Source organism: Burkholderia sp. Leaf177 (genome assembly GCF_001424345.1).
Taxonomy (GTDB): Bacteria; Pseudomonadota; Gammaproteobacteria; order Burkholderiales; family Burkholderiaceae; genus Caballeronia.
Genome location: NZ_LMPF01000020.1, coordinates 340513 through 398183, shown reverse-complemented (window position 1 = coordinate 398183; position 57671 = coordinate 340513). Strand labels below are relative to the sequence as shown.

Here is a 57671-nt window from a genome sequence, read left to right as displayed (position 1 = left end):
GTGTCTGTGGCTGCTAATTCGGAAGTCTTCTATTTTGCGCTTGCGGGGGTGTTCAGGCGGGTCGACCAGGACTCCGTCTTGCCACTCTCTAGACGCTTTGCCGCCGTGCTTCGCCACGATGGCGTCAGGGCTTCCAATGTCGCCATTTCTTCCAGCGCTTCGCGGTCGTCACGATCTACGTAGAAGACGCGCAGCAATCTTTCAATGCTCCAATCCGCATGCGGGCGCGCCAGCCTTTCCACAGGGTCGCCCGCCGCTACTTCGCCCGGTTCCAGCACTCGGTAGTACCAGCCAGTGCGGCGCGTGTCCTGCACTCGTCTCGACATGTCGTCGCGGGAAAAATGAACGTTGAGCTTCCAGCACGGCTGGCGCGGCTGCGATACCTGAACAATCACCGTGCCCAATCGATACACATCGCCAACGCATACATCTGTCTCGTTCAAGCCACTCGTCGATATGTTTTCGCCAAAGGCTCCCGGCGCATCGAAACGCATCAGTCCGACGGTTTCCGCCGATGCCTCCGGCCATTCATCACGCCATGCAGCGTAGTGATCGCGGCTGTAGTGATGCAACGCTTTTTCCGGGCCGCCATGATGCTTGCGCTCATATTGATGATCACCATCAAGGCCGGTCTCGCCTACACGAACACGCGCCGAAAGCGCGACCTTGTGGATTGCGCTGCGCTTGCCTTGAGAACCGAGCGGCGCAATCTTGCCGGCAAGCACAGCATCGATAACCAGATTCATCAGTCAACTCCCGCCTTATCTCGCGGACTCGAAGCCGTCGAGCCACTCGCCAAACATCTTGCGCGCCGCACTTTCAAGCGCAGGACCGTTCCGCGCAGTATCGGCGCGAAGGGTTATTACATCGGTGCCGCTTTCTGACACTTCACCTGGATATGCGACCAGCCAGCTTTCGAACCGGTCCACGAGAACCTCGGGATGGCATTGCAAACCAAGAACGTGATCGCCCCAACTGAATGCCTGGTTCTCGCAAACATCCGTCGATGCCAGCAATGTCGCGCCCTCCGGAAGATCGAACGTGTCACCGTGCCAGTGAAGTACGGGCGTGGACTTGCCATCGACTTCGAAATGACGCAACGCGGACGCACGGCCTGCATCGGTCAATGTGAGCGGCTTCCAGCCGAGTTCTTTCTGCAACGCCGGATAAACCTTCGCGCCCAACGCGCGTGCAATCAATTGCGCACCAAGGCAAATGCCGATGGTCGGCAAACCGGCCTCAATTCGCTTTTTCAGCATGGCGAGCAAAGGATTCAGATGGGGAAATAACGCGTCGTCGTAGGCTCCGATAGGTCCGCCGAGCACGACCATCAACGATGTATCAAGCGGATCCGGTGCCTCGATGCGGGCGCGGCCGACATCGAGATAACGCACGAGTTGGCCGCGATCGCCCAGCACAAGTTCCAGGCTGCCGAGATCTTCGAAATAGACGTGGCGTATCGCCAGGACTTCACGTTTCATCGGCGGTCATCCAGGATAGCCGGCAAGCAGGGATCAGAACGAGCGTGCCACGCGGCGCACGTGCGGGAAAAGTATGGCTTCGAGCGCTTCGATCAAGCGCGTCGGAATAGTCTAACCGAGACGCGATCGCATCGCCTCAGCGCGAGATGCAAGGCGGCGAACGAGAATGACAAAAGACGGCTCGCGAAAATGGGAGCCGTCTTGTCGAACTGTTGGTCAAGCAGAGACCCGATCAGGGCCGCCGATAAGAACGATTACGCGACCTGCGCGAAAATCTTCCAGTTCTTCTTCTGCTTGGAAAGATCGCCTTCTTCATACACCGAACAATCGAGACGCAGGTCGGTATCGCCCATGTCGATGTTCAGCAAATTGCAGTGATGCGGCGTCTTCTTGGGATTCTTGCTCGCTTCGAGGTGCGTGCAGCTCAGGCACATGCGGTGCGGCGGAATCTGCTGCACGACTTCGAGCTGGCGAATGGTCTTGAGCAAGCTCCGGTAAAGCTGCGACTGCTCATCGGCTTTCAGCGTGCCAACGGCTTTCGTCAGAAACTCAGGCCAGACCAGCGCCTTCTTCGCAGCCGTGCGCCCGCGCGCGCTCAGGCGCACGGCAAGCGCGCGGCCATCGTCCAGCGCACGGCGTTTTTCAACCAGACCCTTGCTTTCCAGCGTGCTGACCGCGTCGCTGGTGGTCGCCGCGGTCAACGCGGTTTCCCGCGCAATCTCGCCAAGCCGCATTGGCCCGCGACGCTGCATCAGCAGCACGAGGATCTCACCCTGGGTTGGCGTGAGTCCTGCGCCTTCGGCCCATTCCCATGCCTGGCTGCGCATTGCCGTGCTCAACCGCAGCAAACCGTGGGTCACCCGCCCCGTGGCCTGCTCTCCGTATACGCCTTCGCTCATAGTCGTTCGCTTCGTCTTTCTTGATGCTTATCTGATGTTCGGCAGCCGCTTTCTACACCGGCAAAACGTCAGACCCCGCTCGTTTTGCCAAAGCCGCTGCTGGCTCGATCGCCGGCTAGTCCAACCGGCGAATCCTATCTTATCTACAACCGTCTCAAAATTCGGACGAGCCAAGCGATGCTACTCGTTCGGCGTCCGGATCATACTTCATGCTATTTGGCGGCGCCTCATTCACAACGTCGCATGCATTTTTTTTCTTACCGGCTTACTGCCTTGCCGATATGACCCGCCCCAAACCAGCATTCTAAGCGAGCCGGAACAAACGTACACCTTAGTTATTCACGAAAGCATGTGGATAACGCAGTGGATAACCGCATTATCCGATGTGCGCCGATTCTTGATAACCCCGCGTCCGTTAAAAACGGTGCGGGTCTTATCCCGGGTTCGCCGCGCTCGTGCAAACGTTCGCCCTATAGTTATGCGCACTCCAAACTGTTGAGTAAACGACGTTTTTGACGGTTGTCCACAGAAACCGACGCTGCTTGTTAACTACTATTACGTATGTATACGACTTCGTGACGGTAAACCTTAGAGGCGCCTTGCCGGTCTGAAGATGGCTTGAAAACATGATTATTCGATGGAATTAAACCGGCGAAAAAAAACCCGCCGGCTGGCGGGTTCGCACAAAAAGTCTCAAATCTTCCTTGCAGATATCCTTCACTCGCGCCACTGCAAGCATTGCTGACGAACGGCTTCATGCAGCGAGCGCTCGCGATCGAAAACCCCGCGCAGCCAGGTTGCATCGTTCATGTTGGTGCGCGCAATATCGCCGACTTGACGGAGCGCTTCGTTCGAACCGAGGGCATCGGCGTGAGGCTCGATGACATCGAGCGTCGCAAGAATGTCTTCCGCTATGGTGCGCCGTTCGCCCGTTTGTGGATCGATGCAACTGCCCTCCAGACCAAAGCGGCACGCCTCGAACCGGTTGAACGTGTAGACGAGGTAATCGTCTTCTTTCAACGTCAAGGGCTTGTCGAGCAGAAGATAACGCGCGAGCGTCTGGATGTAGCACGCGATCGCCGCAGCGCGATCCACGGACAAAGGCGTATCCATCACACGCACTTCGATGGTCCCGAAACCCGGCTTCGGGCGAATATCCCAATAAAAATCCTTCATGCTGTTGACCACGCCGGTGCTGACCATCTTCGAGAAGTATTCCTCGAAGCTGTCCCAGGTCAGCGTGAATGGCGCACGGCCGGACAGCGGAAACGCGAACACGGAATTCAGGCGCGCGGAATGAAAGCCGGTATCGACACCTTGCACATACGGCGACGAAGCCGATAACGCGATGAAATGCGGAATGAAGCGCGACATGGAATGCAACAGGAACAGCGCGCTGTCGGGATCCGGGCAACCAATGTGCACGTGCTGCCCGAACACCGTGAACTGCTTCGCGAGATATCCGTAGAGCTTGGAAAGATACTGGAAGCGCGGGGTATCGAAGATCTGACGGTCACTCCACTGCTGGAAGGCGTGTGTGCCACCGCCACACAGCCCGACGTTCAGGTGGTCAGCAGCGGCCACGAGTGTGTCGCGGATCTTGTGGAGGTCCGTTACGGCCTGTTCGTGCGTCGTACAGATGCCCGTGGACAACTCGATCATGCTTTCCGTGATCTCCGGCGTGATGCTGCCGGGGATCTTTTCGTCCTTGACGAGGCGCATCAGGTCGGACGCGGCCTTGGTCAGGTCGTAGTCGTGCGTGTTGACGACCTGGATCTCGAGTTCGACGCCAAACGTGAACGGCTCCGAATTGATGAAAGGTTCGAGTGACATGGTGCCTCTTGTTTGATCAAGCTCAGTTAAAGCAATTCATTGCAGCCAACTCATTGCGCCTTCGTTGCGGTCACTTGTTGCGGTCACTTGTTGCGGTCACTCACTCGCGCCGTTCGCCGACAGCCGACAAGCTTCGATACACCAGAAACGGCGTAACGATTTGCAATACGACGATGGAACACATCACGATCGCGCGCAGCGTGGGGTCGTAATCGGGATACAGCACGTACATGTCGTCCACCAGAAGATACGCGAGCGCCGACATGGGCGTGAGCGCCACACCCAGCGCCGCGCCCTGCTTCCAGTTCAGCCCGCTCGGCTTCGCGAAAATCAGCACGCCGGCGAGCTTGCCGATAAACCGCGCCACGATCAGCGCCAGCGCCGCGATGCCGCCGAGCGCGATATCGCGCCATTCGAACGCCGTCAGCGTCAATGCAAACAGGATTACCGTAAGCAGCCAGCCGGCCGTGCCGAAATGCGTGGGCCAGAGCTGCGGCCGATCATTCGAATTCTTAACGATGATGCCGGCTGCCAGCAGCGCAAGAATGGTCGACAACTTGAACACGTGCGCAATCGCAATCGCCAGCAACACGAGGCCAAAGAGCGCGACGAAAGAATGTTCGTCGTTGGTATTGAGCCGTCTGTACAGCAGATTGCACGCAAGCGCGAGACCGAGCGCGAGCACGAGCGAACCGAGCAGCAAATAAAGCGGTTGAACGATAGTCGCCAGCGTATTGCCGTAAATCTCCTGATGCAGAACACCGGCCGCGAGCTTTTCCACGACCACCGCGTACATGCTGTTGAGCGCGGTCAGCGTCAGAAGGCGCTGCGTGACCTGACCTTCGGCGCGCAGTTCGGTGCGAAGCTGGATCACCATTGCCGGCGACGTGGCCATCGCAATTGCGGCAATCACGATCGATGGCATGGTCGGAACCTTGCACAACGTCAGCGCGATCAAAACGAAGCCGAATGTCAGCGTGCTTTCAGCAATGCTCGACAAAATCAGATACGGATTACGGCGAATCCATTTCAAATCGAGCCGGCTGCCGAGTTCGAACAGAAGCAGGCCGAGCGCTACATCAAGCAATGGTCGTGAAAGACCTGCGGAACTGACATCGATAACACCAAAACCCGCATTGCCAGCAATCAATCCGATAACGGCATATCCGGTAATCCGCGGCAAACGCCAGGCGCGCCATAGCAATTCGCCACAGAGGCCCGCCGCGAGCAGCGCGAGGCCGGCCCAGAAAATGGCATCGGGTGTAAGCGGCCAGGCGGGTAGAAATGAAAAGGCCGACTTCATCGTGAGGACTTCTCCTTGCAGCTAGTGCGGATGGGCGGTAAGGGACGTTTCGTCAGCGGCCGGCGTTGCCTGATGCGCCACCGGTTCCCGGACCGCGATTCGTTGCGATTGTTGCTGCGTGTGGCCGGTTCGACACGTTGGTCAAATGGCTCGGCTGCTGAGTTCACAGCGTTTGTGACCGCTGCGCGCACTGGCGCGCGATGCAGCAAAAAAGCAACTAGCCAGCGAAGCGGCTAAACGAAAGAACGGCGATTGTGCCATAGCTCCCGGCCTTGACTGCGCTTGCTCAGCGAGCGCTGAAGTGAAGCGGTAACAATGAATTTTCACATTTCGACAGGAGGAAATTTCTACCGCAAACCCGCGATGCTCGATTGACGAAACCGCCGTTTTTCGATTTTGAGCGCTGCCGATGACCCTTGTTTTAAGGTTTACAAGTTTTGTTTATATATACGTAGTAGTAGTTAACAAGGCCGGCGCTTTTCTGTGGATAACTCGCTTTTCGCGATTGTTAACAACCAGTTGGAGACCGCATAAGGGCGCAGTGAACGTGTGCGTGCAGAAGGGTGAACTCCGAACAACTTTCCGGCTTTTTGATACGCGGCCGAGTTGTCCCGTTTACGCCCACAGCGAGTACACAGCTCGTTCGCACGAAATTCGATGACTTATCCACAGGCATCGGTGGAAAAGGTTTTCAGCTGATTTGGCCTTGCCTCAACGCCCGCAAGAAGAAACGCGCGGGATCGATGGCATCGGCGAGTTCACGCTCGATTGGCCAGGGTTCGCCTTCGAGTTGAGCCGCGATCAGTTCGGCAGCGAGCCCGGCCCAGATCAGGCCCCGCGATCCGAACGCGAACGCACCGTACAAGCCGGGCATGCGCGGCAAGTCGAGCGGCCACGCGCCGGAAAGACGGGCGGCGTCGGCGCGGGCGGCGGATTCATCGGCGAGAGAACCGATCATCGGCATGCGGTCGGTGGTTACCGAGCGGAACGCGACCCGGCCTTCCAGCGTAGCCGCGTCTGGCGCGAAACCGTCCAGCGCAGGCAGCATCTGCGCTACGCGTTCCAGGTTCTCGACGTGACCTGATGCTTCGATACGCGGATTGATATCGTCGATATCGTAGGTCGCGCCGGTCAGGGTTTTGTGTTGGCCGAGCGGCACGGCGTAACCGTCGCCAACGAGCGGGACGCGCAGGCCGTCGAGCGGACTCGCGTTCAGCACGGTGAGCTGCCCACGCACGCCGCGCGTCGGCTGGTCGTGCAGACCGGCGAGGCGTTGCGCGTCGCCGGCGTTTGCGAGGATCACAACCGGCGCTTTAGCGATAAACCGCCCAGTTGCATCGAAGGCCGTCCATACGCCGTTTTCGTGTTCAATGCGCTCGACTCGCGTGTCGAAACGCGACGTCAGCCGATCGCCGGCAACTGTGCATTGCGCGGCGCAAACGGCGGCCGGCGAGATCGAGCCGCCCTGGGGGAAAAACCATCCCGCACGCGATACCGCCTGGCCGGCGAGCCGCGTGGCTTCGTGTTCATCGACCGCGTTTATGTAGGCGCGCGGCAAGCCGAAGCGCGTAATTGCCAACGCGATGGCGCCCGCGTCCTCCGCCGAGTCGGCGATTTGCAGAAGGCCGTCGCGGCTGCGTCGAAGGTCGTGGCCGTGTTGTTCGAGCACTGACCATCGATGAAGCGCGTAGAGGAATCCGGCGCGCGTCAGGCGGGCGGCGATGCTGTCGTCGCGCCAGACGATCGGGTGGAACACGCCGGCGGGGTTGCCGGACGCATCGTGGGCAGGGTTTGCGTGCCGGTCGATCAGCGTGACCCGCCATCCACGCGATGCCAGCCGCTCCGTGATCGCGCAGCCACCCAATCCGGCGCCGATAACCATCGCGTGGCGCGTGCGTTCGTTTCCGGCGGCTGGGTCGGCCACGGGCGGTTCATGCCGCCGCACGCGCCAGCGCGGTGCGAACCGGGCGTTCACAGAGTGGGAGGTTTCATCGATTGCGAAACCTGCATCGTTCAAGGCTTTCGGCAATTGAAGATGAAAATCTGCGCAAAGGATGGCGTTGTCGGCGGCAATGCGCGCCAAAGCCTTGGCGATGAACGGCAGCTTGTCACCGAACGCGGCGCTCTGCAGGTAGAACGAATCTGCGCGCATCCATAATTTCTGCAACATGCTTTGCGCATCGCCGGCGGCGAGGGTCAGCACGACGCGCCCATCGTCGAATTCCAGTCTATGAACGCCCGGAACGGGGATTGGCCACGCATCGATCAGGAGCTCTGACAACGCTGGTTGATCGGCCAATAAGGAAGGCGCCGTCATCGATTCCATCGCAACGACCGCCACGAAATGCAGGCGCTCGCAGCGTTGCGGATCTTCGCGCCATGCACTCCATGTATCGATAAACCGTCGGCCGCCATCGAATTGCGTCTGCAAAATCGTGAAATTCCGGCGCCGGATCCAGCGCGAAGTGTCGAGCGAAGTGTCGAGAAAAAGGGGCGCGTTGCGTACAGGATCGGTCATTCGGCTGGTTTTCAACCCAATTAATGAGATAAGGCGCCAGGCAACGCGCGATGAGTCCGTTCCGGGTCTTTCGAAAAACCCGGTCCGTGCCTCGCAAAGCCAATACGGGTAAGGGTTTCCGTACAATCATGCCGATTATTTACGTAACCGTTGGCAAAAACCAACGACAACAGTCGCGCGGTGACCAAAATGATTGCTTGCCGATGCAAATTCATAGCAAAGGTTTGCGGCCCTGCCGGATCATGCGTAAATCTTCGAAACCCTTGTCCTGATTGGGTTTGCGCTGCGTTATGATAACAACCGCCGAGTACGGAGGTGGCCAGGCTGCCGGGGGTTTGAGGGTTTGCCGGAACAGCGGGTATAGAGGCTAAACCCGCGCCAGTACTCGACTGCAAGGCCCGCGCACGTATAATCGGCGCGTTCGCGCTGTTCGTGTCAACCTAAACTGATAAAGGAACCTTAATGAATAAACAGGAACTGATCGACGCCGTGGCCGCTCAGACCGGCGCCAGCAAGGCTCAAACCGGCGAAACGCTGGACACGTTGCTCGAAGTGGTCAAAAAGGCTGTCTCGAAGGGCGACGCCGTGCAGTTGATTGGCTTCGGCAGCTTCGGCTCGGGCAAGCGCGCAGCGCGCACCGGCCGCAATCCGAAGACCGGCGAATCCATCAAGATTCCGGCAGCCAAGACCGTGAAGTTCACGGCTGGCAAGGCATTCAAGGACGCAGTGAACAAGCGGTAAGTCGTAGCCGATTGTCCGCGCCGAACGTTGGTTCAGCGCACGTAACCCGCTTGGGCATTAGCCGCCGGCGGGTTTTTTTTCGTCCTTTGCCAGGCCGCGTCAGTGATGATGCCCATGCGCGCCGCAATCGCAGTCATCGCCGTGATCGTGATCGTGCTCATGATCGTCATCATCCATTTCCCACGACGGGAACGGATCGCCGAACGCAAGCCACGCCTGTGCGTCTTGTGACCATTCTTCGTCGGTGAGCAGGCACGCGTTGAATGCGCTGCGCCAGTGCGCTTCATCCAGCGCCGTGCCGATGATCGCCAGTTCCTGACGGCGATCGCCAATGCTCATGTCGTCGGCATCGCCAAACCAGTCCGCCGCGATCTCGGCTTCGAGTTCGGCATCGCCAGACGGCCACTCGCTACGCTCCTGAGCTGCCCACCACATGCCTGCCGGCCCGTGCCGCAACGCGCTGCCCGCTTGCGAAAGCGATCCGCCGATATCGCTGCGCGTCGCAAGCCAGAAAAAGCCCTTGGACCGCAGCACGCCCGTCCATTCCTGATGCAGGAGTGACCAGAGCCGCTCGGGATGAAACGGCCGCCGCGCGCGATACACAAATCCGCCGATGCCCGAACTGTTCGCCGCGACAACCGAAGCCGCGTCTGGATCGGCGTTCAGCATTTCGAGCCAGCTGGGCGCGCTCGATGTGGCATCGAAGTCGAAACGGTCGGTATTCACGACGTCTTTCAATGGCACGACGCCAAATTTTGCGTCGATCAACTCGGCGCGCGGATTCAGCGCATGGAGAATGTCGCGAAGTTCGACGAGCGCGGGCGCGCTAATAAGATCCGTCTTGTTGATCACGATGACATCGCAGAATTCGATCTGCGCGACCAGCGTTTCCACAACCGTGCGATCGCCTTCCTCGTCGTGGCCGAGTACGTCGGTCGAGGCGTAATCGCGCTGGAAGTTCTGCGCGTCGATCAAGGTCACGATCGTGTCGAGATGGGCGATGTCGTTATCGAAGACGAGGTTTTCCGCGATGGTCTGCGGATCGTCCTGACCTGACGCTTCGATCACGATTGCATCGAAATCTTGCGTGGCCGCGACGCGCGCAACCTCGTTCGAAAGATCATCCGTTCCACCCGAAATCACCGCGATGCGCACGTCCGCATGATCTGCAAGGAGATGGCCGACGAGCGTGGTTTTGCCTGCGCCCGGCAAACCGGCGAGTACGGTGACTGGCAATGTCTGGTTCATCGCGTTGGCACTGAGAAAGGCGCTGATTCGCGCGCGCAGCCGCGTTCATGCGGTGCGCTTTGAAGAAAATCGCCTGTTCAGACGGCGAGCTGGAACGCGGAATTGTGCATCAAACGCGGCTGGAACGCCGCGCCATGCGATGAAATACGATTGAACCGGAACGGAAACCCAGAAGGATCAGCGCGACGCGGTCAGCAACTTCCATTTGCCGAGGATGGCGATGATCTGCTTCGAATACTGGTCGCGCAACGCCGGCGTTTCCGAGTGATAAGCGCCAACTGCTTGCCACGTATTGCCGTACTTGTTCATTTTCTGGCGCAAATGCCATGCAGCCACGTACACCGATTTGCACGGTTCCATGAGCGTAGTTGTGGAAATACCATACTGCGCAAGCTGGCCGAGATGAATGGAATTGATCTGCATCAGGCCGTAATCAATCGAACCGTTTGCGTTCTTGTTCATTGCGTCGGGCTGATTGTGCGACTCCTGCCACGCAATCGCCCGCAGGATCAGCGGGTTCACTTTCTGGTACTTCGCGGCTTCGTCGAAGCAGTCCGCGTGCGCAGGCGCAGCCACTAGCAGGCCGCCAAATCCAAGCGCAAAAAGTTGCAACACTAGTTTCATCATTGTCAGGTCCACTCGATCAACCGCATGCCTGAATATGGGCACGCCGTTTCGTTTCGGAGGTCGCGCGACACAAAGGTCTCACGCCCGGCGAAACTGGGTAAGGCGGGGTAATACAAGGTAAGCCATTGAAAACACGGGAAAACCCACCCGAACAAAATGCATCCAGCGCTTCGTTCCGCCCGTATCATACCGGCAGACTATTGCGTTTTAAATTCAGCCGTCCGACATAGGCAAGCCATGTAACGCCATAACTCGCAAAGTTTTTTGCAAGCAAAGGTTTCATGTGATCTTTCCGTTATATGCCGATTCGATCCAATGACATCGCCCATACGGGGTAAACGGCAAAAATATGACAATTCCTAAGTGCCTTGCTGGGGAAAGGATGACCAAAAAGGGGCTAGAAAGATTAAGTAAAATTTACTTTGATCCGATGGAATCGTTTGAATCTTCAGGTGTTTTTAAAAATTATGTGCCGTCAGCCAATTGATAGCGCTTTTGTGACAAAACCGACATCAAAAGCTGCTATGGTTCACGTTTTTGGGATATGGCATTGCCCGGGCATCGGCCCTGGAAACGTTCGCATCGGAACATCGTGGCGGTAAAAGTGTTGAATTGGCGCTAACAACGGTGGACCGGGGACGTTATCAGCAGGTCTAGACATCACACTCCATGAGAAGAAAACGTATGGCATTGCGTCGCGCAGCGGCGGCCTTGCTGGTGGCTGGTCTTGTCACCACGCAATTCGCGCACGCACAGGTGACGCTGAATTTCGTCAACGCGGATATCGATCAGGTCGCGAAGGCGATCGGCGCCGCGACGGGGAAGACGATCATCGTCGATCCACGGGTCAAAGGGCAATTGAATCTGGTATCGGAAAATCCGGTGCCGGAAGATCAGGCCTTGAAAACGCTGCAGTCAGCATTGCGGATGCAAGGCTTTTCGCTCGTGCAGGATCACGGAGTGCTCAAGGTCGTGCCGGAAGCCGATGCCAAGCTGCAGGGCGTTCCGACCTACGTGGGCAACGCGCCGACCGCGCGGGGCGACCAGGTCATCACGCAAGTTTTCGAGCTGCATAACGAGTCGGCCAACAACGTGTTGCCGGTGTTGCGTCCGCTGATATCGCCGAACAACACCATCGCCGCTTATCCAGCGAACAACACGCTGGTCGTGACCGATTACGCCGACAACGTGCGGCGGATCGGCAGCATCATTGCGGGCATCGATACAGCCGCCGGACGTCAGGTCGATGTCGTCACGCTGAAGAACGCGAACGCGCTCGATGTCGCCGAACAGATGAGCAAGCTGCTCGATCCGGGTTCGGTCGGCAGCACCGACGCCACATTGAAAGTGACCGTCACGGCCGATTCGCGCACGAACTCGCTGTTGCTGCGCGCGTCGAGCGGCGCCCGGCTTGCCGCGGCCAAGCAACTCGCGAAAAAGCTCGACTCCGCGACCACGCAGCCCGGCAACATGCACGTGGTCACGCTGCGCAACGCGGACGCCACGCGCCTCGCCAAGACCTTACGCGCCATGATGGGCAAGGGCGGCGACAGCTCTTCGTCTTCTTCGGGATCGGGTTCTTCGAGCAATTCGGGCGGATCGTTCGGCCAAAGCGGCCTGGGGTCCAACTCATCGACCGGCACGAATGGCTTGCCGCCGTTGCCGGGCGGCCTCGGCGGCAGCAGTTCGGCGTCGAGCAGCAATCCGATGGGCGGCGGCGGTCAAAGCAGCGACAAAGGTTTCGGCAACAACAACGACAGCAACAGCAGCAACGATCAACCCGGCAACGGCATGATCCAGGCCGATACATCCACGAACTCGCTGATCATCACGGCGTCGGACCCGGTGTATCGCAACTTGCGCGCGGTTATCGATCAACTCGATGCACGCCGTCCGCAGGTTTATATCGAAGCGCTGATCGTGGAGCTTTCCGCCACGACGGGCGCGAATCTCGGGATTCAATGGCAAGGCGCGCTGCTCTCGAAGGGCGGCAACAACGCTATTTACGGCGGTTCGAATTTCGGCACGGGCTCGAGCAACATTGTCGACCTGACCGCCGCGGGGTATGCGGCCGGCAGCAATCCGTCGGCGCTGGCAGGACAGACCGGGCTGCTCGCGCAGGGCTTGAACATTGGCTTGCTGCACAAGTTCGGCAACTTCTTCGGCCTCGGCGGTTTGCTCCAGGCGCTGTCGACATCGGCGGATGCCAACATTCTTTCGACGCCAAATCTCATCACGCTCGACAACGAGGAAGCGAAGATCGTGGTCGGCCAGAACGTCCCGGTCGTAACGGGTTCGTACGCCACGCCGACGGCGAATACGGGCACCTCGGTCTCGGCGTTCAACACGTTCGATCGACGCGACGTGGGTGTCACGCTGCACGTGAAACCGCAGATCACGCAAGACGGCATTCTGAAGCTTCAGCTGTACCAGGAAGATTCGAGCGTCGATAACACCACGGTCAACAATCCTGGCGGCGTGACCATCAATACGCGTTCCATCCAGTCGACCATTCTTGCCGATGACGGTGAGATCGTCGTGCTGGGCGGTTTGATGCAGGACCAGTACAACACGAGCAACAGCAAGATCCCGTTGCTCGGCGACATTCCGTGGCTCGGACAACTTTTCCGCAGCGAGCAAAAGACGCGGACGAAAACGAACTTGATGGTGTTCCTGCGTCCGGTCATCGTGCGAGATCAGGCAACCAGCTCACAGATCTCGAACGACCGATACGACTACCTGCGTCAGCAGCAATACAATTCGATCTCCGATAACCGCATCGAAAAGGATCGCGACGTTCCGGTCTTGCCGCCGGCGCCGATTGGTCCGAGCCAGGGCGGCGTGCCATCGCAGAACTTGTTCGACTGGAACAACATGACGCGTTCGCCGTCGCAGGGTGGCAGCGCGACATTGCCGCAAGCAAAGCCGCCGCGAGGTCAGCAGCAGTCGCTCGAGCAACAAATTGAAGGACCACAGCAGCCGTATCAACAGCCGCCGCAGCCTCAGCAGCCCGCGAATGTGAACAACTACGCCGTGCCGAACAACAATCCGGCGCCGGGCGTGCCGCTTAATGGCGACGCAGGAGCCAAGCCGTGAGTACGTTGAACCTGTCCGCTGTGAATGTCGCCACGAGTGTTCCGTCGCCGCTTGCGGCCCGGCTGATTCCGTACGCGTTCGCGCGCACGGGGCAGATTCTCGTCGCGCATCAGCATGCGGACAGTATCGAAGTGTGGATCAGCGATAAAACCAGCGACGCCGCACTCGCCGAGGTCGCGCGCAATTTCGGCGCGGTATCGATCGTGCGTTTGCCCGTGGACGAGCTTTCCGCCGCGATCAACTCGGCGTATGCGCGCAACGACGGCAGCGCGGCGCAAGTCGTGGGCGAAGTGGAAGGCGAAGTCGATCTCTCGCGTTTGATGCAGGACATTCCCGAGATCGAGGATCTGCTCGAATCGGAAGACGACGCGCCGATCATCCGCATGATCAATGCGTTGCTGACACAGGCAGCGCGCGAACAGGCATCGGATATTCATATTGAGCCGTTCGAGACGTCGTCCGTCGTGCGTTTTCGTGTCGATGGCACCTTGCGCGACGTCGTGCGCCCGAAGAAAGCGTTGCACGGCGCGCTGATCTCGCGGATCAAGATCATGGCGCAGCTGGACATCGCGGAAAAACGTCTGCCGCAAGATGGACGGATCACGTTGCGCGTGGGCGGCCGTCCCGTCGATGTGCGTGTTTCCACTTTGCCGACCGGTCACGGCGAACGCGCGGTGCTGCGTCTGCTGGAAAAAGATGCGCAACGCCTGAACCTCGAAACGCTCGGCATGGCGCGCGACACGCTGGTTCACTTCGACAAGCTGATCGGCCGGCCGCACGGCATCGTGCTCGTGACCGGTCCGACGGGTTCCGGCAAGACGACCACGCTTTATGCTTCCATGTCGCGTCTCGAAACGGCGACCACCAACATCATGACGGTGGAAGATCCTATCGAATATGACCTGGGCGGGATCGGGCAGACGCAGGTGAACGAGCGCATCGGGATGACCTTCGCGCGTGCGCTTCGATCGATTTTGCGCCAGGACCCGGACATCATCATGATCGGGGAAATCCGCGATCTGGAAACGGCGCAGATTGCGGTGCAGGCGTCGCTGACGGGTCACCTCGTGCTCGCAACGCTGCACACGAACGACGCGGCTTCAGCGGTAACGCGTCTTACGGATATGGGCGTCGAGCCGTATTTGCTGGCGTCGTCGCTGCTCGGCGTTCTGGCGCAGCGGCTCGTGCGCCAGTTGTGTCCGGTGTGCAAGGAACAGCGCACGGAAAACGGCCACATGCATTGGCATGCGGTCGGCTGCGATAAATGCGGCCATTCGGGCTATGCAGGGCGTCGCGGCGTGTATGAATTGCTGCTGATGGACGATCCGATCCGCGCGCTGATTCATCGCAATGCATCGGATGCCGAAATCCTGACCGCTGGCCGCGAACAAGGCATGCGCACACTGCGCGAGGACGCGAACCGGTGGCTGGCGACTGGCGCGACTTCGCTGGAAGAAGTGCTGCGCGTGACGGGCGGAGATTAAACATCCATGCCGGCGTTTCGTTTTGAAGCAATCGATCAGGCGGGCAAGTCGCAAACAGGCGTACTCGATGCCGACAGCGCCCGTTCCGCGCGCAGCCAGCTGAGAACGCAAGGGCTGACGCCGCTTGTCGTGGAAGCGGCGGGATCGCGTACGCGGGGTGAGCGCAAACAGCGTTTGTCGCTGGGAAAACGTTTGTCGCAGCGCGAGCAGGCCATTCTGACGCGGCAACTTGCCAGCTTGTTGATCGCGGGATTGCCGCTCGGCGAAACGCTCTCGGTTCTGACCGAGCAATCGGAGCGCGATTACATCCGCGAACTGATGGCTGCAATCCGCGCCGAAGTGCTTGGCGGACATTCGTTTGCCAATGCGCTCGCCGAACATCCGCGCGATTTTCCGGAGATTTACCGGGCGCTCGTGGCGGCCGGTGAACATACCGGCAAGCTGGGCCTCGTGTTGTCGCGGCTTGCGGATTACATCGAGCAACGCAATGCGCTCAAGCAGAAGATCGTGCTCGCGTTCACGTATCCGGCGATCGTCACGTTAATCGCGTTCGGGATCGTGACGTTCTTGTTGAGCTACGTGGTGCCGCAAGTGGTGAACGTATTCGCAAGCACCAAACAGTCGCTGCCGTTCCTCACCATCGCGATGATGGCGCTTTCCGGCTTCGTGCGGAATTACTGGTGGGCCATGCTGATAGGCGTCGCGCTGGTGAGCTGGTTCATCAAAAGTCTGCTCGCGCGGCCCGGCCCGCGCATGGCGTTCGACCGATGGCTCTTGACCGCGCCGCTGCTCGGCAAACTCGTGCGCGGCTATAACACCGTGCGTTTTGCCAGCACGCTCGCCATTTTGACGGCGGCCGGCGTGCCGATCCTGCGCGCGCTTCAGGCTGCCGGCGAAACGCTGAGCAATCGCGCGATGAGCGAAAACGTCGAAGACGCGATCATTCGTGTGCGCGAAGGCACGTCGTTGTCGCGTGCGCTCGGCAATACGAAGACGTTCCCGCCGGTGCTCGTGCATTTGATCCGCTCGGGCGAAGCAACCGGCGACGTCACGACCATGCTCGACCGCGCGTCCGAAGGCGAAGCGCGCGAACTCGAACGCCGGACCATGTTCCTGACAAGCCTGCTCGAGCCGCTCCTGATCCTCGCGATGGGCGGCGTCGTTCTCGTGATCGTGCTGGCGGTGATGTTGCCGATCATCGAATTGAATAATCTAGTGCAGTGAAGAAGTCGACCCTATGAACGCCCTCCAAACCCGCCTTCTTACGCTCGTCGCGCTCGCCGTTTTCTGCGCGACGCTGACGTGGTGGATCGTCACGCTGACATCGCATCAGAGCGCGCCGTTGCCGGCGGCGGCGGCCGGGCGCGCACCGTCCACCGAGCTTGCAGCCACCTTGTTCGGCGGCCAGTTGAAGCGTCAGGAAAACCAGGACGTGCATTTGTTCGGGATTCTTTCGCTGCAGCACGGCGCGGCGGCGATCGTCAGTTATGGCGGCGAACCGGCAAAAGCCATTTCGCTTGGCGGACCGCTCACGCAAGGCGTGACGATCAAGGAAGTGCGGGCGCGCTCGATCATCATCGATAGAAAAGGTGCGCTTTCAGAAGTGTTCCTGCCGCCGAATGCGCCGGGACCGACCATTTACGTGCGCTGAATCGGCGCGAGATCAAAGGGATCGAACACGGCGGGCGTCGAGGCGAAATCACCTTACGCCAGACCTATAGAATGCTTTCCTGTCCGCAACAACCGCGCGTTGTTGCAGGCAGACAGTGAAATCCCGGCGCGATTACCTGAAGGGCGCGCGCCGCGAACGACATCAAATTGGAAAGGAAGATCAAGTCATGCAAATGTTGATGAAGCGCCGCGATGCACTCCAGACGGCGCAAGGCACGCAGAAGAAACGTCAGCGCGGTTTCACGCTGATCGAAATCATGGTGGTGATCGCCATTCTCGGGATTCTCGCGGCGCTGATCGTGCCGAAGATCATGAGCCGTCCGGACGAGGCGCGGCGTGTGGCGGCGAAGCAGGACATTGGCACGATCATGCAGGCCATGAAGTTGTATCGGCTGGATAACGGCCGTTACCCGACGCAAGAGCAAGGCTTGCGCGCGCTGATTGAAAAGCCGACCAACGATCCGATCCCGAACAACTGGAAGGACGGCGGTTATCTGGAACGCCTGCCGAACGACCCGTGGGGCGCGCAATACCAGTATTTGAACCCGGGCGTGCATGGCGAAGTGGACGTGTTCAGCTATGGCGCGGACAACAAGCCGGGCGGCGAGGGCAATGACGCCGATGTCGGCTCGTGGCAATAAGCCTCTTTTATAGAAGTAACCGACGTGAACCAGCAGCACGAGCCGGATCGTTCAGCCTTTAAGCCGCATCGCTCGGCGAAGGCGCGGCCGCAAGCCGGTTTCACGTTGCTGGAAATGCTGGTGGTGCTGGTGATTGCCGGATTGCTGGTGTCGCTGGCATCGCTGCAATTGACGCGCAATCCGCGCACGGACCTGAACGAGGAAGCGCAGCGGCTCGCGCTTTTGTTTGAATCGGCGGGTGACGAGGCGCAAGTGCGCGCGCGGCCGATCGCGTGGCAGCCGCTCGACGGCGGTTTTCGTTTCGATGTCCGTACCGAAGACGGCTGGCGTCCGTTGCGCGATGACTTGCTGCGGCCGCGCCGCTGGGAAGGCGGCGTGACGGGCGTGACGATTCAGTATCTGGGCTCGGATCAGGAAGCGAACCGGCTGGTGTTCGGTACGGAAGCCATCGATACCCCCATGGAAGTGACCATCGTCTCGGCGGTCGGACGGGCGACGATCGTGGGTACGGGCAACGGCCGGTATCGGGTGCGGTGATGGCGAAGTCTTCACGCATCGAACGTACACGCGCTCGCACACGCGGTTTTACGATGATCGAAGTGCTTGTTGCGCTGGCGATCATCGCGGTGGCGCTGGCGGCGTCGCTTCGGGCGGTCGGTTCTCTTGCCACCGGCGAGGCCGATCTGCATAACCGCTTGCTCGCCGGATGGAGCGCCGACAACGAACTCGCGCAGTTGCGCCTGACGCATGTGTGGCCGGAGATCGGCACGAAGACGTTCGATTGCTCGCAGGGGAATTTGAAGCTGGTTTGCACGGATCGCGTGACGTCCACGCCGAATCCGATCTTCAGGAAAGTGGAAGTGTTCGTCACATCGCCCGGCCGGCCCGGCAATCTCGCGCAAATGGTCATGGTGGTGGCGAATGAAACCAATCGTTCGCTCTGAGCGGCGCAGTCGCGGCGAGCGTCGCGCGCGTGGCGCATGTGGCTTCACGCTGATCGAGATGCTGGTCGCAATCGCGATCCTGGCGGTGATCGCGGTGCTGTCGTGGCGCGGTCTCGACCAGATCATGCGCGGCCGCACGACCATCACGAACGCGATGGAAGACGAACGCGTGGTGCAGCAACTGTTCGACCAGATGCGCATAGATGCCCGCCAGGCCGCAACCGACGACGAAGCCGGCCAGGCGGCGGTATCGATTGGCGGAAATTCGTTGCAGATCGTGCGCGGCGTGTACGCGGCGGGCGCGGCGCCGCGCTTGCAGGTGATTCGTTACCGGCTGAGCAACGGCCTGGTCGTGCGGTTTGCGTCGCCGCCGCTTGGGAATATTGGCGAGGTGCGGCGGGCTTTATCGGCGGAAGACGGGGCGGACGGCTGGGCGTCGATTCCGCTGATGGCCGGCGTCACGACCTTCGCCACGCGCGCCTACGTGCCCAAAACCGGCTGGACGATGAGGATGGCGGACGTGACCTCGCAGATCACGCAAAACGACAACAACCTGAAAGTGCCGCAACTCGGCAACGCGCCATTGCCGCGCGCCGTGACGGGCATTCAGATTGCAGTCGGCGCGCACAATCTCGCGGCGCCGATCACGCGCGTTTTCCTGATCGGAGAATGATGATGAAGCGCGTTTCGTCGACCAAAACCGCGCGCAGGGAAAAGGGCGTCGCGATCATCAGCGCGCTGCTGGTGGTGGCGTTGTCGGCGATCATCGTGTCCGGCTTGTTGTGGCGGCAGGAAGTGCAGATCCGGCGCATCGAAAACCAGCGGCTGCTTTCGCAGGCGCAATGGATTTCGCGCAGCGCGCTCGACTGGACGCGCCTGATCCTGCGCTCGGAAGCCGATACCGCGCCGAACGTGACGTACCTCGGCGGCGTGTGGGGCGTGCCGATCGCGAAAACGCGCTTGTCGGATTTCCTCGGGCAGATTGGCGAGGTGCGGGCGCAACAAGGGGCATCGACGTATTTGTCGGGATCGATTGAAGACGCGCAGGCCAAGTTCAACCTGCGCAACCTCGTTTCCACGCCAACGCCGGGTTTGCTGACCATCAACGTGGAAGAGATCCAGTCGTTCCAGCGTTTGCTGACGCTGCTCGGGGTCAACGGGTCGCTCGCAAAAACCGTGGCCTTGCAGTTGCGCGCGGGGCTGGCGCAATCGGCGACGCGGTTTCAGACGCAAGGCACGAGCGCGGCGAATTCGGCGCAATCGGCAGTCCAGGGACTTGCGGCGGGCGGCGGAACCGGCGGCGGCAATTTCACCGACGACCCCGGCCTGGCCGACGCCGACAGCAACGCGCCCGTCGCGCCGCTGCAGATGATCAACGTGGAGTCCTTGCTCGACGTGCCGGGTTTCTCGCCGGAAATCGTCGAGAAATTGCGGCCATTCGTGACCGTGCTGCCGACCACGACGTCGGTGAACATGAACACCGCGACCGCCGAAGTGGTCGCCGCGACGGTGCCGGGCATGTCGCTTTCGCAGGCGCAGGCCTTCGTGGCGCGGCGCGAGACCGTGTTTTTCCACGATGTCGGCAACGTGCAGCTCGCGCTGACGGGCGCGGGCGTGAAGTCGGATGGCATCGATATGAACCAGATGGACGTGACAACGAAGTACTTCCTGATCCACGGCCGCGTGGAGCACGAGCGCGCGGAAGTGGACCGGACCACGCTGCTGTATCGCGATCCGGCGACGCACACGACGCGTATCGTTTATGTGCGCGACCAGCTTTGAGGCGAAGTACAGTGAATAACGTTCAAGCACTGAACACCCATACCCGAAGAGAAGAGAGCGGCCTTTGAGCACATTGATCGTCCTACTGCCGCCGCGCGATCCGGCGGTGCGCTCCGAAGAATGGCATTTGCCGGAGCTGCCGTTTTTGCTGCTGGACAAGCGCAACGTCACGCAACGCGCCGGCCGCGCCGCGCTCGGGCTTTTGCCACGCGCAAGCGCAACGGTGCTGATCGTCGCCGCGCGCGACCTGTTGCTGACCGCCGCGTTACTGCCGCCGCTGAAAGGGCCGCGCCTGCGCCAGGCATTGCCTAACGTGGTCGAGGATCAGCTGATCCAGGACCCGCAGACCTGTCATATCGCCGTGGATCCCGTTGCGCTGGCGAGCGGGCGGCGCGTGATGGCGGTCATCGATCGCGGCTGGTTCCGGTTCCTGATGGAAGCGTTCGCGAACGGCGGGCATCGGAATGTGAGAGCCGTGCCGGCAATGCGCTGCCTGCCGCTGCACGAAAGCGACCCCGACGTGCCCAATCCGTTTGTCGCGGGCGTGCTGGGCGAGGTGATTCCGACCGCGCCCTCGCTGCTTGGCGGCGATGCGCTGACGCCGCCGCCGAACGCCGTGCCGCGCGTGGAGATTGCGATTGCGCGCGGTGAACACGCTGCGCTGGGCGAGGGCCTGGCGATTCCCGCCGATGCCGTTCCCACCACGCTCGGTGCTCTCGCCGGCGCGCAGCCCATGACGCTTTACGCCTTGCGCGATGTACCTGGCGCGGAGCCGCGGCTGGCATCGGTTTCTTCGCGCGTGGCGATTCCGGACGCCGAACCGCTGCCGTTCGAAGTGCTCGCCCGCAACGCGCTCGCGAACCGCTTCGACCTGTGTCAGTTCGAGTTCGCCGCCCAGCCGTGGCGGCTCGATCGCGCGACCATGCGGCGCCTGAAAGTACCGGTTGCGCTGCTCGCCGGGGCGCTGATCGTGTCGATGATCGGGATCAACATCCAGTGGATCCAGCTCGCCCGGCAGCGCGACGCGATCAACGCGCAGATGACCGAATTGCTGCTGAACACGTTCCCGAAAACCACCGTCGTGCTCGATGCACCCGACCAGATGGCACGCCAGTTGGACCGGTTGCGGCTGGCATCGGGGCAACTGTCGCCATCGGATTTTCTTTCGATTGCCGACGCCTTCGCGCGCGCGCTCGGACCGATTCCGGTGAACGGCATTGCGGCGCTCGATTATCGCGACAGAAAGCTCGACGTGACCTTCAAGCCTGAAACCAAGGTCGATCCCGGCCTGCAACGGCGCCTGATTGCGAACGGACTGACCGGCGCAATCGATACCAACACGGGCAAGTGGTCCGTCAGGAGCGGCCAATGAAACAGGCAATCACCGATACCGCCAACGAGTTCTGGACCGCCCGGACGCAGCGCGAAAAGACCATTTTGATGTGGGGCGGGGCGGCGCTGGTTATCGTCATTGTGTATCTCGTCTTGTGGGCGCCCGCGTATGAAGGCCGCGCGCGTCTGCGCGATTCGCTGCCGCGCATGCAGGCGCAGCTTGCGCAGATGACGGCGCAAGCCAACGAAGCGCGCTCGCTGACCGGCAGCGCGCAAGGCGCCACGCCGACCGGCGGCGCGCTGCGCGACGCGCTGACCAAATCGCTCGCCGACAACAACATGCCCGCGACGCAGGTCCAGGTCGTCGGCGCGGCCGTGCAGTTCCAGTTGAAGAACGTGTCGTTTCCCGAGTGGACGGTCTGGCTCGACGATGTCCGCAAGCAATACAAAGTGCAGGTCAACGAGGCGCATATCACGGCGCAAAAGCCCGATGGCCAAGTGGATCTGACGGCGTCGCTGCAACCGGCCCAGGGACAATGAACTACGGAACACGACGGCTTCTGGCCGCCTGGCCGTGGTTCGCGGTGGCGGTTTTATCGGTGATCGTCACGTTGTTTGTCATGCTGCCGGCCGCGTGGATCGTGCCGCAGTTCGGCAAGAACACGGGCGGTCACGTCAATCTCGTCGATCCAGCCGGTTCGCTCTGGAAAGGCTCGGCCACGTTGATGCTCGCCACGGGCGGCGGCGGCGAAGGCGCGACCCTGCTGCCGGGACGCGTTGAATGGCGTACGGCGTTCTGGCCGCTGTTCACCGGCCACGTGCGCATGCAGATGGGCCAGACGGAAGCTATGCCAGACCCGGTTTTCGTCGATGCAAGCGCGAAAGGGTCAACGCTTTCGTCGGGTTCAATCGCGGTGCCGGCGAGCTTGCTCAGCGGTCTGGGCGCGCCCTTCAATACGCTCGATCCGGACGGCAACGTGCGGCTGACATGGACCGACTGGCGCGTGCTTGGCCGCAATACGTACGGCCAGGTGATCGTGACGCTCGACGATATGTCGTCGCGCGTGTCGCGCGTGAAGCCGCTCGGGTCGTATCGGGTGGTGTTTCAGGCAGAAGGGCAGTCGGGCACGATCAACCTGACGACCACGCGCGGACCGTTGATGCTGACGGGCCAAGGGGCGGTATCGCAGGGTTCGAGTTCGTTCAGCGGCGTGGCAACGTCCGCGCCGGAAGCGCGCGAGAATCTGGCCGGGTTGCTGAACCTGCTCGGACGGCATACCGGACCGGATTCCGTCGAGCTCACGCTCAACCGGTCAGGCACGCCTTGATTATTGCTTGGCGAGAAAAGGACCGGTTGTAAGCGCTGAGCTTGAGTCGTTCACCGAGCTTGCCGCAGCGGGCGCCGCAGCCGTCCCGGTTTCCTCGTTCATCTGCGTGGTTTCCCAACCGCCGCCAAGCGCCTTGATCAATCCAACAGACGACACCATCCGCTGACCCGCGATATTCGCGAGCTTCTGCTGCGCGGTGAACGCCGTGGTCTGTGCGGTCAGCACATTGATGAACCCGACCGTGCCCGACTTGTACTGATTGGTCACAATATCCAGCGCCTGCTGCGCCGACGTCACCGCCTGCTGCTGAACCACGATCTCGTTGGCAAGAATGCGGATGGACGCAAGATTGTCCTCGACGTCCTGGAACGCCGTCAGCACCGCCAGCCGATACGACGCAACCGACGCGTCATACGCCGCGCGCGCGGCTTCCGTGCGGGCGGCGCGCAAACCGCCATCGAAGAGCGTGGCTGCAATGGTCGGTCCGAGCGTCCAGAATTGCGAAGGCGCGCGCAGCAATTGCGAGAACACCGAACTCTGGAATCCGCCCGATGCCGACAGCGTCAACGTCGGGAAAAACGCCGCGATCTCCACGCCGATCTGCTCGTTCGCCGCCGCCGCCTTGCGCTCGGCGGAAGCAATGTCCGGCCGCCGCTCGAGAATGGACGAGGGCAAATCCGAGGGAATGACCGGCGGGGTTGCATCGAGCGGAGACGACGCAATGCTGAAGGTGGAAGCGGGCTCGCCGACCAGCACGGCAATCGCGTGCTCGAACTGCGCGCGCGACACGCCGTTGTCGATGGCCGATGCCTGCGCCGATTGCAGTTGCGTCTGCGCCTGGATCACGTCCGAGCGCGCGATCGTGCCCTGCGCGTACTGATTCTGCGTGAGCTGAAGCGTGCGTTGATAGGCGGCGACGGTATCGTCGAGAAGCTTTTGCTGCGCGTCGAGCGAGCGCAACTGGAAATACGTCTGCGCGAGCGTGGCCTGTGCCGAGAGCCGCGCGTTGGCGAGATCGGCGGCGGCGCTTTGCTCGCCGGCACGCTGCGCATTCACCGAGCGGCTGACAGTGCCCCAAAGATCCGGTTCCCACGATGCATCCAGCCCGAGATTGTACGAATTGCTCACGCCGTTACTCGAGAACTGCGAGTTCGTTGACCGGCTGCCCGACCCCGATCGTGTTCCTGACGCGGACAATCCCACCGTGGGGAAATACGCCGAACGCGCTTCCGACACCAGCGCACGCGCTTGCCGATACGTCGCGGCAAACTGCTCGATGGTCTGATTCGATGTATTCAGCCGGCCTTCGAGTTCGTTGAGTTGCGCGTCGTTAAAAATGGTCCACCAGTTTCCCCGATCGATGCGATCAGCTGGTTGCGCGACCTTCCAGCCTTCGGGCGCTTCTTTGTAGGCGGCGGGAATGGGGGCATCGGGCCGTTTGTAATTGGGGCCGACGGCACAGCCGGCAAGCGCCAACACCACGACAAGCGCGGTTCGTCGATACAAAACGGGGATTCGGGTGTGCGGCATCTGCTCTGGATTCCTGTCGGAGGCTGCGCGTTTCTAGCACATCAAAGTGCCAGAAGAAACGGGTCCGAAATGGTAACTGAATGCGCGCGCAAGGCGCGCATATGGGCAGACGTAAGGGTAACGGCTTGAAAGGAAACTGGGGTTACGCGCGTGGAGGAATCGGTTACGAGCCGTTACGCCGCGCGGTGATCAGCCTGACTCAAGCGTCGCAGCGTTTCGGGCTGCACAGCAGCGGCTTTGTGACGACGGCTGCAGGCTTTGCCGACTTGCGGGTTTTCCGGTTCTCGAACCACGCTGCGCCCAACACTACAAACGAGCCGCCTGGCAATAAGAACACGATCACGTAAAGCGCAAGTTTCCATGAACTAAGGTTCGGCGGAAGGATATGCAGCAACGCGGACGTGACAGAGTGGCCGAAGCATCGGCCGAGGAGGCGGGTAGTTTGGGCAGCGCGGTTCATCGGTAAATCCATATACGCGCTAAAGGTTTTCAGCGCTTTCAGTCGGTCAGAACATAGTCTCGGGTGGCGCCGTGGCGCGTAACTCGGTGCTTAGAATAATATTGACTATGCAATTGATTTTCAAGATGCAGAGCATGCCATTTTTTCCGATGTTGTTTTTCGGCCGCAGCGAGCTCGCGCTATGACGCCATTGGGTGAGCAGCAGAAAATTGCGCTCTTATCCTTGTACTTGACGTGGTTTGTAAAAATGGTTCGTTGCTACGAACCGTTGTGAAAAGCATCGATCCGCCATTGAGCCAACGAAAACCGCCGAAAACTAAAAGAATGCCTATGCAAGGGTTTTATCTATCGAGCCGATAGGGTTGTCCCGAGCACGTTCCAGCGCTATCAATGAAAAGAGCCGCGTTCCATTTCGAACGCGGCTCTTTTGATTTCTGCATCGACACTGACTATTCCGGTGTCTGGCTTTGGCTCGACTGACCGGGCTGGTTGTCGAGCGTCTGCGGCATCGGTTGAACGGGCATTGCTGGCGAAATCGGCTTGGCCGGCGCTGCGGGCGAAACGGGCGGCAAGGCGTTGCTGCCGGCCGTGGCTCCCGCCGGCGTACCCATCTGCGAAGGCCCGCCGCGCACGAACTGCTTGAAGTCCGCGCCGGCCTTCCATGGATTCGGCTCGCAGCCGAGCATGTTGTCGCAATGCGCCGCGAAGCCGATGGTCGCCGTGCCTTCGTTGCTCGGCGTTTTCGTGATCTGGTAGGCAAGGGCGCGTTTTCCACCCGATGGACCCGCCGTCTGGATGATGGAATCCGTGACGGTTTGCAGCTTGTATTCCGAATGGTTGGTCACCCAGACCTGAGCCCGGCCCCACCATGCGTCGCACTCGGCCTTGTTCGTGCAGGTGAGCGGCGCGGTGGCCTGTTTCATGGTTTCGCCGGCGATCTGGCCGGTCGTCGAACAGCCTGCAAGTAGTGCAAAAGCCGTTGCGGCTGTGGCCAGGCCCGTGGTTTTCATCAAGCTCATTTTCATTTCCCCGCTCCTTTTGTATTAGCGATTGGCCAAACCGCCTTGCTCATTTGTACGAGTGCAGAACGGCCAACTTTGATTTGTCGCTATTTTCAGACCCGACGCAAGCACGAGCGTTTCCGTACGTTGCGTCCTGTTGCAAAACAGGTAAGGGTTGCCGCGGCTAAAGGCGCGCGACGCGGGAAAAGCTGCCCGAGGGCAGCCAGGATTAAACGCTGATGCGGTTTAGCGTATATGCGCGATACGCGCCGACGAACGCATCGAAAGAACCGATTTCATCGCGTTCGATCCTTGCCTGATCTTCCAGCGATTTCGCTGCGAGCGTTTCCAGTTTGCGTTCGATTTCCGGCGCGAGCGGCCGGCTGCGGAAATGATCCGCGTGCTTTTCGCTGAGGTCGAGCGCGAAGGCGTCGAAACTCTGACCGTGTTCGCGCATGGTGGAAAGCACCTGCGCAGACGGCGTCAGCGAAACATCCGCCAGCCGCGCGCGCTGGACGTCAAGGGCGAGGATATGTTCATCGATACCATGCAATCGATCCAGCGCGCGCGCCACCGGCTCGATAGCATCCAGCAACTCGCCGGCCCAGCCTTGCATCGAAACTTCCTGCCCGTCACGCGCCAGCGTCAAGCCAGGCTTGCGCCCTTCCTTCGTGATGCGCGCAAAGTTCTCGTTGGCTTCCTCATTGGCGGGGCGCGGCAACAACGGGCTATCTTCGAGCGCGCAATACAACAAATACGCGTCCATGAAACGCGATGTCTGCAGCGAAATGCCGGTCGGCTCGAACGGATCGATATCGAGACAACGCACCTCGATGTACTGCACCCCGCGCGACGACAACGCGTGCAACGGCCGTTCGCCCGGCTGCGTGACACGCTTTGGCCGAATGGTCGAATAGAACTCGTTCTCGATCTGCAGTACGTTAGTGTTGATCTGCACCCATTCGCCGTCACGCTGCGTGCCGATTGCCTCGTACGGCGGATGCGGTTCGCTGACGGCCTTAGCCAGCACGTCGAGATAACCGTCGAGCGTGTCGTAGCTCGGCAGCAGCGCGGCTTGCGCCGGATTGTTCGTATAGCCGATATCGCTCATGCGCAGGCTGGTCGCGTATGGCAAATAAAGCGTGGTGGCATCGAACGTTTCGAGCGTATTCGGACGATCGCGAAGGAACTGGCGGTTCAGCGCCGGCGATGCGCCGAACAGGTACATCAGCAGCCAGCTCGTGCGTCGGAAGTTGCGGATCAGCGCGAAATATCGTTCGGACTGGAAATCGACCATGCGCGCCGTGCTTCGGCCGTCTAGCGCGGCCCACGCGCGCCATACGTCTTCGTGCAGCGAATAGTTGTAGTGAATCCCGGCAATGCATTGCATTGTGCGGCCGTATCGAAGCGATAAACCACGGCGATACACATGTTTCAACATACCGATATTCGACGTCCCGTAGTTCCCGATCGGAATTTCCTGGTCGGCGGGAAGCTGACCGGGCATGGAATCGTTCCAGAGGATTTCATCGCCGAGATGCGCGTAAGCGAACCGATGCAACTCGTCCAGTTTTTCCAGCGTGATCGCGACATCGTGATCGGCGGGCGTAATCAGTTCTATCAACGCCTCGGAGTAATCAGTCGTAATGAGCGGGTGCGTGAGCGCGGAGCCGAACGCGCGCGGATGGGGCGTTGTCGCGAGCGCGCCGTTGGGCGTGACGCGCAGACTTTCCTTTTCTATGCCGCGCAGTCCCTGACGCAAGGCGGCGCCGGACGGGCCGGCGGTCAGCGCTGCGAGGCGCTCCAGGAAGGCGTTGCGGGAGGAGGATGAGGAATTCGTATTTGCCATTGCTGCGACGTTTGCGCTCGGCGCGAAACTGCGCGCGCCAAATCGGATTTTTTAGGTAGCGGGCACTTTAACATCTCAGTGTAAGCCGTGCTTGAAGCCTTGCCGGGTAAGGGTTTGCGCGAATTTGGGCGTTTTCTCGCGGGCCTGAAGCGGATGGTTTTTTCCCGATCGACGCCGCGTTTGCGGTTCGGCTGCACGAGCGTTGGAACGATGCCCGATTTTGCGAGCGGTTACGGGCAGATCGTGGAAGTCGGATCAGCCGCCCTTAGCCGATCCCGCCCGATCGGCGATCTCGTTCCAGACATGCAGCGCGGCGTACGCACGATACGGCCGCCAGGCTTCGGCGCGGGCACGAAGCGCGGCAGCTTTGGCCATCGACGAATCTCGCGCTGCGAGCGCCTGCATGAGGATCAGGTCGGTGCCGGGCCACGCGTCGGCATCGCGCAGGGCACGCATTGCAACATATTCGACCGTCCACGGGCCTATGCCGGGCATCGCCAATAATGCTGCGCGGAGTTCGTCGCGATCGGCGCGAGGGTCGTCGAGCGGCAAAGCGCCTGTTGCAACCTCGCGCGCGAAACCTTGCAGCGCGGCCACGCGTTTGCCCGGCATGCCGATCTTGTCGAGATCGACCGCAGCCAGCGCGCCCGGCGTGGGAAAACGCCAGGCAGTATCAGGGTGAGGGTGATCGGGGAGAGGCGTGCCGGCACGCTGGACGAGCCGGCCAATGATGGTCGATGCCGCTTTCACGCTGACCTGTTGCCCCACGATCGCGCGCACGACCAGCTCGAAACCGGACCACGCGCCGGGAACCCGAAGGCCGGGCGCGGCTTGCGTGAGCGGCAAAAACCACGGATCGCGGGCGAGATGCGCGGCGATGGCGGGGGCATCGGCTTGAAGATCGAACATGCGCGTCAAATGCGCGCCGATCGGCTTGGCGTGGCGAGTCGCTTCGCCTTCGATTGTTGCGACAAGACACGGCTTCGTTGCGTGCCGCGTTACGCTGAGCGTTCCCGGATCGCCGAGCCATTCAATCGCGCGTTTATACGCGCCGTCCTCGACCGTTTCAACGCCGAGCGTCGCGCGTCCCGCGAAGAAACGCAGGACGCGCGGCCAGTCGTAGGGTTCCACGAACGGAAGCTGCAGCCGGACAGGCTTGATTGCGGGCGAATCGGGCGCGGCGGCGTTCAATCAGGACGTCTCCGCCGTCTCGCGCGCGGCCTCGTCGCGATGCTCCTTTTCCGCCGATAACAACGCCACCTTGCGCGCCGTTCCCCATCGATACCCCGCGAGCGCTCCGCCCTTATGCACCACGCGATGACACGGAATCGCGAGCGCCACCGGATTCGATGCACACGCGCTCGCCACCGCCCTCACCGCGCGCGGCGATCCAACGGCTTCAGCGATATCGCTGTAACTGCGCGTCTGTCCGTAAGGAATCCGCCGCAGCGCGTCCCACACGCGTTGCTGGAACGCGGTTGCGCTGATATCGAGCGGCAGCTCGAAGTGCGCGCGCGTGCCGCGCAAATAGGCATCGATTTGTTCGATAAACGGCGCCAGTCTTGCCCGATCCTCGATGCGCTCGGCTTCCGACAATTCCAGCGCGAGATCGGCTTCGAGCGCCGCGGGGTTATCGCCGAACGCAATCTTGCAGATTCCTTTGCCGGTTGCGGCCACGAGCACGGTGCCGAGCGCCGACTGCGCGGTGGCGAAATGCACGACCAGCCCCGCGCCCTTGCGTCGATAAACCGATGGCGTCATGCCGAGTTCGGCGGGCGCGGCGCCATACATGCGCGATGTCGAGCCGAACCCGGCGTCCAGGGTGGCGCGGGTCACATCGTTGCCGCGCTGGAGGGCGCCGCGCAGTGCGTCGGCGCGCCGGGCCGCCTGATATTGTCTCGGCGACACACCCACAACCCGCGAAAACAGCCGTTGCAAGTGAAACGGGCTGACATGCACGGCGGCGCTGAGCTGAGCGAGCGTCAAGCGCTCTTGCGGATCGGCATCGAGCACTTTGCACGCACGCTCGACGATCGCCAGTTCCCGCGACAAACCGCCCGGCTGGCACCGCTTGCACGCCCGATAACCAGCCGCTTCGGCTTGCTCGATATTCTCGAAGAACTCGACGTTCTCGCGGCGCGGCGGCCGCGACGCGCACGATGGCCGGCAAAAAACGCCGGTTGTGCGCACGGCGTAAAAGAATGCGCCATCGGCGCTGGAATCGCGGCTGGACATGGCGTTCCAGCGCGATTCGGCATCGATGAACGCGGCAGTGTTTTGATTGGCTTTCATCACATTCCTCACTAGGCGAAGGGTACGTGATTACTGTACTGACGGGCGCTTTACGGGTCGCGCCGGTTCTTGCGCTGTCATTCGGCGACCGTTCGCGAATGGACGACCGCGTAGGCAAATGACGCGCAGATGCGACACTTCGGCACCATAGGGGTTTTTACTACGATAAGTGTTGCAACGTACGAACCCACTGTGTAATATTGGAACTGTCTCCTCCATGTCTCCTCCTGATATGGATTCAGCCCGCTCCGCAACGAGTGGGCTTTTTTTCGTCCGTACCTTTCGCGCTGACGGTTGCGTCAGGCAGAATTTCCGAACGATCAGAGATATCGGAGATATTCGATGCAAATCCCCATCCGCGAGATCGACCACGTCGTGATCCGGTGCGCAAACCTCGACGCCATGGTCAAGTTCTACGCCAACGTGCTCGGCTGTCCGGTCGAGAAAGAGCAGCGCGAACTTGGCCTGATCCAGATGCGCGCGGGGCGCTCGCTGATCGATTTGCTGGCGGTCGGCGCCAAAATCGACCGGCCGGAAAGCGGCACGCCGTGCGTGGGCAACAACATGGATCATGTGTGCTTGCGCGTGGATCCGTTCAATGCCGCCGCCCTGCGCGCGCATCTCGTGGAAAACGGCGTGCGCCTGGGCGAAGAAGCCCGTCGATACGGCGCGGAGGGTTTCGGCCCGTCGCTCTATTTCTTCGATCCGGAGGGCAATCTGATCGAATTGAAGGGACCGCCCGAGGCGTGAAAGCGCCGCCGGGATTAACGCGGCGCGCCTTTGAACACCGTCCAGTCGATCGCAACCGGATCCACGCTCGCGCTTCCGAGCGACGCCTCGCCATCCTGCACCGTGCATTGCAGGCGCATCGTCCGTTCGGCCAACGCGCCGAGCGCCGCGGCGACGCCATCGGTGAGTGACCAGACGGTCACGTTTTGCATCCGCTCGACTTTCGCCTTCACGCCTTGCCACCAGATTTCCGACGTCCGTCCGCCGTACGCAATCACGATGACCTTGTCGGCGCGCCCGCTCGCCTTCGCAATGCGCCGTTCTTCCGGTTGACCTACGTCGATCCATGTCTCGATCTGGCCCGTCAGGTCTTTTTGCCAGAGATCGGGTTCGTCGGTGTCTGAAAGACCTTTGGTGAATTCCAGCCGCTCGCTTGCAAATAGGGCGAAGGCGGCGACGCGCACCATCATCCGGTCGTCGGTTTCAGACGGATGCCGGGCAATGGTCAGCGCGTGATCGCCGTAGTAATGCCGATCCATGTCGGCGATTTGCAGTTCAGCTTTATAGATTGTGGATTTAAGGGCCATGCAACACCGAAAAGCCTCGGATGAGAGGCCGTAAAAGGGATTTGGTACAGATTTGGCAATGAACGCAGCCGATGGCGCGTGTGCCGACGCGTGATGATACCGAACGCGTACGCCGGTTGCGGAGAATAGCGTGAAGGGAACGTCGGGGCTGGAGGTTTGCGTCGCAACCGGCACAGGTTGTTGCCTGACGGTGTGCCTTAAACGCAATTCGGCGGCCAACGCCGCCGATTTATTTATCGCCTCAAAAGCTTATTGCTTGATAAATCGGTCTGCTGTCCATAAGCCTTGAGTATCGCTATTCGAAGCGTTGACGAATTCAACGTCATGTCCAACTACGCGCAGCACGCGAAAATGCGCATCTTCGGGAGTTGCCAGGCATTGAAACCCGGAGAAGAATTCTTGCATTTTCTGTTGCTCGCCGGCTTGGGCGTGTTGATCGGCGGAATCGAACTTATCCTTCGATAAACAACCGTACGAATTCGGCAAGAAACTGAATGTTTGTTGCGGCTGAATCACTTTGTCCTGAGCCTGGACTGATGCAATAGCTGATAACGCGTAGATCACCGCGGCACAAGCGACAGCGCTTTTTCTCATTTATAGCCTCCATGCAACTATCTCTAGGGATATAGCTATGTATTCAGCGGCTAATTATTAATTTGCAGCGTTTATCGTAGACCAGTATTTGTAAAGAGCAAGCACGAGATGTGTGCGACCGCAACATGACAGATTGCCGCATTTTCATTCGCAGTGCGCATTTAAAGCGCAGTGTTAATTGATGCGGTGCGATTCGATTTCCAATAAAAAATGCCCGGTTCGGTAGAACCGGGCATTAAACCTCACGAGTGAGGGAGGAGACACTTCGCATTACTGGACCCGATCGCTGGTCAAAGTCCGTTTCTCGTAGAGCATTTTGTGTGCCGATTCAGTCATGTCAGCTATAGAAGATCGATTCATCACATCAAAAGCCTTTGTTCTCAGCAACTTACACTTTTTGCACATTGCTTATGACCACGCGGGCGACAGCGAATAGGCATGCCACGCAGATTTTTTTGTACAAATTGTTGTCAGGAGCACAACGGCGTGGATTAATCGATGCTTCTTTCAGGAGCTCACATGACACTTGCCCAATGGCTGCCGTTCGCGATTGCATCGGCGATCCTCGTTGCAATACCCGGACCGACCGTGCTGCTCGTGGTGTCCTACGCACTCGGACATGGACGGAAATACGCGCTCGCGACGACCGCCGGCGTCGCCCTCGGTGACCTCACGTCGATGACAGCGTCCATGCTCGGGCTCGGCGTGCTGCTGGCGGCATCGGCGGAAACGTTCATGGTGGTCAAATGCATCGGCGCGGCTTATCTCGTTTATCTGGGTATCAAACTTTGGCGCGCGCCCGTGGTGGATACCGACGCGGTGCAAACGCCCGCCGAGTTGCGCACGGGACGGATCATCGCGCATGCGTACGCGGTAACGGTGCTGAACCCGAAGAGCATCATTTTCTTCGTGGCATTCCTGCCGCAATTCATCGATCCCCACGCGGCGAGCATCTCGCAAATCGCGATCATGGAAGCGACGTTCGTTGGCCTGGCGGCGGCAAATGCTTTTGGATACGCGATGCTGGCATCGGTCGCGCGTCGGGCGATCAGGCGTCCGAGCGTTCAACGCGGAGTGAACCGGACGGGCGGCGCATTGCTGATGAGCGCGGGGGTGTTTGCCGCGGTTTGGAAGAAGGCGGGGTAGGGAGAGGTCAGCGATTTGAGGTACGTTCGGCCGACCATTTTGATGAAGTTATCAAAATGGTCGGCCGATGACTACAAGGCGATCTGCTCGAATTTTCCTTTGCCCGAAAAATTGAACGGCACCTTGAACGCGGCTCCCCCTTTAATTCCCTCGGATTGCTCGATGATTCGCGGCCACCATCGCACAAGGTTGTGTGCTTTGTCCCAGAACGTATGGCTTGACCATCCTTTATTCAGAAAAAAGACGATCAGGCCGGCTCGTCGTAGCGCTTCGCGTTCCAAGCCTTTGTTCAACTTGTCGTGAGTACTGACCGACCAGCCCCCTTCTTTTGACAAGGCGCCGATCCAATCAGAGTCAGCGGTGTCCTGGGCGAATTTTTGTTTCAGATGACAAGCTTCATGCCCTTCAGGCTCACTCAACGCGTGCAATGCCTTAGCAAGCGCAGGAGGCAAATTGTTATCGACGAAAAACTTCACGCGGCGAGGCTTTCTTCGAAAATAATCGCAGCGTCCACTGCGGAGACAGGCACTTCGTAAAGCCTCGCGACGAGATTCTTGTTCCCCTCAGCGAGTACCGCGTCGTACAAGATATCTGTGCGAACAGCGCCTTCCGTAACAACTGGTTTTCCAAAGGCAACGCCCGGATCAAGCATTACGGCTTTGCTTCGATGCGCCGGGTACCAGCGCATCGCTAGCTGGTCCTGATCAAACTCGATGCCGTGGTAGAGAGAAGGTTCGATGACTTTCCGGAAAGCATATTGTCGTCGAACCAAATCGAGCAGTTCCGTCTCGCCCGTTTCCTCCATGGCAGAGGCAAAGATGGTGCGTCCATCGGTTTGGAATCGCCGAGCAGTAAACGGGTAAGGTGTTGCCAAGAGCTCACGAGCCATGCGACTCGCAAGACGGATGGTTTGGAGGCTTACGCCATGTTTGCGAAAAGCCTGAACAAATCGAATTTCGAGCAAGTCGTGGAAACTAATCCCGTCGATTTCGTCAGAAGCGAGCTCTGTTTCCCACAAAGGTGCCACTGATATGAGAGTTTCCTGAGCCTTGTCTCGGTAGGAATACCCATCCAGCCATCGACGAAGATCCCGAACGGGAATCTTTGTGAGCCTTGACGCTTCATGGAAGGTGTATAGACCGAGGCCTGTAAGCTTCATATCCCTGCTCCATAAAGTTGATGGGCCGTCCAATCCGGGCCGGAAAGAACTCGAATTCTATCGAATTTCGTAATCAATTATGTATGGCAATTTGTTCCCGATCTGGGCGACGTACGAAACGTTGCCGTCCATTGGGCATGACTGAATGTCGACCAGTGTCAGATCATTTCCCAATACAAAACCGGCTAAAAATCACACCCAGCAAGTCATCCGAACTGAACTCCCCGGTAATCGAATTCAACTGATCCTGTGCGAGCCTCAATTCCTCCGCGAACAGATCCAGCGCCTGGGAATTCTGCTCCGCATGATCCGCCGCCGTCTCAAGATGCTCGCGCGCCGCACGCAACGCAATTAAATGCCTTTCGCGCGCCAGATAGATACTTTCAGCACCCGCCTGCCACCCCGCGATCTTCAGCAATTCGTCGCGCAACAACGCGATTCCATCGCCCGTTTTCGCCGATAACCGGACCTCGCGGACCTCATCGCCGGCAATTGAAGCCGATGCCTCCACGCCCGCCAGATCCGCCTTGTTCAACCCGCGCACAACCGGCACGCCCTTAGGAAAACGCGCCGATATGGCGGCGTCATCGGCGCTCGGTTTTTCCCGTGCATCGAGCAGATGCAACACCACATCGGCGCGGCCAATTTCACTCCACGTTCTTTCGATACCAATGCGCTCGACCTCGTCCTGTGTCTCGCGCAGACCAGCGGTATCGATGACATGAATCGGAATGCCTTCTATCTGAATGGTCTGCGTGACCTTGTCGCGAGTCGTGCCGGCGATCGGCGTCACGATGGCCAGCTCTGCGCCCGCCAGCGCGTTCAGCAACGACGACTTGCCGACGTTCGGCTGCCCCGCCAGCACCACCGACATTCCCTCGCGCAACAGCGCGCCCTGGCGGGCATCGGCGAGCACTTTGTCGAGCAGCGCGCGAATGCGTGCGAGCTTGCCGCGGGCGTCGGCGGCTTCCAGGAAATCGATCTCTTCCTCCGGGAAATCGAGCGTCGCTTCGACCAGCATTCGCAACGTGATGACGTCTTCCACGAGCGCGTGGATTTGCCGGGAAAACGCGCCATCGAGCGAACGGCCGGCGGAACGCGCGGCCGCCTCGGTGCTTGCCTCGATCAGGTCGGCGACGGCTTCGGCTTGCGCAAGATCGAGCTTGTCGTTCAGGAATGCGCGGCGCGTGAACTCGCCCGGTTCGGCAAGACGCAGACTGAAGTCACGGCCAGCATCGATAGCACGCTGTAACAGCAGTTGCAGCACGATCGGACCGCCATGTCCCTGCAGTTCGAGCACATGTTCGCCGGTGTACGAATGCGGCGCGGGAAAATACATTGCAATGCCGCGATCGATTGCTTCACCGTTTGCATCGGCGAACGGCGCATAGGTCGCGTGACGCGCGTCGAGCACCTGGCCGCATAGCGCGTGCATGGCGTGCTTCGCGGCCGCTTCGCCCGCGCGCCCGAACGACAGCCGCACCACGCCGATACCGCCGCGACCCGGCGCAGTAGCGATCGCGACGATCGGATCGGAGTCGTGACTGGACATGATTTTCTCGATTGAAAACGGCAGTAAATGAGTCGCGGCATTGTAGCGCGGCGACTTGATTTCGCTTTGCTAAGCAACCATCCCAAGACAATTCTTAATCTATCTTATGTGAGCTATGATTGATTGGAGGATGAGCCGGAGGTGGGCATCGTTTCGGTGTACGCAAATCTTTCGGGCAGGCGTTTGCACGGATTGGCGAACGAACCCTGAAATTGTGATTGTTTTTCCCATGCACGATAAAAATGCGGAGCCTGCGCCATATCTAGCGCGGATGGTTGACTCGGCCAGTGCATTTGCCTCGCACAATCGCGACCTATGCCAACACCCCAAGAGAAAGCCGATTTTTCGGATCGGCTGAAATTTTCGATGACCCGCGCGCCCGAGAAGATGCGCGGCGCAACTGATCTCGCTTTGCATTTCAATTTGCGATACCACGGTGAACCCGTTTCGGCTCAGACAACACACAAGTGGCTGACCGCGCGTTCAATACCGACGGCTGACAAACTGGCCACGCTCGCGGCGTGGTTCAAGGTCGAGCAGCATTGGTTGCATTACGGTCCGCCGCCGAGCGGTAATCCACAAGGTGCGCCAAAGCCGATTGCCCACGATGAGAAATATCCCGCTTCGGAGGAGACGCTGGAACTTGCGTCGAAGATTGAAGCGCTTTCGCCTCATCATCGATATTTGCTCGAAGAGCTTGTCGACCAGTTTTATGGGCAGGGAGGGAAACGGTAAAGATTTTGAAGCGCATCGTAAACATAAAAACGCCCGGCAAGCCGGGCGTTTCTCATTTCGAACCATTCAGCTTGACGACTTAAGCCTTCGCCACTTTCTTCTGGCCCATCATCCGCGTGATGTAGTACTGCTGCGCGATCGACAACACGTTATTCACCACGTAGTACAAAACCAGCCCTGACGGGAAGAAGAAGAACATGACCGAGAACGCCAGCGGCATGAACATCATCATCTTGGCCTGAACCGGATCCGGCGGCGTGGGATTCAACCGCGTTTGCAGGAACATCGATACAGCCATCAGCACCGGCAGAATAAAGAACGGATCGGCTTGCGACAAATCGTGAATCCAGCCAATCCACGGCGCGCCGCGCATTTCCACCGACGAGAGCAATACCCAATACAGCGAAATAAACACCGGAATCTGCACCACGACCGGCAAACATCCGCCGAACGGATTCACCTTCTCGGTTTTATAAAGCGCCATTAGTTCCGCATTCATCTTCTGCGGATCGCCCTTATAACGCTCGCGGATCTGCGTCATGCGCGGCGTAATGGTCTTCATGCGCGCCATCGACTTGTAGCTCGCCGCCGACAACGGGAAGAACACGGCCTTGATCAGCAACGTGAGCAGGATAATTGCCCAGCCCCAGTTGCCAACATAGCTATGGATCTTTTCGAGCAGCCAGAACAGCGGCTTGGCGATGATCGTCACCATGCCGTAGTCCTTCACCAACTCCAGACCCGGCGCAATGCCTTCCAGCATCCGCTCTTCCTCAGGACCGGCGAAGAGACGCGCTTGCACGTCGATGGTCTGTCCCGGCGCAATGGTCTGCAGCGGCTGCTGCACGCCCACGCGATACAACGCCGGATCGATCTTCTGCACATAAATATCGCGCTTCACGCCCTGCTGCGGAATCCACGCCGACGCGAAGTAATGCTGCACCATCGCAATCCAACCGTTATCGGCGGACGGCGTAAACGTTGCCTTGTCCTTGTCGATATCGCTGAAATCGATCTTCTGGAAGTGATGCTGGTCCGAATAAACAGCCGGCCCAATAAACGTATGCGAGAAGCGCGGCGTTTCCACCGGTGAACTATCGCGCACGAGTTCCATATACAGACGCGGCGTGACCGGCGTGGTGCCGACGTTCTGCACCTTGGTATCGACGTTGATCACGTAACTACCGCGCGTGAACGTGTAGGTCTTGATGACCTTCACGCCACCTTTAACCGGCGACTCGAACGCGAGCGATAGCGTGTTGCCGTTGCCCATCGACGTCTGGCCGCCGGGAACTAGCGTGAAGACGTCGTTGTGGTTCGGGAAATCGCCGCCAAGCAGGCCCGTGCGCGCGAGGTACGTGTGCGTGGCCGTGTGATCGAAGAGCGTGATGTACAGGTCGGGCTGCTTGCCGTCGCCTTCTTTCACGAGCGAGAGCTTCGAGAGCGTGCCGCCGCGCGTGTCGATGTCGCCGGAATACACGTCCGTCGTGAACTTCACCAGTTGCGCGGCGTCGGCGGCCGGCGCGTTCGCGCCAGGAACCGCTGCGGCGCCTGGAGCCGCGGGCGAACCCGGAGCGCCGGCTGTGGCGGGCAGGTCAGAGGCGTGCGTGCCCGGCGTCGTGGTTCCCGGTGCTGCTGTGGCGGCCGTCTTGGTCGGGACGGCGCTCGGGAAGAACATCGACTGACGCCCATGGTCACGTTGCCAGTTGTCGAACAGCATGACAGCCGACATGAAAAAGATGACCCATAGGACGGTACGTTTAATATCCATGCGTTGTCTCAGTGTCGATCGAAGAGCGCGTTATTGGCGCCGTTTGGGTTTGAACTCACCGGATTGACCGTGTCCTTCTGTAAAGAGGGATCAGGCGGATTCGATGTGCTCGGGGCAGAGTCGTCGACCGGGCCGGCCGCTGACACGCCATCCTGCTGAACGCAGCCGGCGGCGGACGGGGGCACGGGGACCAGATCGATGCCGCCAGCCGAAAACGGATGGCAGCGGCACAGACGTTTTGCTGCGAGGAATGATCCACGCGCGGCGCCATGATACTGGATTGCTTCGCGCGCGTAGTCAGAACACGATGGGTAAAAGCGGCACCGGTTGCCGAGCATGGGGCTCACAGCGACCTTGTAAAAGCGCAATAAGGCGATCAACGCCGTTTTTGCCGATTTTTCAAACAGTGCCGTTTGCATGGATTTAGCACCAGGGACTTTGTCCGGCGGACCGGTTTTCCGTCTGGCGCTGCTCAAGAGCCCGCAGGCGTGGGTGGAACAGTAGGATCAGTGACAGCGGGTAGTGCACTTTGCTCCGTCATGCGTCGCGCGGCTTCGCGCACGGCACGATCGATCAAACCGTCGATTTCCTCGCGACACAACGTGCGCAGCGGCGGCGATTTCGCGCTCGGCATGGCCTTGCGGTCGATCTTCGAATGCATGCGCAGCAAAATGTCCCAACCGCCGAGCTCTGCGCGCCGAACTCTGAAAGCTTCGCGCGCGAGCCGCTTGATCAGATTACGCGTGACCGCGCGCGGCGCAAACTTTTTGCCGATAACCAGTCCAAGTCGCGCTTCATTGCCTGTCGGCTTGCCATACAGAACGAAATGCGGGGACCGGCGCCACGGGCGCAAACGAAAAACGGATGAATATTCATCCGTTTTCAGCAGCCTTGCGGCTTTGGGGAACGCGGCTCGTGCTTGCAACTGACCGATTTCCTGTCCGGAGCCCGCCGCACTGCGCGTCTCCTGCTCATCGCTCGTGTCAGGGCGAGTGCCGGTTGGCGCTGACGCTACCAATAGCGACCTCGGCGACCCGAACCCGGCGACCCTTAAACTGCCAGGCGCTTGCGGCCCTTTGCACGGCGAGCGTTGATGACCTTGCGGCCACCTGCGGTCTTCATGCGGACGCGAAAGCCGTGGGTACGCTTGCGGCGGGTTACGGAAGGTTGGTAAGTGCGTTTCATGTTGGTCTCACTTGGGTAAAAACGGACCGCGCGGCATGACGAAGCGACATAAAAATTGACGCACCGGCCGGTGGTACAGGAATTCGGGTTTTGCGGAACCCGCTATTTAAACCGTTTTCCTATTGACCGTCAATAGTTTAGGGTGCTTGGCGACCGTTTTCGAAAGAAGTCCACAGGTCAGTTGATCCGCTCTACCAGTTGGTCGGTCCCTGTGGATAACTCGCTTCGCGGTTGCATTTGGCGTTAGAATCTCCCCTCACTCCGACGTAACCGCATGTAGTCCCGGTCCGCTGTGCCGCCCGCAAATGCAGGCTGGACAAGGCTTCGGGACACGCTTCGCCTTCGGGTCCCGGCCCCGGGGCCGGGCAGCGCGCGGACGGCGGCTGGATTCGCGGGTAACCCTAAACGACTGCACTCGATGACAGATTTTTGGCAACACTGTTCCGCATTGCTGGAGCGCGAACTTACGCCACAGCAGTACGTCACGTGGATCAAACCGTTGGCTCTCGTCGATTTCGACGCCGATGCGAGCACGCTGCGCATAGCCGCGCCCAACCGCTTCAAGCTCGACTGGGTGAAAAGCCAGTTTTCGGGCCGTATCGCCGATCTGGCGCGGGAGTTCTGGAAGGCGCCCGTCGACATCCAGTTTGTCCTGGACCCGAAGGCCACCGCGCGTAAGGCGATGGGCGGCGCGCCGGCGCCATCGTCACCGGCACAGCCGCCGCGCGCTCAGGTTGAGACTTCGTCTTCCGACAGGCCGAATGGCGGTCACGCAAACGCCAGCGCTCATATCAATGCGCTCGCCGCCGAAGCCGCGCAGGACGCGCAATCGCGTCAACACAACGACCAGTCGGACAATGGCGACCTCGATCTGCCGAGCCTCGATGCCAACGAAGCCGCCGCTGCGCGCCGTACATGGCGGCCGGGCGGCACGACGTCGTCGAATGGAGAAAACGATTCGGCATACGAGCGCTCGAAGCTCAACCCCGTTCTCACGTTCGATAACTTCGTGACGGGTAAGGCGAACCAGCTGGCTCGCGCAGCCGCAATCCAGGTCGCCGATAACCCCGGCATTTCGTACAACCCGCTCTTTCTGTACGGCGGCGTGGGCCTGGGCAAGACGCACCTGATTCACGCCATCGGCAATCAGTTGTTGCAGGACAAGGCCGGCGCGCGCATCCGATACATCCACGCGGAGCAATACGTTTCGGACGTGGTGAAAGCCTATCAGCGAAAGGCTTTCGACGATTTCAAGCGTTATTACCATTCGCTCGATCTTCTGCTGATCGACGATATTCAGTTCTTCTCGGGCAAATCGCGTACGCAGGAAGAGTTTTTCTACGCGTTCGAGGCGCTGGTTGCGAACAAGGCGCAGGTGATCATCACCAGCGACACGTATCCGAAGGAGATTTCGGGTATCGATGATCGCCTGATTTCGCGCTTCGATTCGGGCCTTACAGTTGCGATCGAGCCGCCCGAACTCGAAATGCGCGTTGCCATCCTGATGCGCAAGGCGCAGTCGGAAGGCGTGAGTTTGTCCGAGGATGTGGCATTTTTTGTCGCAAAGCACTTGCGTTCGAACGTGCGTGAACTTGAAGGCGCGCTGCGCAAAATCCTCGCGTTTTCGCGGTTTCATGGACGCGAGATTTCGATCGAATTGACGAAAGAAGCGCTAAAAGACTTGCTGACGGTACAAAACCGGCAGATTTCAGTGGAAAACATCCAGAAAACGGCGGCGGACTTCTACAACATCAAGGTTGCCGACATGTACTCCAAGAAGCGGCCGGCGAACATTGCGCGGCCGCGTCAGATCGCGATGTATCTGGCGAAGGAATTGACGCAGAAAAGCCTGCCGGAAATCGGCGAATTATTCGGCGGACGCGATCACACCACCGTGCTCCACGCCGTGCGAAAAATCTCCGCCGAGCGTGGCACCGACGCCCAGTTGAACCACGAACTGCATGTGCTCGAGCAAACGCTCAAAGGCTAGTCGTACGACCCGGAAATCGCATCGAAAAACGGGCCTGTTTATTGACGAAATTGCCCCCATTTCCGGGGTTAGGGCAGGTTTTGAGGCACAATATGGGTTTGACCGTCCAGCGGCGCTGGGCGGCGTTTTGGCGCAAGCCGGGCACGTGCTGGCGGCAGTGACTGCAGGCACGTGACACGAGACCGTCCCGTAGCAATCCATGCGGTGGCAAGGCTTCCACGAAAGTGGTGGCAAGAGCGGCGGACGGCCGACATATCAACGAAGGAACTCTATGCAACTGGTCAAGACCGAACGAGATAATCTCCTAAGGCCGCTGCAAACCGTGAGCGGAATCGTCGAGCGCCGTCATACGTTGCCGATCCTCGCCAATTTGCTGATCACCAAGACTGGCGCCGGCGTGTCGTTCCTCTCGACCGATCTCGAACTTCAGATCACCACGCGTGCCGACTTCGGCACCGGTAGCGACCAGGTTGCGACCACCGTCGCCGCGCGCAAGCTGCTCGACATCCTGCGCGCCATGCCGCCGGGCGAAGTGTCGCTGGATCTCACCGACAAGAAGCTGACCGTGCGCTCCGGCAAAAGCCGCTTCGCGCTCCAGACGCTTGCTGCCGATGAGTTCCCGACCGTCAATCAGGCGACCGAATTCGGTGCGAGCCTCTCCGTTCCGCAAAAGACGTTCCGGCAATTGCTCGGCATGGTCCACTTCGCCATGGCGCAGCAGGACATTCGCTATTACCTGAACGGCATGCTGCTGGTGGTCGACGGCGACCAGTTGATGGCTGTTGCAACAGACGGTCACCGGCTTGCGTTTTCATCGATGAAAATTGAAGGCGGCACGTATGCGCGCCAGGAAGTCATCATTCCGCGCAAGACCATTCTGGAATTGCAGCGCTTGCTGGAAGACATCGACGACCCGCTCGTGATCGACATTGCCGCGAGCCAGGTCAAGTTCACGTTCGGCCAGGTCGAACTCGTGTCGAAGCTCGTGGAAGGCAAGTTTCCCGACTTCCAGCGCGTGATCCCGAAGTCGCACAAGAACACGTTCCTGATTGGCCGCGAAGAATTGCAGCGTTCGCTGCAGCGCGCCGCGATTTTGACATCGGACAAGTTCAAGGGCGTGCGTTGCCTGATCGAACCGGGCCAGTTGAAGATCATGTCGACCAACGCCGACCAGGAAGAGGCGCAGGAAGAGCTGGAAATCGCGTATCAGGGCGACAGCGTGGACATTGGTTTTAACGTCACGTATCTGCTCGACGTGCTCGCGAACCTGAAGATCGACATGCTGCAGGTGAGCCTTGGCGACGCAAGTTCGAGCGCGCTGATCACAATTCCCGAGAACGATGAATTCAAATATGTGGTGATGCCGATGCGCATCTGACGCGGCCAAAACTAAAAACTTTCCAAGGGGCGCATTGCCCCTTTGGCATTTTTAAGGTGTTTCGAAAAGTCTCGTGCAGCGACCGCGCAGCAACCCCCGCAGTGACCGCCCAGCGACCCCGTACTGACCTAGTAGCGACCCTGTAGTGACGCAGAACCGGAAAAAAACCCATGACTGAAAACCCAATTTCGCAACCCGACAACGCTTATGGCGCATCCTCCATTCAGATCCTCGAAGGTCTGGAGGCGGTCCGCAAGAGGCCGGGTATGTATATCGGCGATACGTCTGATGGCACGGGTTTGCATCACCTCGTTTTCGAAGTGCTGGATAACTCCATCGACGAAGCGCTCGCCGGACATTGCAACGATATTCACGTCACCATTCACGCCGACAACTCCATCTCCGTGACTGATAACGGCCGCGGCGTGCCGACCGGCCTGAAGCTCGACGACAAGCACGATCCCAAGCGCAGCGCCGCTGAAATCGTGATGACCGAGCTCCACGCGGGCGGCAAGTTCGACCAGAACAGCTACAAGGTGTCGGGGGGCTTGCATGGCGTGGGTGTGTCGTGCGTGAACGGCCTTTCCGAATGGCTGCGCCTGACCGTGCGTCGCGACGGCAAGAAGCACTTCATGGAATTCCGCCAGGGCGTGGTGCAGAACCGCGAACTCGTGACCGAAAACGGCATTACGTATTCCCCGATGCCCGTGGTTGGCGACACCGAAAACCGCGGTACCGAAGTGCACTTCATGCCCGACGTCACCATCTTCGGCAATGTTGAATTCCACTACGACATCCTTGCAAAGCGCATGCGCGAATTGTCGTTCCTGAATAACGGCGTGCGGATCCGGCTGACCGATCAGCGCAGCGGCAAGGAAGACGATTTCGCGTTTGTCGGCGGCGTGAAGGGTTTTGTCGATTACATCAACAAGACCAAGCAAGTGCTGCATCCCACCGTGTTTCACGCGACCGGCGAGAAAGACAACGTCACGGTCGAAGTGGCCATGCAGTGGAACGACAGCTACAACGAAAGCGTGCTGTGCTTCACGAACAACATTCCACAACGCGACGGTGGCACGCACTTGACCGGCCTGCGCGCCGCGATGACGCGCGTGCTGAACAAGTACATCACCGATCACGATATCGCGAAGAAAGCGAAGATTGAAACGAGCGGCGACGACATGCGCGAAGGTTTGTCGTGCGTGCTGTCGGTGAAGGTGCCGGAGCCGAAATTCAGCTCGCAGACGAAGGACAAGCTGGTTTCGTCGGAAGTGCGCGCGCCAGTTGAAGATGTGGTCGCGAAGGCGCTCGAGGACTTCCTGCAGGAAACGCCGAACGACGCAAAGATCATCACGAACAAGATTATCGATGCAGCGCGTGCCCGTGACGCCGCTCGCAAAGCGCGTGAAATGACGCGTCGAAAAGGCGTGCTCGACGGCGTTGGTTTGCCGGGCAAGCTGGCCGATTGCCAGGAAAAAGATCCGGCGAAATCGGAAATCTATATTGTCGAGGGCGACTCGGCGGGTGGATCGGCGAAGCAGGGACGTGACCGGAAGTTCCAGGCCATCTTGCCGTTGCGTGGGAAGGTGTTGAACGTGGAGCGCGCGCGTTTCGACAAGCTGATTTCGTCGGAGCAGATCGTGACGCTTGTTACCGCGCTCGGAACCGGGCTCGGCAAGGACGATTACAACCTCGAGAAGCTGCGCTATCACCGCATCATCATCATGACCGACGCGGACGTGGACGGCGCGCACATCCGCACGCTGTTGCTGACGTTCTTTTACCGGCAGATGCCGGAGATTGTCGAGCGCGGGTTTATTTATATCGCGCAACCGCCGTTGTACAAGATCAAGGCGGGTAAGGACGAGCGCTATCTGAAGGATACGCACGAGTTGAACCAGCATATGTTGAAGCTGGCGCTGCAGGGATCAGAGCTGATTCCGAGCGAAGGCGCGACGCCGATTACAGGCGATGCGCTGGGCGAACTCGCGCGTGCTTATTTGCTCGCGCAGGCGGTGGTGGATCGCGTCAGCCGGTTCTACGACGTGAACGCGCTCGAAGCGGTGATGGATGGCATCGTGCTGGATCTGTCGACGCAGGAATCGACGGTGGATTCCGCCGCTGCTTTACAGGCGGCGTTGCGTGCCGATCCGTTGAAGCCGGAAGTGACGGTCGAGCCGGCGTACGACGCGGTGCGCGAAATCCGGTCGCTGCACATCAATCGTCGGCATCACGGGAACGTGAAGGTTTCGGTAATCGATGAAGACTTTCAGCTGACCGCCGACTACAAGCAATTGCAGACCACGGCGAATACGTTCAAGGGTTTGATCGGAACCGGTGCGTTGATCAAGCGCGGCGAACGGTCGATGGCCGTCAGCGATTTCAAGAGCGCGATGAAGTGGCTGATCGCCGATGCAGAACGCAATGTGACCAAGCAGCGGTATAAGGGTTTGGGCGAGATGAACCCGTCGCAGTTGTGGGAAACGACGATGGACCCGACAGTGCGACGGTTGTTGCGCGTTCAGATTGAGGATGCGATCGCGGCCGATGGCATTTTCACCACGCTGATGGGCGATGACGTTGAACCGCGTCGTGCGTTTATTGAATCGAATGCGTTGAGAGCGGGGAATATCGACGTTTGATGTTCTGTGTAGCTGAACGCATAATCTGAGAATCTGGGACCCATAAGCTGAGAAACTTATGGGTCTTTTTTCTTGATAGCTTATGTTGACATATGAATTGTCAACGGCCAACTTCAGCGATGAGCGGGAGCCGTTGACTCGTCTTGATTGGGCGCCAAATACAGCGACCCCCTGAGAGGAATGCACGACAATGAAAACCGATGACCAAGATAGGGCGATTGAGATAAGCCTAAAGCCGTCCGAGTTCACAGAGGCGGAAGTACGAAAGACAACGGCATCCGAAAAGCTGGAATTGGATACGGCAACAGGCGAATTCGATACCGCGCTTTCAATAGATGGAAACATCTTGCGCCTAAAAGATGTGTACAAAGAATTCATGCCCATGTTGAAAGACACGTTAGACGTCTCGTGGAGAATAGCTCCCATTGCATTTTTGCCTGCCGCGTTGCTCCTCTGGAGCTATCTTAAATCGATCCATTGGACATCCCTCTTTCAATCTTCTGCAATGACGGGATCAGGACTGATCTATCTATTCGTCGCGGCGATGCTGCTAGCGGTCGCTACAGTTTTGCAATTTGCATTACCGTCAGCAATGCTTATCGGTACGTTGTTTCACTATCGTCTTGATCGCAGGATACCAAGGGCGGTGGCCCGGCTGTATCGCTGGGCTATGGGCGGATGGCTACTCGGATTCGTGATCATCATTGGATTTGACTCCAGTCAGGCGTGGATCATATGCGCGCTGACGTTCGCTTCTGCGTGGATCTATGCGTTGACTCGTCGTGACGATCTAGAATTGCGAGCTAAGCCTAACAGGTGGCGCCATATATCAATCTTTTATTCATTTATGTTCGCGGGCGCTACCATGACGACGATGTGTATGACGTCGGTACCTCTACTCCTCGTACTTCGCATCACAGCGAGGTACGTTGACGGCGGACTTTTAGAAAAACTGATCGGGTTCGGTGTCTGTCTTGGGACGACTGTTATTAGCCTGCTGCCCGGTTATATGTATATGAACGCACGCACGTGGAAGGTAGGTGCCTATCAACCAACGAAGTTTGCATTGTTAGGGACGCTTTTATTGTCATATGTTGTTCTAGCTGGAGCGTTGACGTTCTTACCAGTATCTACCACGGTATTGCGACTCGCAGGTGTCTACAGCAACGAAATGCAGACCTTTGAAGTTCTTCAGCCGAATTTAGTGAGCGCAGCGAACGCAGCGGGGTTGTCTTTAAACGATGACGGAAAATTGACTTTGCTCCGTGCATATGTTCGATATGATTTCGGAGGAACGCGTCTGCTTTGCAATAAATCCTTTCACGCGGAGACGGTAACGAATGAGGCGATAAAGTTTGCCCGTGAACGCAAGATGCCCGACCCCGGAATCATCGCGGGCGCCGGCTGCGTGCAAGCCTCGACTACGGAACTTCGTTCTCTTCGCCTCTCAATGTGAAACAACGTTGACTCGGCACTAGAAATCCACTTTTGTAGGTAGCTGGCGTGAGATAAGTCTGTCGCATCCCCGGAGATACATGAATTGTCGGTGAAGAAACCTCACAGGTGGAGGTAACGGAAGAAGACCAGCAGTTTGGAATTATTGGGCTGGATAAGGCTTTGGTCGCTAGTATTGGAATAAAACGAAGCCTTGATTCGTCGTGTGCCGCTGTCAAAAACTTACAGTGGGACGGGTCGAAGCCTCACAACTCATCCAACCTCCCTCGAAGCTCCCCAGCCCGTTCCTCAAGCCCAGCCTTTGCTTCTCCATCCATCCTGTCCAGCTGTTTATAAACCATCGCCAACCGCGGATTCCCCTTCAACCGCCCGCTATTCCGCTCAAAAAAATCCCAATACAGCGCGTTGAACGGGCAAGCCGTTTCCCCTAGCCGCGCTTTCCTGTCGTAGTGACAACCTTTGCAGTAGTCGCTCATCTTGTCGATATAAGCCGCGCTCGAAGCATACGGCTTAGTCGCCAATCCGCCGCCATCGGCGAATTGACTCATACCTAATACATTCGGCATCTCGACCCATTCATACGCATCCACGTACACGCCCAGATACCATTCATGCACCTCAACAGGATTTATCCCCGCGATAAGCGCAAAGTTGCCAATCACCATCAGCCGTTGAATATGATGCGCGTGTGCATTCTCTAGCGATTGTCCAATGGAATGCTTCAGGCATCGCATCTTCGTTTCGCCATCCCAGAACCACGCCGGTAACGGCAGCGTATTACCAAACACATTCGATTCACGATAATCAGGCATTCGTGCCCAATACACACCACGCATAAACTCGCGCCAACCAATAATCTGCCGGATAAACCCTTCAACTGCCGGCAACGATGCGTGTCCATCGCGATACGCGCGCTCTGCCCGAGCGACAACCTCACGCGGATTCAGCATCTTCGCATTGATCGAAAACGATAGCAGCGAGTGAAACAAACGCGGCGCTTGTGTGTTCATCGCGTCCTGATAGTCGCCAAAATCTGGAAGCGCATATTCGATAAACGAATCGAGCTGCTCCAACGCTTCTTCGCGATTCAAAGGCCAAGGCAAACGATCTTCACAAGGTGATCCAAAGCTCTTTACCCCGGCATCCGTAATGGTCTTCCACAACGCCGAATGATCATGCGCGATGCGTGGATCGTGAGGCTGCGACGGTTTCCCATGCCACGCTTTTCGATTGTCGTGATCGAAGTTCCATTGACCGCCGGACGGTGTTTCATCTGCATTCATCAGGACATGATGTTTCGTTCGCATCCGCCGATAAAAATTCTCCATCAGCCATTGTTTCTTATCGGCGAAATACTCCGCGGCTTCACTGCGGCGCGTATAAAAATGTTCCGTGTCTCGCATCCAGCACGGAATGTCCAATTGCTCCGCGTATTCAGCCAATTGACGGTCGAGCCGCCATTCGTCCGGCGCCTGACATTCGAACGTAGTCGCTTTATATTGCGCGATTAGCCAGTCCAGATTTCCCGGCACGCTTTGCTGGTTATTTGAATCATCGATCGCAAGGTAATGCACGCGATGCCCAGCCGCTTTCAACCGACGCGCGAAGTCACGTATCCCGGCGAATATCGCGAGGATCTTTTGCGCGTGGTGCAAAACGTAGTCCGTTTCCTGGCGCACTTCCATGAGTACGTAAATGACATCGGCGTCGACTTCCGAAAACCAGCTATGCAGCGGGTTCAATTGGTCGCCGAGAATCAGTCGAAGCGTCGTCATGCTTTATTTCTCCGATGCAGGGTTACGCAACGTGAAATTGTGAAAATCGGTCGGTATCGTCGGCAAGGTGCTTTAGCGCGTTTAAAGTTGCTGGTTACCCGGAAACGCTTCGGCACTGCTTATTAGCCAGAGTGCACGAACAATGCCCGATTTGCCGGACACCTTTAGAACCTATGAACCGATCCAACGTACATCGAGCAGTTCCGACGCGCACCACGCGTCAGCCAGACGCGAGCAAGCAAGCCCGGCTTGGCGAAATCGCCGAAGCATTTCGCGCAGCATATGCCGCTGGCGATTTCCGGAACGGCGCCAATCTCGCGGCCGAGGCGCTCACGCTTACCCCGGGAAACATGTCGATCTTGCCTGACTATGCCTTATGCCTGATGCGCATTAACGCGTTCGACCAGGCGTACAAGGTGTACAAGAGCATCCACGATGCGCCAGCGAGCCAGCGCAAACTTGCCGCGCCAACCTGGCTGGATGGCCTCGTCGAAGTATGCGGCTGGCTGGGAAAGACCGAGGAAATGCGCGAGTACGGCCTGCGCTCGCTGCGCGCTTCGGATATCCAATGCAGCGCAAATCCCATCGAACCGATTCCCGAGCATGCGCCTCCCGCGTTCAACGCGGCGAACCCTTCCGAAAATGTGATCGCGTATTCGTTGTTCGGCGCGAATCCTCGATATTGCGAGCCTGCCGTCCTGAACGCCCAGTTGACGCGAGAGCTGTTCAAAGGCTGGACGTGCCGCGTTTATCTGGACGCGAGCGTCCCCGAACACGTGCAGCAACGCCTGAAAGATGCAGGCGCGGACGTTGTTTTCATGACGCCGGACTCGGGCGTCCATCCGCTGATGTGGCGTTTTCTGGTTATCGACGATCCAACCGTCACGCGCTTCCTGCTTCGCGACGCCGACGCATTGCTATCCGAACGTGAAGCCGCAGCGGTGCAGAAATGGGTCGAAAGCCCGTATTACTTCCACGTCATTCGCGATTACTTCACTCACACCGAATTGATCCTTGCCGGACTGTGGGGCGGATGTTCGGGCGTATTAAAAAACGCCGTTCAGTCGATGCAACACTTCGCTGCAACCAATGCCGAAAGCGGCAGGTTTATCGACCAGCATTATTTGCGCACAAACGTATGGCCAACGCTGCGTAAAAGCGTCCTTACGCACGACGATAATTTCGGTTTCCACGATGCAAAACCATTCCCGCCCCATGTACCGAACCGATGGAAAATCGAGAAGTTTCACGTTGGCAGCAATACGAGTTATCAGGCGATTGGCGGCGCGAGCGCTCTTGCCAACGGCGCCGTGCAGAAACTCGTTTTCAATTCCGCCGATGGCAAGCCTTTATTCAACTACGACACGATCGTGAAGAACGGCGAATGGCGTCTCGATGTGCCGTTCTTCATTGTTGAAAGGCTCGCTGCGAACGAACTCGCGGTCAATATCGTTACGCCTTAAGCACCTACAACTTCCACCGTTGAAAATCCAATCCCCACGCCTTTCGCCACTTTGATTTGCAGCGGAATGCGCTCCTTGAGCGCTTCCACATGACTGATCACGCCAATCATCTTGCCGCTTGCATTCAACGAATCAAGCGCGTTGAGTGCAATCTCCAGTGTCTCGCCATCGAGCGTACCGAATCCCTCATCGAGGAATAATGAATCGATGGACGTCTTGAAACTCACGAGATCCGATAAAGCCAGCGCCAGCGCCAAACTCACCAGGAAGCTTTCGCCACCCGATAACGTGCGTGTATCGCGGGCAATATCGCCTTGCCACATATCGAGTACTTCCATCTCGAGTTCGCCGGCAAGTTTCCGGTTCAGTTGATAACGTCCGTGCAATTGCATGAGCTGCCGGTTCGCGAGATAAATCAAATGATCGAGCGTGAGACCTTGCGCAAACTTCCGATACTTCGCGCCATCGGCGGATCCAATCAGGCTGCTTAGGCGCTGCCACAAATCATATTGCGCGCGCTGTGTATCGATTTGCCGATAGAGCGCCTGCTTTTCCACGCGCAATTTGTCGTCGTTCTGAAGCGTCGCGCGAATGCCGCCTTGTTGCTCACTTAGCGTTTTCAAAGACGCGGCGAAATCATTCAGCGCGCGTTGCAGTGCCACGGGGTCTTGATCCGTCTTCGGTTCTTTCAGCAATTCGGCGCGGCGAGTTTCGGCGGTCGAGCGCAGCGTTTGGGCTCGTGTATAAAGTTGCTCGAGTTCGCGCTTCTGGATCTGCAGCTGTTCGCGTTCATCGTGGGATAAGAGCGCTGACAGGAACGATTGTTCATCGGCGAAAACGCTGTTGGTCAACGCATTCAGCCACGCAGCCGATGTCGTTTCAGCGTGCGTTTTCTCTTCGCTCAAGCGCGTGGTCAGCGCGCGCTCGGTGCCCGCGAGTGAAGTGGTTTTATCGCGCGCGGTTTCATAGCGTTGTTTCGCCGACGTGAAAGCCGATTCCGGATCGTCATTCGCGGCGATTGCTTCGGCTTGCAAACCGGTGAAATCCTTCTCGCAAACCGTCCATCGCGCGGTCCAGTTATCAGCTTCCGCCGATGCCGTTTCGAGTGCATGTTTCGCGCGATCGGCTTGCTGGTTCAACGCGCGGACGCGTTCCGTCGCCATCTGCCACGCCTTCCATTCGTCGCTGCGTTCAACGAGCCACGACTGCCATTGCATCCACGATTCAGGACGTGAATATCCGACAGAAAGCACCGATTCATCCAGCGTTTGTTCTCGTTTCAGCAACGCAGTTTGCAGGACCTGAACGTGCTCGGAGATTTCCTTGAAGGACTTTTCATCCGCGTTTTGCTGTTGCTCGCTCAACTTCAACGCGTTTTGTTGTTCAAGCGCAAACCGCTCCGCCGCATTCGCGGCGTTCGCGTGCTGCTGAATCACCATCTTTTGTTGATCGACCGCCGCGAGCGTGTCCTGCGTCAACTTCAACTTGGCCGCATGTTGCTGCACGAGCGCTTCGAGCGCATCGAGTGCATCGCTATCGACAGATTCAAGTTCAAGTTGCGCGCAAACCGTTCGCCAATAATCGACGTGGCGGGCTTTGTCTTCGAGCCATGTATCGATGCGCTTTTTAAGCGCGCTGATATCCGCGTTCGATTCCGCCATTGCCACGTTCGCGGCATGAAGCTCCTTGTTCTTGTCACGCAACGCGAGCTCTTTGTCCTTCAACGCGTGCTCGGTCGATGACACATCCAGCGCCTGATATTCGCCGATGGAAGGATGCTCCATCGAGCCGCACAACGGACACGCTTCGTCAGGCTGCAACGCGGCGCGATGTCCGGCGAGGTCGAGAATGCGCCGCTCCTGATCGAGCAATTTACGTTTGTCGTTGACGTGTTCTGTCAGCGTTTCGATGTCTTTCACAAGACGCGCATGCTGTTCGGCAAGCAATGCACTCGATGCAGTTTTCTTCGCGAGCGCCTCAACATCGTGCGCGTTCTGCCGCGTTCCGCGAGCGATCGTCTCGCCAAGATCAACCAGCTTGCCGAACAAATGATGCTGCTCCTGAAGTCGCTGGCATCGCGTCTTCAAGTCGGTTTCGTTCTCGCCGCGAAGCGTGATCGAAAGCTTGTCGATCTGCTCGCGTTCCGTTTTCCGTGCGAGCTCGGCCGCAGCAATGGCGTTGGTCACCGCGAGGCGCTGAGCGTTGATATCGAGCGATCGTTTGTCTATTAGCATGCCCAAATTCGCAAGCTTTTTGCCGGTCGTGTCGATGTCATTCAACGTCTGCTGGCGTGCATCGAATTGTTGTTGCCAAAGCACGATCTGCTCGCCAAGTTTGCTGCGATTCGGATGTTCATCGAGTGCGGATTGGACTGCTTTGATATCCGCCAACGCCGTGTTCAATGCGTTCTGACAAAGCGCCACAACCTGCGCGGCCATTACGGATGCGAGGCGCAAACCACGGGCGGCATCGAGTGAAGCGGCTTGCTTTTCGTCCCGTGCAACCAACGATTGACGCGATGTTTCCGCGTGTCGCTCGCGCGCTGAAAGCATTGCGTTGTGCCCGGCGCGCAGCTTTTCCGCGGGCTCGCTCGCGGCGAAGCGATCGAGCGCAGGCTTCGCGGCGGCGATCTGCGCGTCGGCCTGTTGCTGGTTGAGTAACGCCTGTTCAACCTGTTTTTCCGCATCCGATAACGCGACTCGCCACGCGAGCATTGCGCGGGTGGATTCGGCCTGCTTGCTCAGCGCGACCTCCTGCGCCGCGAGCGCGATGCATTCCTGCTGCCGGGCGCTGCGCTCCTCTTCGGACAACAACTGAACGCCATCGGCGCGGGCCAAAAGCGTATCGAGTGCGAGCTTTTCATCGCGCGTGCGTTCGAAGACGTTCCGCGAAATCGTGCCGTAGATATCCGTGCCGGTGAGCTCTTCGAGCAACTCGGCGCGTTCGTTGGCCTTCGCCTCCAGGAACGCGGCGAAACCGCCTTGGGCGAGCATCATCGATTTGGTGAAGCGGCCGAAATCCAGCCCCGTTATCTCTTCGACCTTGCGCAATTTATCCGCGATGCGTTCCGTCAGAATCGTCCCGTCGATGCGGGCAAGTTCAACCTTCGGCGCTTGCAGGTTGCCATCGGTTTTATCGCGTGCGCGACGCTGGCTCCAGAACGCCCGATACCCTTCGCCCTTCACCTCGAACTCGACTTCCGCGAGACATTCGAACGTGTGGCGCGTCATCAGCTCGTTCGTGCCTTGCGAAACCGTGTCCATGCGCGGCGTGCGGTGATAGAGCGCGAGACAGATGGCATCGAGCAACGTGGTTTTGCCCGCGCCGGTCGGGCCAGTAATCGCGAAAAGGCCGCTATCGCGAAACGGCGGCTGGCTGAAATCGATCTTCCATTCGCCCTTGAGCGAATTCAGATTGCGCAAACGCAACGACAAAATCTTCATGCGTTTTCCTCGCCAATCCGAGCGACGACTTCGCGATACATCGTGAGAAGTTGCGCACGCGTGTCTTCATCGATAGTTTCCGATTGCAGGCGGCGCGCGAAAACATCGTCGGGCGTGAGTTCGTTCAATGTTTCCTTCGCCTGGGATTGCAGCGCGCCGGATGCCGACGCGCGCTCGCGACGAACTCGCAACACTTCCACGGGCATGTTCTCGGTCATCTTCTGGATGCGCGTTTGCAGGTCGCTGAGATAGTCGTCGGCGGAAACGACGATTTCGAGCCATATCGTTTCGCCTTTAATCGCTTTGGACGCAGCCGCTGAAACCGCCGTTTCGAGTTCTTTCAACGATCCTTTGACCGACAAAAGCTGCTGGAAACACGGCACGTGAATCGCAGTTACGCTCTTCAGTCCTTCGCTGGAAACATCCACGAGCAACATTTCTTTCTGCTGGCGCGCTTCATCGAAGCTCAATGCAATCGGCGATCCGCAATAGCGAATATGCTCGAACCCGCCAACCTTTTGCGGCCGATGAATATGCCCCAGCGCAATGTAATCGGCGGCGGGAAACGCGGCGGTCGGAAACGCTTCGAGCGCACCCACGTAAATCTCGCGCACCGATTCGCTCGCGCTTGCGCCGACAGTCGTCAAATGTCCGGTCGCGATAATCGGCAGATGCGCGCCGAGTTCCACGCGTTTTTGTTCGGCGAGCGCAAAGAGCGCCCGATAATGCGCATGAATCGCGTCTTGCAGCGATTGCTGTTTCTCACGAGCGCTTTGCCCCGCGATGCTCTGCAAAACATCGCGCGGACGGATGAACGGAATCGCGCAGACAATCGCGCCGGGTTCGCCATTGCGCGTATGAAGCACGCGAACCTGTTCGTTCGGATCGTCCTGCACGGACGGAATCACCGCGGTGTTCAACGCCGTCAGCAAGTTGCGCGATTCTTCGAGCACGGCGACGGAATCATGATTTCCCGCAAGCAGCGTCAAGCCCACGCCTGCGTCGCGCAACGCCAGGATCAGCGCGTAATACAGCTCGCGGGCGTAGCTCGGCGGCGCGCCGGTATCGAAGATATCGCCGGCTATCAGCACCGAATCCACCGCATGCAGATGCGTTTGCTCGACGAGCCATGCAATCAGCTTCTGATGTTCGGCTTGCCGTGAATGCCCGAGAAAAAACTGGCCGAGGTGCCAGTCCGAGGTGTGCAGAATTCGCATCGATGGATCGGTTTGGGGCTTTGTTTTAGTGAATGTCAGTTTAACGGATCGATTCGGCAGGGAAGGGCGAAGCGCTGGCAAAACACCGTAAATCGGGGCAATTGCACTGCGTACGCGTACACTTCGCCTTCTATTGCGCGAAAACAGCGCGCGTTGGCCACGCCGACGCCCTTTTCAGGCCGCAACCCCATCCATTACGCTCAATTCAATCATGTTTATCTGCCGAAACCAGCCGTGCGGCGCCGAATGGCAACTCGCCGACGTGCTCATCAAGAACGAAGGCCAGGGCCTGATGTTCCGCTGCCCCATGTGCGGCGCGCGCAACAAGGTGCTTCGCCACGACGCGCCCGACGGCACCATCACCTACGAGCAGGACAATTCGGTCCCGCCGAAACCTGCCGCGAAGTAACCAGACACTTTTAAATGACCACGCCAACTTCATTCAGCGCCTTGCCGCTGTCGCCGGCAATGCTGGCGAACCTCGAGCAACTCGGTTATCTCACGATGACTCCGATCCAGGCCGCCAGCCTGCCGCTCGCCCTCGCGGGTCACGATCTCATTGCGCAGGCCAAGACGGGCAGCGGCAAGACCGCCGCGTTCGCGTTGCCGTTGCTCGCGAAGATCGATCCGAAGCTTTTCTCGGTGCAGGCGCTCGTGCTGTGCCCGACGCGCGAACTCGCCGATCAGGTCACGCAGGAAATTCGCCGGATCGCGCGCGCGGAAGACAACATCAAAATCCTGACGCTGTGCGGCGGCTCGCCTATGCGCCCGCAGATCGCAAGTCTCGAACACGGTTGCCACATTGCCGTGGGCACGCCGGGACGTCTCATGGATCACCTGGAGCGCGGCACGCTGGAATTGAGCGCGTTGAAAACACTCGTGCTCGATGAAGCCGACCGCATGCTCGACATGGGTTTTTTCGATGACATCGTCGCGGTCGCCAAGCAATGTCCGAAGGAGCGCCAGACGCTGCTTTTCTCCGCGACTTATCCGGAAGGCATCGCGAAGCTGAGCCAGCAATTCCTGCGCAAACCGCAGGAAGTCAAACTCACCGAACAGCACACGAATTCGAAGATCAAACAGCGTTTCTACGAAGTCGATGACAACGAACGTCTGCACGCTGTCGGCCTGTTGCTCGATCACTATCAGCCCGTGAGCACGCTTGCGTTCTGCAACACCAAGCAGCAATGCCGCGATCTCCTCGATGTGCTCGTCGCCCAGGGGTTTCATGCTTTGGCGCTGCACGGTGAGCTCGAACAACGCGAACGCGATCAGGTTCTCGTGCAGTTCGCCAACCGGAGTTGCTCGGTTCTCGTCGCAACCGATGTCGCCGCCCGCGGGCTCGACATCACGCAACTGGAAGCCGTGATCAACGTCGATGTCACGCAGGATCCCGAGATCCACGTTCATCGGATTGGACGAACGGGCCGCGCGGATCAGGAAGGCTGGGCGCTGAGCCTCGCGAGCATGAATGAAATGGCGCGCGTGAGTTCGATCGAACAGGCGCAGAAAAAGGAAGTGGAATGGCACAAGCTGAGCGAACTGACGCCGGCAACGCCGGGACATCTTCAGCCGCCCATGGCTACGCTGCAAATTCTCGGCGGACGTAAGGAAAAGATTCGTCCCGGCGATGTCCTCGGCGCGCTCACCGGCGACGCCGGTTTTGAAGGCTCGCAGATCGGCAAGATCAATGTGACGGACATGGTCACGTACGTGGCGGTATCGCGGGATATTGCGGACAAAGCAGTGAGCCGGTTGTCGGCAGGAAAAGTGAAGGGAAAGAAGGTGAAGGTCCGGCGCATTTAAATCGCGCTTGAAGCTGCCGGCTTCGGGCTTCGGGCTTCGGGCTTCGGGACTGTAATTTGCACCAGTGTTGATTCCGAGAAACCGGCCTCAACACTTTGGTGCGCCCATGTCCCGTCCTCTTCGAATTGTTCTTGTTTTGTCCGCGATGGCGCTCGTGCTCAGCGCATGTATTTCCTCGCCGAAAAATCCAAATCCACGCGCTTTAGGCGAATTGAAACTCGCGCCAACGGTTGATCTGCCGCGATACATGGGGCGCTGGTACATCGTCGCGAATATTCCGTATTTCGCCGAGAAGGACTTTGTCGGCAGTTACGCCGAATGGAAATTGCGCGATGACGGCAAGATCGACGACTCGTATTACGCGCACAAGAACACGTTCGATAATCCGTTGAAGCATTATCAATTCACGGATTCGGTTGTTCCCGGAACGAACAACGCCGAATGGAGCGTGCGAATCTTCTGGCCGATTTACGCGAGCCAGAAGACGCTTTACGTGGACGATGATTACCAGTACACGATCATCGGATATACGGATCGCAAACTCGGCTGGATCTTTGCGCGCTCGCCGAATATCAGCGATACGAAATATCGCGAGCTGCTTGGCCGCCTCGATGAAATGGGTTACGACACTTCGCGGTTCCGCCGCGTGCCGCAAACGCCGGATCAGATCGGCAAGCCGGGCTTTCATTCCCCAGGCCAAAAAGATTGACGCGCATCTGCGCGAAACGCATAACTTCAAATTGAACAACACGGGATAAGACTAATCCGATAGCTGGCCGGTAATGCGCTCTTTAGCATGAACAGGTTATCCACTTTGCTGAATACGCCTGCCATGAATCAAGTTACCGAACCGTTTGCCGTAGCGTTCAGTCATCATCAAGCCGGTCACATGGGCGAGGCTGAAAGCGGTTATCGGGAGGTTTTGCGGCAGCGCCCGGACCACGTCGATGCCCTGCATTACCTCGGCGTCCTGCTCCACCAGCG

The 57671-nt window shown here is 58.9% G+C and carries 50 protein-coding genes and 1 pseudogene (1 of these 51 running past the window's edge); 26 read left to right on the top strand and 25 right to left on the bottom strand.

The window, feature by feature from the left end:
* Nucleotides 1–29: 29 nt before the first annotated feature.
* The 6 genes from ASG35_RS15460 to mnmC all read right to left on the bottom strand — a co-directional run bounded on the left by ASG35_RS15460 (nucleotide 30) and on the right by mnmC (nucleotide 8034).
* Nucleotides 30–746 carry an MOSC domain-containing protein gene (locus tag ASG35_RS15460; protein ID WP_056358796.1) on the bottom strand — a complete coding sequence of 239 codons (717 nt, stop codon included), beginning with the start codon at nucleotides 744–746 and terminating at the stop codon, nucleotides 30–32.
* A 15-nt stretch (nucleotides 747–761) separates the two neighbouring features.
* Nucleotides 762–1481, bottom strand: coding sequence for a glutamine amidotransferase (locus ASG35_RS15455; RefSeq protein ID WP_056358793.1), 720 nt, complete (start codon nucleotides 1479–1481; stop codon nucleotides 762–764).
* Between the two features lie 254 nt (nucleotides 1482–1735).
* Entirely contained in the window at nucleotides 1736–2380 is a 645-nt protein-coding gene (locus ASG35_RS15450) for a MarR family winged helix-turn-helix transcriptional regulator (RefSeq protein WP_056358790.1), read from the bottom strand.
* A 717-nt stretch (nucleotides 2381–3097) separates the two neighbouring features.
* A complete protein-coding gene (locus tag ASG35_RS15445; RefSeq protein WP_056358787.1) occupies nucleotides 3098–4213 on the bottom strand; it encodes a YbdK family carboxylate-amine ligase in 1116 nt (371 codons plus the stop codon).
* Nucleotides 4214–4313: 100 nt separating this feature from the next.
* Entirely contained in the window at nucleotides 4314–5516 is a 1203-nt protein-coding gene (locus ASG35_RS15440) for a cation:proton antiporter (RefSeq protein WP_056358784.1), read from the bottom strand.
* A gap of 691 nt (nucleotides 5517–6207) precedes the next feature.
* A complete protein-coding gene (gene mnmC / locus ASG35_RS15430; RefSeq protein ID WP_056358780.1) occupies nucleotides 6208–8034 on the bottom strand; it encodes a bifunctional tRNA (5-methylaminomethyl-2-thiouridine)(34)-methyltransferase MnmD/FAD-dependent 5-carboxymethylaminomethyl-2-thiouridine(34) oxidoreductase MnmC in 1827 nt (608 codons plus the stop codon).
* Nucleotides 8035–8496: 462 nt separating this feature from the next.
* Here mnmC and ASG35_RS15425 point away from each other — a divergent pair, with 462 nt between their 5' ends.
* On the top strand, nucleotides 8497–8775 hold the full coding sequence (locus ASG35_RS15425) for an HU family DNA-binding protein (RefSeq protein ID WP_031364544.1): 279 nt from the start codon (nucleotides 8497–8499) through the stop codon (nucleotides 8773–8775).
* 99 nt (nucleotides 8776–8874) lie between these two features.
* Here ASG35_RS15425 and ASG35_RS15420 read toward each other — a convergent pair whose 3' ends face one another.
* A complete protein-coding gene (locus ASG35_RS15420; protein WP_056358778.1) occupies nucleotides 8875–10023 on the bottom strand; it encodes a GTP-binding protein in 1149 nt (382 codons plus the stop codon).
* Nucleotides 10024–10200: 177 nt separating this feature from the next.
* Nucleotides 10201–10647 (bottom strand): lytic transglycosylase domain-containing protein, encoded by a 447-nt coding sequence (locus ASG35_RS15415; RefSeq protein ID WP_056358949.1) that lies wholly within the window; start codon nucleotides 10645–10647, stop codon nucleotides 10201–10203.
* 687 nt (nucleotides 10648–11334) lie between these two features.
* Between ASG35_RS15415 and gspD the strand changes: the two genes are divergently transcribed.
* The 12 genes from gspD to ASG35_RS15355 all read left to right on the top strand — a co-directional run bounded on the left by gspD (nucleotide 11335) and on the right by ASG35_RS15355 (nucleotide 22928).
* Nucleotides 11335–13746, top strand: coding sequence for a type II secretion system secretin GspD (gspD, locus tag ASG35_RS15410; RefSeq protein ID WP_082508405.1), 2412 nt, complete (start codon nucleotides 11335–11337; stop codon nucleotides 13744–13746).
* A complete protein-coding gene (gene gspE, locus ASG35_RS15405; protein WP_056358774.1) occupies nucleotides 13743–15230 on the top strand; it encodes a type II secretion system ATPase GspE in 1488 nt (495 codons plus the stop codon). Before gspD ends, gspE begins: the two co-directional genes overlap by 4 nt.
* A gap of 6 nt (nucleotides 15231–15236) precedes the next feature.
* Nucleotides 15237–16454, top strand: coding sequence for a type II secretion system inner membrane protein GspF (gspF, locus tag ASG35_RS15400; RefSeq protein WP_056358773.1), 1218 nt, complete (start codon nucleotides 15237–15239; stop codon nucleotides 16452–16454).
* 13 nt (nucleotides 16455–16467) lie between these two features.
* Entirely contained in the window at nucleotides 16468–16881 is a 414-nt protein-coding gene (locus ASG35_RS15395) for a type II secretion system protein N (protein WP_056358771.1), read from the top strand.
* Nucleotides 16882–17068: 187 nt separating this feature from the next.
* Nucleotides 17069–17542, top strand: a complete 474-nt coding sequence (gene gspG / locus ASG35_RS15390) for a type II secretion system major pseudopilin GspG (protein ID WP_056358946.1) — start codon at nucleotides 17069–17071, stop codon at nucleotides 17540–17542.
* 24 nt (nucleotides 17543–17566) lie between these two features.
* Nucleotides 17567–18079, top strand: a complete 513-nt coding sequence (locus ASG35_RS15385; RefSeq protein ID WP_442854838.1) for a GspH/FimT family pseudopilin — start codon at nucleotides 17567–17569, stop codon at nucleotides 18077–18079.
* Nucleotides 18079–18486, top strand: a complete 408-nt coding sequence (gspI, locus tag ASG35_RS15380; protein WP_056358768.1) for a type II secretion system minor pseudopilin GspI — start codon at nucleotides 18079–18081, stop codon at nucleotides 18484–18486. Before ASG35_RS15385 ends, gspI begins: the two co-directional genes overlap by 1 nt.
* Nucleotides 18464–19159: a PulJ/GspJ family protein gene (locus ASG35_RS15375; RefSeq protein WP_082508403.1), complete on the top strand. Its 696-nt coding sequence runs from the start codon at nucleotides 18464–18466 to the stop codon at nucleotides 19157–19159. The genes gspI and ASG35_RS15375 overlap by 23 nt, the downstream gene beginning before the upstream one ends.
* Nucleotides 19159–20268, top strand: coding sequence for a type II secretion system minor pseudopilin GspK (gspK, locus tag ASG35_RS15370; protein ID WP_056358937.1), 1110 nt, complete (start codon nucleotides 19159–19161; stop codon nucleotides 20266–20268). Before ASG35_RS15375 ends, gspK begins: the two co-directional genes overlap by 1 nt.
* 64 nt (nucleotides 20269–20332) lie before the next feature.
* Nucleotides 20333–21640 carry a type II secretion system protein GspL gene (gspL, locus tag ASG35_RS15365; protein WP_056358765.1) on the top strand — a complete coding sequence of 436 codons (1308 nt, stop codon included), beginning with the start codon at nucleotides 20333–20335 and terminating at the stop codon, nucleotides 21638–21640.
* A complete protein-coding gene (gspM, locus tag ASG35_RS15360) occupies nucleotides 21637–22140 on the top strand; it encodes a type II secretion system protein GspM (protein ID WP_056358762.1) in 504 nt (167 codons plus the stop codon). Before gspL ends, gspM begins: the two co-directional genes overlap by 4 nt.
* The gene (locus tag ASG35_RS15355) at nucleotides 22137–22928 is read left to right on the top strand and encodes a type II secretion system protein N (protein ID WP_056358758.1); all 792 of its coding nucleotides are present in this window, start codon (nucleotides 22137–22139) and stop codon (nucleotides 22926–22928) included. The genes gspM and ASG35_RS15355 overlap by 4 nt, the downstream gene beginning before the upstream one ends.
* Here the strand turns inward: ASG35_RS15355 and ASG35_RS15350 are convergent, their stop codons facing one another.
* On the bottom strand, nucleotides 22929–24458 hold the full coding sequence (locus tag ASG35_RS15350; RefSeq protein ID WP_056358754.1) for an efflux transporter outer membrane subunit: 1530 nt from the start codon (nucleotides 24456–24458) through the stop codon (nucleotides 22929–22931).
* Nucleotides 24459–24559: 101 nt separating this feature from the next.
* Here ASG35_RS15350 and ASG35_RS31390 point away from each other — a divergent pair, with 101 nt between their 5' ends.
* Entirely contained in the window at nucleotides 24560–24805 is a 246-nt protein-coding gene (locus ASG35_RS31390; protein ID WP_156393177.1) for a hypothetical protein, read from the top strand.
* Nucleotides 24806–25367: 562 nt separating this feature from the next.
* Here the strand turns inward: ASG35_RS31390 and ASG35_RS15340 are convergent.
* The 4 genes from ASG35_RS15340 to ada form a co-directional block, all read right to left on the bottom strand.
* Nucleotides 25368–25937 carry a hypothetical protein gene (locus ASG35_RS15340; RefSeq protein ID WP_235527559.1) on the bottom strand — a complete coding sequence of 190 codons (570 nt, stop codon included), beginning with the start codon at nucleotides 25935–25937 and terminating at the stop codon, nucleotides 25368–25370.
* A gap of 211 nt (nucleotides 25938–26148) precedes the next feature.
* The gene (gshA, locus tag ASG35_RS15335; RefSeq protein ID WP_056358745.1) at nucleotides 26149–27768 is read right to left on the bottom strand and encodes a glutamate--cysteine ligase; all 1620 of its coding nucleotides are present in this window, start codon (nucleotides 27766–27768) and stop codon (nucleotides 26149–26151) included.
* A 255-nt stretch (nucleotides 27769–28023) separates the two neighbouring features.
* Nucleotides 28024–28929 (bottom strand): DNA-3-methyladenine glycosylase family protein, encoded by a 906-nt coding sequence (locus tag ASG35_RS15330; RefSeq protein ID WP_056358934.1) that lies wholly within the window; start codon nucleotides 28927–28929, stop codon nucleotides 28024–28026.
* 30 nt (nucleotides 28930–28959) lie between these two features.
* Entirely contained in the window at nucleotides 28960–30060 is a 1101-nt protein-coding gene (ada, locus tag ASG35_RS15325) for a bifunctional DNA-binding transcriptional regulator/O6-methylguanine-DNA methyltransferase Ada (protein ID WP_056358742.1), read from the bottom strand.
* A gap of 342 nt (nucleotides 30061–30402) precedes the next feature.
* On the opposite strand from ada, the gene ASG35_RS15320 reads away from it, so the two are divergent.
* Nucleotides 30403–30810 (top strand): VOC family protein, encoded by a 408-nt coding sequence (locus ASG35_RS15320; protein ID WP_056358739.1) that lies wholly within the window; start codon nucleotides 30403–30405, stop codon nucleotides 30808–30810.
* A gap of 14 nt (nucleotides 30811–30824) precedes the next feature.
* Here the strand turns inward: ASG35_RS15320 and ASG35_RS15315 are convergent, their stop codons facing one another.
* Together ASG35_RS15315 and sap1 are read right to left on the bottom strand one after the other, a co-directional pair.
* Complete coding sequence (locus ASG35_RS15315; RefSeq protein ID WP_056358735.1) at nucleotides 30825–31376, bottom strand: YaeQ family protein; 552 nt, start codon at nucleotides 31374–31376, stop codon at nucleotides 30825–30827.
* A 249-nt stretch (nucleotides 31377–31625) separates the two neighbouring features.
* Nucleotides 31626–31970 carry a surface attachment protein Sap1 gene (sap1, locus tag ASG35_RS30785; RefSeq protein WP_082508401.1) on the bottom strand — a complete coding sequence of 115 codons (345 nt, stop codon included), beginning with the start codon at nucleotides 31968–31970 and terminating at the stop codon, nucleotides 31626–31628.
* A gap of 519 nt (nucleotides 31971–32489) precedes the next feature.
* On the opposite strand from sap1, the gene ASG35_RS15310 reads away from it, so the two are divergent.
* Nucleotides 32490–33116: a LysE family translocator gene (locus ASG35_RS15310; RefSeq protein WP_056358733.1), complete on the top strand. Its 627-nt coding sequence runs from the start codon at nucleotides 32490–32492 to the stop codon at nucleotides 33114–33116.
* Nucleotides 33117–33187: 71 nt separating this feature from the next.
* Here the strand turns inward: ASG35_RS15310 and ASG35_RS15305 are convergent, their stop codons facing one another.
* From ASG35_RS15305 to mnmE, 3 genes are all read right to left on the bottom strand, one after another.
* Nucleotides 33188–33592 carry a hypothetical protein gene (locus tag ASG35_RS15305; RefSeq protein ID WP_056358730.1) on the bottom strand — a complete coding sequence of 135 codons (405 nt, stop codon included), beginning with the start codon at nucleotides 33590–33592 and terminating at the stop codon, nucleotides 33188–33190.
* Entirely contained in the window at nucleotides 33589–34275 is a 687-nt protein-coding gene (locus ASG35_RS15300) for a hypothetical protein (protein ID WP_056358727.1), read from the bottom strand. Before ASG35_RS15300 ends, ASG35_RS15305 begins: the two co-directional genes overlap by 4 nt.
* A 163-nt stretch (nucleotides 34276–34438) precedes the next feature.
* Nucleotides 34439–35827: a tRNA uridine-5-carboxymethylaminomethyl(34) synthesis GTPase MnmE gene (gene mnmE, locus ASG35_RS15295; protein ID WP_056358722.1), complete on the bottom strand. Its 1389-nt coding sequence runs from the start codon at nucleotides 35825–35827 to the stop codon at nucleotides 34439–34441.
* Nucleotides 35828–36142: 315 nt separating this feature from the next.
* On the opposite strand from mnmE, the gene ASG35_RS15290 reads away from it, so the two are divergent.
* Nucleotides 36143–36562 carry a hypothetical protein gene (locus ASG35_RS15290; RefSeq protein ID WP_056358719.1) on the top strand — a complete coding sequence of 140 codons (420 nt, stop codon included), beginning with the start codon at nucleotides 36143–36145 and terminating at the stop codon, nucleotides 36560–36562.
* Nucleotides 36563–36641: 79 nt separating this feature from the next.
* Here ASG35_RS15290 and yidC read toward each other — a convergent pair whose 3' ends face one another.
* The 4 genes and pseudogenes from yidC to rpmH all read right to left on the bottom strand — a co-directional run bounded on the left by yidC (nucleotide 36642) and on the right by rpmH (nucleotide 39518).
* A complete protein-coding gene (gene yidC / locus ASG35_RS15285) occupies nucleotides 36642–38333 on the bottom strand; it encodes a membrane protein insertase YidC (protein WP_056358716.1) in 1692 nt (563 codons plus the stop codon).
* Nucleotides 38334–38506: 173 nt separating this feature from the next.
* Nucleotides 38507–38752 (bottom strand): annotated as a pseudogene (yidD, locus tag ASG35_RS32675) (membrane protein insertion efficiency factor YidD); the annotation flags it as partial.
* Nucleotides 38753–38805: 53 nt separating this feature from the next.
* The gene (gene rnpA / locus ASG35_RS15275) at nucleotides 38806–39258 is read right to left on the bottom strand and encodes a ribonuclease P protein component (RefSeq protein ID WP_442854837.1); all 453 of its coding nucleotides are present in this window, start codon (nucleotides 39256–39258) and stop codon (nucleotides 38806–38808) included.
* A gap of 125 nt (nucleotides 39259–39383) precedes the next feature.
* Nucleotides 39384–39518, bottom strand: a complete 135-nt coding sequence (gene rpmH, locus ASG35_RS30775; protein WP_006998755.1) for a 50S ribosomal protein L34 — start codon at nucleotides 39516–39518, stop codon at nucleotides 39384–39386.
* A gap of 418 nt (nucleotides 39519–39936) precedes the next feature.
* Between rpmH and dnaA the strand changes: the two genes are divergently transcribed.
* The 4 genes from dnaA (at nucleotide 39937) to ASG35_RS15255 (ending at nucleotide 46984) form a co-directional block, all read left to right on the top strand.
* The gene (gene dnaA, locus ASG35_RS15270; RefSeq protein ID WP_056358713.1) at nucleotides 39937–41508 is read left to right on the top strand and encodes a chromosomal replication initiator protein DnaA; all 1572 of its coding nucleotides are present in this window, start codon (nucleotides 39937–39939) and stop codon (nucleotides 41506–41508) included.
* Nucleotides 41509–41779: 271 nt separating this feature from the next.
* Nucleotides 41780–42886, top strand: coding sequence for a DNA polymerase III subunit beta (dnaN, locus tag ASG35_RS15265; protein ID WP_056358711.1), 1107 nt, complete (start codon nucleotides 41780–41782; stop codon nucleotides 42884–42886).
* Nucleotides 42887–43056: 170 nt separating this feature from the next.
* Nucleotides 43057–45528, top strand: a complete 2472-nt coding sequence (gene gyrB, locus ASG35_RS15260) for a DNA topoisomerase (ATP-hydrolyzing) subunit B (RefSeq protein ID WP_056358708.1) — start codon at nucleotides 43057–43059, stop codon at nucleotides 45526–45528.
* A gap of 190 nt (nucleotides 45529–45718) precedes the next feature.
* Entirely contained in the window at nucleotides 45719–46984 is a 1266-nt protein-coding gene (locus tag ASG35_RS15255; RefSeq protein WP_056358705.1) for a hypothetical protein, read from the top strand.
* Nucleotides 46985–47228: 244 nt separating this feature from the next.
* Here the strand turns inward: ASG35_RS15255 and ASG35_RS15250 are convergent, their stop codons facing one another.
* Nucleotides 47229–48758, bottom strand: a complete 1530-nt coding sequence (locus tag ASG35_RS15250) for a cryptochrome/photolyase family protein (RefSeq protein WP_056358702.1) — start codon at nucleotides 48756–48758, stop codon at nucleotides 47229–47231.
* A gap of 173 nt (nucleotides 48759–48931) precedes the next feature.
* On the opposite strand from ASG35_RS15250, the gene ASG35_RS15245 reads away from it, so the two are divergent.
* Complete coding sequence (locus ASG35_RS15245; RefSeq protein WP_056358699.1) at nucleotides 48932–50221, top strand: hypothetical protein; 1290 nt, start codon at nucleotides 48932–48934, stop codon at nucleotides 50219–50221.
* Here the strand turns inward: ASG35_RS15245 and ASG35_RS15240 are convergent.
* Together ASG35_RS15240 and sbcD are read right to left on the bottom strand one after the other, a co-directional pair.
* Entirely contained in the window at nucleotides 50218–53664 is a 3447-nt protein-coding gene (locus tag ASG35_RS15240) for an AAA family ATPase (protein ID WP_056358695.1), read from the bottom strand. The two genes, ASG35_RS15245 and ASG35_RS15240, sit on opposite strands and share 4 nt — an antisense overlap.
* Entirely contained in the window at nucleotides 53661–54881 is a 1221-nt protein-coding gene (sbcD, locus tag ASG35_RS15235) for an exonuclease subunit SbcD (protein ID WP_056358694.1), read from the bottom strand. The genes ASG35_RS15240 and sbcD overlap by 4 nt, the downstream gene beginning before the upstream one ends.
* 211 nt (nucleotides 54882–55092) lie before the next feature.
* On the opposite strand from sbcD, the gene ASG35_RS15230 reads away from it, so the two are divergent.
* The 4 genes from ASG35_RS15230 to ASG35_RS15215 form a co-directional block, all read left to right on the top strand.
* Complete coding sequence (locus ASG35_RS15230) at nucleotides 55093–55290, top strand: hypothetical protein (protein ID WP_047895277.1); 198 nt, start codon at nucleotides 55093–55095, stop codon at nucleotides 55288–55290.
* A 14-nt stretch (nucleotides 55291–55304) separates the two neighbouring features.
* Nucleotides 55305–56687 carry an ATP-dependent RNA helicase DbpA gene (gene dbpA / locus ASG35_RS15225; RefSeq protein ID WP_056358690.1) on the top strand — a complete coding sequence of 461 codons (1383 nt, stop codon included), beginning with the start codon at nucleotides 55305–55307 and terminating at the stop codon, nucleotides 56685–56687.
* Between the two features lie 106 nt (nucleotides 56688–56793).
* The gene (locus ASG35_RS15220; protein WP_056358686.1) at nucleotides 56794–57396 is read left to right on the top strand and encodes a lipocalin family protein; all 603 of its coding nucleotides are present in this window, start codon (nucleotides 56794–56796) and stop codon (nucleotides 57394–57396) included.
* A gap of 123 nt (nucleotides 57397–57519) precedes the next feature.
* On the top strand, nucleotides 57520–57671 hold the 5' end (the start) of the coding sequence (locus ASG35_RS15215) for a tetratricopeptide repeat protein (protein WP_056358683.1). It continues 1600 nt past the right edge of the window; 152 of the gene's 1752 nt are visible here — the first part of the coding sequence; its start codon is at nucleotides 57520–57522; its stop codon lies beyond the right edge, outside the window.

Excerpts from the sequence above, each read along its gene's own strand:
- ASG35_RS15340 (WP_235527559.1), bottom strand. The coding sequence starts at position 25,937 with ATGAGCTTGATGAAAACCACGGGCCTGGCCACAGCCGCAACGGCTTTT.
- gspG (WP_056358946.1), top strand. The coding sequence starts at position 17,069 with ATGCAAATGTTGATGAAGCGCCGCGATGCACTCCAGACGGCGCAAGGC.
- ASG35_RS15255 (WP_056358705.1), top strand. The coding sequence starts at position 45,719 with ATGAAAACCGATGACCAAGATAGGGCGATTGAGATAAGCCTAAAGCCG.
- ASG35_RS15420 (WP_056358778.1), bottom strand. The coding sequence starts at position 10,023 with ATGAACCAGACATTGCCAGTCACCGTACTCGCCGGTTTGCCGGGCGCA.
- ASG35_RS15310 (WP_056358733.1), top strand. The coding sequence starts at position 32,490 with ATGACACTTGCCCAATGGCTGCCGTTCGCGATTGCATCGGCGATCCTC.
- ASG35_RS15250 (WP_056358702.1), bottom strand. The coding sequence starts at position 48,758 with ATGACGACGCTTCGACTGATTCTCGGCGACCAATTGAACCCGCTGCAT.
- ASG35_RS15425 (WP_031364544.1), top strand. The coding sequence starts at position 8,497 with ATGAATAAACAGGAACTGATCGACGCCGTGGCCGCTCAGACCGGCGCC.
- ASG35_RS15240 (WP_056358695.1), bottom strand. The coding sequence starts at position 53,664 with ATGAAGATTTTGTCGTTGCGTTTGCGCAATCTGAATTCGCTCAAGGGC.
- gspK (WP_056358937.1), top strand. The coding sequence starts at position 19,159 with ATGATGAAGCGCGTTTCGTCGACCAAAACCGCGCGCAGGGAAAAGGGC.
- dnaA (WP_056358713.1), top strand. The coding sequence starts at position 39,937 with ATGACAGATTTTTGGCAACACTGTTCCGCATTGCTGGAGCGCGAACTT.
- gspF (WP_056358773.1), top strand. The coding sequence starts at position 15,237 with ATGCCGGCGTTTCGTTTTGAAGCAATCGATCAGGCGGGCAAGTCGCAA.
- ASG35_RS15320 (WP_056358739.1), top strand. The coding sequence starts at position 30,403 with ATGCAAATCCCCATCCGCGAGATCGACCACGTCGTGATCCGGTGCGCA.
- ASG35_RS15415 (WP_056358949.1), bottom strand. The coding sequence starts at position 10,647 with ATGAAACTAGTGTTGCAACTTTTTGCGCTTGGATTTGGCGGCCTGCTA.
- ASG35_RS15350 (WP_056358754.1), bottom strand. The coding sequence starts at position 24,458 with ATGCCGCACACCCGAATCCCCGTTTTGTATCGACGAACCGCGCTTGTC.
- ASG35_RS15220 (WP_056358686.1), top strand. The coding sequence starts at position 56,794 with ATGTCCCGTCCTCTTCGAATTGTTCTTGTTTTGTCCGCGATGGCGCTC.
- ASG35_RS15315 (WP_056358735.1), bottom strand. The coding sequence starts at position 31,376 with ATGGCCCTTAAATCCACAATCTATAAAGCTGAACTGCAAATCGCCGAC.
- ASG35_RS15230 (WP_047895277.1), top strand. The coding sequence starts at position 55,093 with ATGTTTATCTGCCGAAACCAGCCGTGCGGCGCCGAATGGCAACTCGCC.
- ASG35_RS15245 (WP_056358699.1), top strand. The coding sequence starts at position 48,932 with ATGAACCGATCCAACGTACATCGAGCAGTTCCGACGCGCACCACGCGT.
- dnaN (WP_056358711.1), top strand. The coding sequence starts at position 41,780 with ATGCAACTGGTCAAGACCGAACGAGATAATCTCCTAAGGCCGCTGCAA.
- ASG35_RS15355 (WP_056358758.1), top strand. The coding sequence starts at position 22,137 with ATGAACTACGGAACACGACGGCTTCTGGCCGCCTGGCCGTGGTTCGCG.
- ASG35_RS31390 (WP_156393177.1), top strand. The coding sequence starts at position 24,560 with ATGGGCAGACGTAAGGGTAACGGCTTGAAAGGAAACTGGGGTTACGCG.
- yidC (WP_056358716.1), bottom strand. The coding sequence starts at position 38,333 with ATGGATATTAAACGTACCGTCCTATGGGTCATCTTTTTCATGTCGGCT.
- dbpA (WP_056358690.1), top strand. The coding sequence starts at position 55,305 with ATGACCACGCCAACTTCATTCAGCGCCTTGCCGCTGTCGCCGGCAATG.
- mnmC (WP_056358780.1), bottom strand. The coding sequence starts at position 8,034 with ATGACCGATCCTGTACGCAACGCGCCCCTTTTTCTCGACACTTCGCTC.
- ASG35_RS15395 (WP_056358771.1), top strand. The coding sequence starts at position 16,468 with ATGAACGCCCTCCAAACCCGCCTTCTTACGCTCGTCGCGCTCGCCGTT.
- ASG35_RS15450 (WP_056358790.1), bottom strand. The coding sequence starts at position 2,380 with ATGAGCGAAGGCGTATACGGAGAGCAGGCCACGGGGCGGGTGACCCAC.
- gyrB (WP_056358708.1), top strand. The coding sequence starts at position 43,057 with ATGACTGAAAACCCAATTTCGCAACCCGACAACGCTTATGGCGCATCC.
- gshA (WP_056358745.1), bottom strand. The coding sequence starts at position 27,768 with ATGGCAAATACGAATTCCTCATCCTCCTCCCGCAACGCCTTCCTGGAG.
- gspD (WP_082508405.1), top strand. The coding sequence starts at position 11,335 with ATGGCATTGCGTCGCGCAGCGGCGGCCTTGCTGGTGGCTGGTCTTGTC.
- ada (WP_056358742.1), bottom strand. The coding sequence starts at position 30,060 with ATGAAAGCCAATCAAAACACTGCCGCGTTCATCGATGCCGAATCGCGC.
- ASG35_RS15455 (WP_056358793.1), bottom strand. The coding sequence starts at position 1,481 with ATGAAACGTGAAGTCCTGGCGATACGCCACGTCTATTTCGAAGATCTC.
- ASG35_RS15375 (WP_082508403.1), top strand. The coding sequence starts at position 18,464 with ATGAAACCAATCGTTCGCTCTGAGCGGCGCAGTCGCGGCGAGCGTCGC.
- sap1 (WP_082508401.1), bottom strand. The coding sequence starts at position 31,970 with ATGAGAAAAAGCGCTGTCGCTTGTGCCGCGGTGATCTACGCGTTATCA.
- sbcD (WP_056358694.1), bottom strand. The coding sequence starts at position 54,881 with ATGCGAATTCTGCACACCTCGGACTGGCACCTCGGCCAGTTTTTTCTC.
- rpmH (WP_006998755.1), bottom strand. The coding sequence starts at position 39,518 with ATGAAACGCACTTACCAACCTTCCGTAACCCGCCGCAAGCGTACCCAC.
- ASG35_RS15300 (WP_056358727.1), bottom strand. The coding sequence starts at position 34,275 with ATGAAGCTTACAGGCCTCGGTCTATACACCTTCCATGAAGCGTCAAGG.
- ASG35_RS15440 (WP_056358784.1), bottom strand. The coding sequence starts at position 5,516 with ATGAAGTCGGCCTTTTCATTTCTACCCGCCTGGCCGCTTACACCCGAT.
- ASG35_RS15445 (WP_056358787.1), bottom strand. The coding sequence starts at position 4,213 with ATGTCACTCGAACCTTTCATCAATTCGGAGCCGTTCACGTTTGGCGTC.
- gspM (WP_056358762.1), top strand. The coding sequence starts at position 21,637 with ATGAAACAGGCAATCACCGATACCGCCAACGAGTTCTGGACCGCCCGG.
- gspI (WP_056358768.1), top strand. The coding sequence starts at position 18,079 with ATGGCGAAGTCTTCACGCATCGAACGTACACGCGCTCGCACACGCGGT.
- ASG35_RS15290 (WP_056358719.1), top strand. The coding sequence starts at position 36,143 with ATGCCAACACCCCAAGAGAAAGCCGATTTTTCGGATCGGCTGAAATTT.
- ASG35_RS15460 (WP_056358796.1), bottom strand. The coding sequence starts at position 746 with ATGAATCTGGTTATCGATGCTGTGCTTGCCGGCAAGATTGCGCCGCTC.
- mnmE (WP_056358722.1), bottom strand. The coding sequence starts at position 35,827 with ATGTCCAGTCACGACTCCGATCCGATCGTCGCGATCGCTACTGCGCCG.